Origin of the sequence: Pseudoalteromonas sp. SR41-4 (assembly GCF_014163985.1) — a bacterium.
GTDB lineage: Bacteria > Pseudomonadota > Gammaproteobacteria > Enterobacterales > Alteromonadaceae > Pseudoalteromonas > Pseudoalteromonas rhizosphaerae.
Genome location: NZ_JACJEI010000015.1, coordinates 57,672 through 115,342, shown reverse-complemented (window position 1 = coordinate 115,342; position 57,671 = coordinate 57,672). Strand labels below are relative to the sequence as shown.

59 protein-coding genes, 3 tRNA genes and 1 riboswitch (1 of these 63 only partly in view) are annotated in these 57,671 nt (G+C 40.4%); of the genes, 41 read left to right on the top strand and 21 right to left on the bottom strand.

What is annotated here, in order from left to right; all coding sequences use genetic code 11:
* Window positions 1-2,167, top strand: partial view of a TonB-dependent siderophore receptor gene (locus H5180_RS13555; RefSeq protein WP_182758386.1) — the 3' portion only. The gene continues 14 nt to the left of window position 1, outside the view; only the last 2,167 of its 2,181 coding nucleotides appear in the window; its start codon lies beyond the left edge, outside the window; the stop codon is at window positions 2,165-2,167.
* 87 nt (window positions 2,168-2,254) lie between these two features.
* Entirely contained in the window at window positions 2,255-2,935 is a 681-nt protein-coding gene (locus H5180_RS13550; protein ID WP_149983258.1) for a Fe2+-dependent dioxygenase, read from the top strand.
* Between the two features lie 133 nt (window positions 2,936-3,068).
* On the opposite strand, the gene H5180_RS13545 is transcribed toward H5180_RS13550, so the two are convergent.
* Entirely contained in the window at window positions 3,069-3,806 is a 738-nt protein-coding gene (locus H5180_RS13545) for a DUF417 family protein (RefSeq protein ID WP_310736502.1), read from the bottom strand.
* 204 nt (window positions 3,807-4,010) lie between these two features.
* Window positions 4,011-5,024 (bottom strand): UDP-glucose 4-epimerase GalE, encoded by a 1,014-nt coding sequence (galE, locus tag H5180_RS13540; protein WP_149983256.1) that lies wholly within the window; start codon window positions 5,022-5,024, stop codon window positions 4,011-4,013.
* A gap of 256 nt (window positions 5,025-5,280) precedes the next feature.
* Between galE and H5180_RS13535 the strand changes: the two genes are divergently transcribed.
* Complete coding sequence (locus H5180_RS13535) at window positions 5,281-5,778, top strand: DUF3016 domain-containing protein (protein WP_182758384.1); 498 nt, start codon at window positions 5,281-5,283, stop codon at window positions 5,776-5,778.
* A gap of 45 nt (window positions 5,779-5,823) precedes the next feature.
* Here H5180_RS13535 and H5180_RS13530 read toward each other — a convergent pair whose 3' ends face one another.
* Window positions 5,824-6,114, bottom strand: a complete 291-nt coding sequence (locus H5180_RS13530) for a prephenate dehydrogenase (protein ID WP_145234613.1) — start codon at window positions 6,112-6,114, stop codon at window positions 5,824-5,826.
* A gap of 71 nt (window positions 6,115-6,185) precedes the next feature.
* On the opposite strand from H5180_RS13530, the gene H5180_RS13525 reads away from it, so the two are divergent.
* Window positions 6,186-6,395 carry a hypothetical protein gene (locus tag H5180_RS13525; RefSeq protein ID WP_145234615.1) on the top strand — a complete coding sequence of 70 codons (210 nt, stop codon included), beginning with the start codon at window positions 6,186-6,188 and terminating at the stop codon, window positions 6,393-6,395.
* Window positions 6,396-6,404: 9 nt separating this feature from the next.
* Here H5180_RS13525 and epmB read toward each other — a convergent pair whose 3' ends face one another.
* On the bottom strand, window positions 6,405-7,418 hold the full coding sequence (epmB, locus tag H5180_RS13520) for an EF-P beta-lysylation protein EpmB (protein ID WP_182758383.1): 1,014 nt from the start codon (window positions 7,416-7,418) through the stop codon (window positions 6,405-6,407).
* A 40-nt stretch (window positions 7,419-7,458) separates the two neighbouring features.
* Between epmB and efp the strand changes: the two genes are divergently transcribed.
* Together efp and epmA are read left to right on the top strand one after the other, a co-directional pair.
* Complete coding sequence (efp, locus tag H5180_RS13515) at window positions 7,459-8,025, top strand: elongation factor P (protein WP_145234620.1); 567 nt, start codon at window positions 7,459-7,461, stop codon at window positions 8,023-8,025.
* Window positions 8,026-8,080: 55 nt separating this feature from the next.
* Window positions 8,081-9,055 (top strand): elongation factor P--(R)-beta-lysine ligase, encoded by a 975-nt coding sequence (gene epmA / locus H5180_RS13510; protein ID WP_145234622.1) that lies wholly within the window; start codon window positions 8,081-8,083, stop codon window positions 9,053-9,055.
* Window positions 9,056-9,133: 78 nt separating this feature from the next.
* Here the strand turns inward: epmA and H5180_RS13505 are convergent, their stop codons facing one another.
* Complete coding sequence (locus H5180_RS13505; RefSeq protein WP_182758382.1) at window positions 9,134-11,227, bottom strand: TonB-dependent receptor; 2,094 nt, start codon at window positions 11,225-11,227, stop codon at window positions 9,134-9,136.
* A 120-nt stretch (window positions 11,228-11,347) separates the two neighbouring features.
* Between H5180_RS13505 and H5180_RS13500 the strand changes: the two genes are divergently transcribed.
* From H5180_RS13500 to H5180_RS13465, 8 genes are all read left to right on the top strand, one after another.
* On the top strand, window positions 11,348-11,743 hold the full coding sequence (locus H5180_RS13500) for a thioesterase family protein (protein WP_145234627.1): 396 nt from the start codon (window positions 11,348-11,350) through the stop codon (window positions 11,741-11,743).
* A 124-nt stretch (window positions 11,744-11,867) separates the two neighbouring features.
* Complete coding sequence (locus H5180_RS13495; protein WP_310736442.1) at window positions 11,868-12,269, top strand: META domain-containing protein; 402 nt, start codon at window positions 11,868-11,870, stop codon at window positions 12,267-12,269.
* Window positions 12,270-12,324: 55 nt separating this feature from the next.
* Window positions 12,325-12,436: riboswitch (TPP riboswitch) on the top strand.
* Between the two features lie 168 nt (window positions 12,437-12,604).
* Window positions 12,605-14,557: a phosphomethylpyrimidine synthase ThiC gene (gene thiC, locus H5180_RS13490; RefSeq protein WP_220493106.1), complete on the top strand. Its 1,953-nt coding sequence runs from the start codon at window positions 12,605-12,607 to the stop codon at window positions 14,555-14,557.
* Window positions 14,558-14,642: 85 nt separating this feature from the next.
* Entirely contained in the window at window positions 14,643-15,644 is a 1,002-nt protein-coding gene (locus tag H5180_RS13485; protein WP_182758381.1) for an FAD-dependent oxidoreductase, read from the top strand.
* Window positions 15,645-15,664: 20 nt separating this feature from the next.
* Complete coding sequence (gene thiS / locus H5180_RS13480) at window positions 15,665-15,862, top strand: sulfur carrier protein ThiS (protein ID WP_182732524.1); 198 nt, start codon at window positions 15,665-15,667, stop codon at window positions 15,860-15,862.
* Between the two features lies 1 nt (window position 15,863).
* Complete coding sequence (locus H5180_RS13475) at window positions 15,864-16,661, top strand: thiazole synthase (RefSeq protein ID WP_182758380.1); 798 nt, start codon at window positions 15,864-15,866, stop codon at window positions 16,659-16,661.
* A 33-nt stretch (window positions 16,662-16,694) separates the two neighbouring features.
* Entirely contained in the window at window positions 16,695-18,230 is a 1,536-nt protein-coding gene (gene thiE / locus H5180_RS13470) for a thiamine phosphate synthase (protein WP_182732513.1), read from the top strand.
* Window positions 18,223-18,996: a HesA/MoeB/ThiF family protein gene (locus tag H5180_RS13465; RefSeq protein ID WP_182758379.1), complete on the top strand. Its 774-nt coding sequence runs from the start codon at window positions 18,223-18,225 to the stop codon at window positions 18,994-18,996. The genes thiE and H5180_RS13465 overlap by 8 nt, the downstream gene beginning before the upstream one ends.
* Before the next feature lie 86 nt (window positions 18,997-19,082).
* On the opposite strand, the gene asd is transcribed toward H5180_RS13465, so the two are convergent.
* Complete coding sequence (asd, locus tag H5180_RS13460) at window positions 19,083-19,949, bottom strand: archaetidylserine decarboxylase (protein ID WP_182758378.1); 867 nt, start codon at window positions 19,947-19,949, stop codon at window positions 19,083-19,085.
* Between the two features lie 18 nt (window positions 19,950-19,967).
* Entirely contained in the window at window positions 19,968-21,026 is a 1,059-nt protein-coding gene (gene rsgA / locus H5180_RS13455) for a small ribosomal subunit biogenesis GTPase RsgA (RefSeq protein ID WP_182758377.1), read from the bottom strand.
* Window positions 21,027-21,147: 121 nt separating this feature from the next.
* Here rsgA and orn point away from each other — a divergent pair, with 121 nt between their 5' ends.
* From orn to H5180_RS13435, 4 genes are all read left to right on the top strand, one after another.
* Window positions 21,148-21,693: an oligoribonuclease gene (gene orn / locus H5180_RS13450; RefSeq protein WP_145234646.1), complete on the top strand. Its 546-nt coding sequence runs from the start codon at window positions 21,148-21,150 to the stop codon at window positions 21,691-21,693.
* Between the two features lie 247 nt (window positions 21,694-21,940).
* Window positions 21,941-22,016: transfer RNA gene (locus tag H5180_RS13445), tRNA-Gly, on the top strand.
* Window positions 22,017-22,175: 159 nt separating this feature from the next.
* Window positions 22,176-22,251 (top strand) — tRNA-Gly (locus H5180_RS13440).
* A 46-nt stretch (window positions 22,252-22,297) separates the two neighbouring features.
* Window positions 22,298-22,373 (top strand) — tRNA-Gly (locus H5180_RS13435).
* Between the two features lie 179 nt (window positions 22,374-22,552).
* Here the strand turns inward: H5180_RS13435 and H5180_RS13430 are convergent.
* The 3 genes from H5180_RS13430 to H5180_RS13420 form a co-directional block, all read right to left on the bottom strand.
* Window positions 22,553-22,978 (bottom strand): secondary thiamine-phosphate synthase enzyme YjbQ, encoded by a 426-nt coding sequence (locus H5180_RS13430; RefSeq protein WP_145234649.1) that lies wholly within the window; start codon window positions 22,976-22,978, stop codon window positions 22,553-22,555.
* The gene (locus tag H5180_RS13425) at window positions 22,975-23,442 is read right to left on the bottom strand and encodes a chemotaxis protein CheX (protein WP_145234652.1); all 468 of its coding nucleotides are present in this window, start codon (window positions 23,440-23,442) and stop codon (window positions 22,975-22,977) included. The genes H5180_RS13430 and H5180_RS13425 overlap by 4 nt, the downstream gene beginning before the upstream one ends.
* Window positions 23,443-23,522: 80 nt before the next feature.
* Entirely contained in the window at window positions 23,523-23,957 is a 435-nt protein-coding gene (locus tag H5180_RS13420; protein WP_145234655.1) for a transcriptional repressor, read from the bottom strand.
* A 93-nt stretch (window positions 23,958-24,050) separates the two neighbouring features.
* On the opposite strand from H5180_RS13420, the gene H5180_RS13415 reads away from it, so the two are divergent.
* The 9 genes from H5180_RS13415 to H5180_RS13375 all read left to right on the top strand — a co-directional run bounded on the left by H5180_RS13415 (window position 24,051) and on the right by H5180_RS13375 (window position 30,219).
* A complete protein-coding gene (locus H5180_RS13415) occupies window positions 24,051-24,671 on the top strand; it encodes a MarC family protein (RefSeq protein ID WP_145234657.1) in 621 nt (206 codons plus the stop codon).
* 104 nt (window positions 24,672-24,775) lie between these two features.
* Complete coding sequence (locus H5180_RS13410) at window positions 24,776-25,246, top strand: outer membrane lipoprotein-sorting protein (RefSeq protein WP_145234659.1); 471 nt, start codon at window positions 24,776-24,778, stop codon at window positions 25,244-25,246.
* 175 nt (window positions 25,247-25,421) lie between these two features.
* Entirely contained in the window at window positions 25,422-26,381 is a 960-nt protein-coding gene (dusA, locus tag H5180_RS13405) for a tRNA dihydrouridine(20/20a) synthase DusA (RefSeq protein WP_220493105.1), read from the top strand.
* Between the two features lie 235 nt (window positions 26,382-26,616).
* Window positions 26,617-27,288, top strand: a complete 672-nt coding sequence (locus H5180_RS13400; protein WP_182758376.1) for a PspA/IM30 family protein — start codon at window positions 26,617-26,619, stop codon at window positions 27,286-27,288.
* Window positions 27,289-27,299: 11 nt separating this feature from the next.
* On the top strand, window positions 27,300-27,506 hold the full coding sequence (locus tag H5180_RS13395; protein ID WP_145234665.1) for a PspC domain-containing protein: 207 nt from the start codon (window positions 27,300-27,302) through the stop codon (window positions 27,504-27,506).
* A 9-nt stretch (window positions 27,507-27,515) separates the two neighbouring features.
* On the top strand, window positions 27,516-27,839 hold the full coding sequence (locus H5180_RS13390) for a hypothetical protein (protein WP_145234667.1): 324 nt from the start codon (window positions 27,516-27,518) through the stop codon (window positions 27,837-27,839).
* A gap of 101 nt (window positions 27,840-27,940) precedes the next feature.
* A complete protein-coding gene (locus tag H5180_RS13385; protein ID WP_182732596.1) occupies window positions 27,941-28,459 on the top strand; it encodes a copper chaperone PCu(A)C in 519 nt (172 codons plus the stop codon).
* 8 nt (window positions 28,460-28,467) lie between these two features.
* Entirely contained in the window at window positions 28,468-29,454 is a 987-nt protein-coding gene (locus H5180_RS13380; RefSeq protein WP_145234671.1) for a DUF2333 family protein, read from the top strand.
* A 3-nt stretch (window positions 29,455-29,457) separates the two neighbouring features.
* Window positions 29,458-30,219, top strand: a complete 762-nt coding sequence (locus tag H5180_RS13375; protein ID WP_145234674.1) for a TIGR04219 family outer membrane beta-barrel protein — start codon at window positions 29,458-29,460, stop codon at window positions 30,217-30,219.
* 24 nt (window positions 30,220-30,243) lie between these two features.
* On the opposite strand, the gene H5180_RS13370 is transcribed toward H5180_RS13375, so the two are convergent.
* Together H5180_RS13370 and H5180_RS13365 are read right to left on the bottom strand one after the other, a co-directional pair.
* Entirely contained in the window at window positions 30,244-31,131 is an 888-nt protein-coding gene (locus H5180_RS13370; protein WP_145234676.1) for a TIGR03899 family protein, read from the bottom strand.
* The gene (locus H5180_RS13365) at window positions 31,100-31,630 is read right to left on the bottom strand and encodes an SRPBCC family protein (protein WP_145234678.1); all 531 of its coding nucleotides are present in this window, start codon (window positions 31,628-31,630) and stop codon (window positions 31,100-31,102) included. The genes H5180_RS13370 and H5180_RS13365 overlap by 32 nt, the downstream gene beginning before the upstream one ends.
* Window positions 31,631-31,870: 240 nt before the next feature.
* Between H5180_RS13365 and H5180_RS13360 the strand changes: the two genes are divergently transcribed.
* On the top strand, window positions 31,871-34,066 hold the full coding sequence (locus tag H5180_RS13360) for an EAL domain-containing protein (RefSeq protein WP_182732595.1): 2,196 nt from the start codon (window positions 31,871-31,873) through the stop codon (window positions 34,064-34,066).
* Window positions 34,067-34,160: 94 nt separating this feature from the next.
* Entirely contained in the window at window positions 34,161-36,335 is a 2,175-nt protein-coding gene (locus tag H5180_RS13355) for a YgiQ family radical SAM protein (protein WP_145234682.1), read from the top strand.
* Between the two features lie 55 nt (window positions 36,336-36,390).
* On the opposite strand, the gene H5180_RS13350 is transcribed toward H5180_RS13355, so the two are convergent.
* From H5180_RS13350 to coaBC, 3 genes are all read right to left on the bottom strand, one after another.
* Window positions 36,391-39,165, bottom strand: coding sequence for a prolyl oligopeptidase family serine peptidase (locus H5180_RS13350; protein ID WP_182758375.1), 2,775 nt, complete (start codon window positions 39,163-39,165; stop codon window positions 36,391-36,393).
* A 171-nt stretch (window positions 39,166-39,336) separates the two neighbouring features.
* Window positions 39,337-39,924, bottom strand: coding sequence for a nucleoid occlusion factor SlmA (slmA, locus tag H5180_RS13345; protein WP_145234700.1), 588 nt, complete (start codon window positions 39,922-39,924; stop codon window positions 39,337-39,339).
* A 115-nt stretch (window positions 39,925-40,039) separates the two neighbouring features.
* Window positions 40,040-41,257: a bifunctional phosphopantothenoylcysteine decarboxylase/phosphopantothenate--cysteine ligase CoaBC gene (gene coaBC, locus H5180_RS13340; protein ID WP_179959239.1), complete on the bottom strand. Its 1,218-nt coding sequence runs from the start codon at window positions 41,255-41,257 to the stop codon at window positions 40,040-40,042.
* 153 nt (window positions 41,258-41,410) lie between these two features.
* Here coaBC and radC point away from each other — a divergent pair, with 153 nt between their 5' ends.
* From radC to rpmG, 3 genes are all read left to right on the top strand, one after another.
* A complete protein-coding gene (gene radC / locus H5180_RS13335; protein ID WP_145234702.1) occupies window positions 41,411-42,085 on the top strand; it encodes a DNA repair protein RadC in 675 nt (224 codons plus the stop codon).
* Between the two features lie 277 nt (window positions 42,086-42,362).
* Entirely contained in the window at window positions 42,363-42,599 is a 237-nt protein-coding gene (gene rpmB / locus H5180_RS13330; protein WP_004335549.1) for a 50S ribosomal protein L28, read from the top strand.
* A gap of 11 nt (window positions 42,600-42,610) precedes the next feature.
* Entirely contained in the window at window positions 42,611-42,766 is a 156-nt protein-coding gene (rpmG, locus tag H5180_RS13325) for a 50S ribosomal protein L33 (protein WP_004335545.1), read from the top strand.
* 251 nt (window positions 42,767-43,017) lie between these two features.
* On the opposite strand, the gene H5180_RS13320 is transcribed toward rpmG, so the two are convergent.
* Both H5180_RS13320 and H5180_RS13315 read right to left on the bottom strand, forming a co-directional pair.
* A complete protein-coding gene (locus H5180_RS13320) occupies window positions 43,018-44,136 on the bottom strand; it encodes a diguanylate cyclase (protein WP_182758374.1) in 1,119 nt (372 codons plus the stop codon).
* A gap of 174 nt (window positions 44,137-44,310) precedes the next feature.
* On the bottom strand, window positions 44,311-45,237 hold the full coding sequence (locus tag H5180_RS13315) for a manganese-dependent inorganic pyrophosphatase (RefSeq protein WP_145234704.1): 927 nt from the start codon (window positions 45,235-45,237) through the stop codon (window positions 44,311-44,313).
* A gap of 172 nt (window positions 45,238-45,409) precedes the next feature.
* On the opposite strand from H5180_RS13315, the gene H5180_RS13310 reads away from it, so the two are divergent.
* A complete protein-coding gene (locus tag H5180_RS13310) occupies window positions 45,410-45,928 on the top strand; it encodes a hypothetical protein (protein WP_182758373.1) in 519 nt (172 codons plus the stop codon).
* A gap of 1 nt (window position 45,929) precedes the next feature.
* Window positions 45,930-46,739, top strand: coding sequence for a bifunctional DNA-formamidopyrimidine glycosylase/DNA-(apurinic or apyrimidinic site) lyase (gene mutM, locus H5180_RS13305; RefSeq protein WP_145234708.1), 810 nt, complete (start codon window positions 45,930-45,932; stop codon window positions 46,737-46,739).
* 72 nt (window positions 46,740-46,811) lie between these two features.
* Here the strand turns inward: mutM and H5180_RS13300 are convergent, their stop codons facing one another.
* The 3 genes from H5180_RS13300 to H5180_RS13290 are packed head-to-tail and all read right to left on the bottom strand — an operon-like array spanning window position 46,812 to window position 49,247.
* Window positions 46,812-47,312: a DUF3299 domain-containing protein gene (locus tag H5180_RS13300; RefSeq protein WP_149983159.1), complete on the bottom strand. Its 501-nt coding sequence runs from the start codon at window positions 47,310-47,312 to the stop codon at window positions 46,812-46,814.
* A 10-nt stretch (window positions 47,313-47,322) separates the two neighbouring features.
* Entirely contained in the window at window positions 47,323-48,561 is a 1,239-nt protein-coding gene (locus H5180_RS13295; RefSeq protein ID WP_182758372.1) for an ABC transporter permease, read from the bottom strand.
* Window positions 48,558-49,247 (bottom strand): ABC transporter ATP-binding protein, encoded by a 690-nt coding sequence (locus tag H5180_RS13290; protein ID WP_182758390.1) that lies wholly within the window; start codon window positions 49,245-49,247, stop codon window positions 48,558-48,560. The genes H5180_RS13295 and H5180_RS13290 overlap by 4 nt, the downstream gene beginning before the upstream one ends.
* Window positions 49,248-49,431: 184 nt before the next feature.
* On the opposite strand from H5180_RS13290, the gene H5180_RS13285 reads away from it, so the two are divergent.
* The 7 genes from H5180_RS13285 to H5180_RS13255 all read left to right on the top strand — a co-directional run bounded on the left by H5180_RS13285 (window position 49,432) and on the right by H5180_RS13255 (window position 56,463).
* A complete protein-coding gene (locus H5180_RS13285; protein WP_182734512.1) occupies window positions 49,432-50,538 on the top strand; it encodes a phosphoribosylaminoimidazolesuccinocarboxamide synthase in 1,107 nt (368 codons plus the stop codon).
* A 163-nt stretch (window positions 50,539-50,701) separates the two neighbouring features.
* Entirely contained in the window at window positions 50,702-51,361 is a 660-nt protein-coding gene (locus H5180_RS13280) for a methylamine utilization protein (protein WP_182758371.1), read from the top strand.
* On the top strand, window positions 51,354-53,666 hold the full coding sequence (locus H5180_RS13275; protein WP_145234720.1) for an EAL domain-containing protein: 2,313 nt from the start codon (window positions 51,354-51,356) through the stop codon (window positions 53,664-53,666). Before H5180_RS13280 ends, H5180_RS13275 begins: the two co-directional genes overlap by 8 nt.
* Window positions 53,653-54,486 (top strand): DUF3034 family protein, encoded by an 834-nt coding sequence (locus H5180_RS13270; protein WP_145234722.1) that lies wholly within the window; start codon window positions 53,653-53,655, stop codon window positions 54,484-54,486. Before H5180_RS13275 ends, H5180_RS13270 begins: the two co-directional genes overlap by 14 nt.
* The gene (locus H5180_RS13265) at window positions 54,486-54,905 is read left to right on the top strand and encodes a group 1 truncated hemoglobin (RefSeq protein WP_145234724.1); all 420 of its coding nucleotides are present in this window, start codon (window positions 54,486-54,488) and stop codon (window positions 54,903-54,905) included. Before H5180_RS13270 ends, H5180_RS13265 begins: the two co-directional genes overlap by 1 nt.
* A 92-nt stretch (window positions 54,906-54,997) precedes the next feature.
* Complete coding sequence (locus tag H5180_RS13260) at window positions 54,998-56,065, top strand: CDP-glycerol glycerophosphotransferase family protein (protein WP_182734517.1); 1,068 nt, start codon at window positions 54,998-55,000, stop codon at window positions 56,063-56,065.
* Complete coding sequence (locus H5180_RS13255) at window positions 56,062-56,463, top strand: adenylyltransferase/cytidyltransferase family protein (RefSeq protein WP_182734519.1); 402 nt, start codon at window positions 56,062-56,064, stop codon at window positions 56,461-56,463. The genes H5180_RS13260 and H5180_RS13255 overlap by 4 nt, the downstream gene beginning before the upstream one ends.
* A gap of 36 nt (window positions 56,464-56,499) precedes the next feature.
* On the opposite strand, the gene H5180_RS13250 is transcribed toward H5180_RS13255, so the two are convergent.
* The gene (locus H5180_RS13250; RefSeq protein WP_182758370.1) at window positions 56,500-57,516 is read right to left on the bottom strand and encodes a CDP-glycerol glycerophosphotransferase family protein; all 1,017 of its coding nucleotides are present in this window, start codon (window positions 57,514-57,516) and stop codon (window positions 56,500-56,502) included.
* Window positions 57,517-57,671 lie beyond the last annotated feature (155 nt).

The following is a 57,671-nucleotide window of genomic DNA, read 5'->3' as shown; positions in this document are numbered from 1 at the left end:
TAATAAACGCCGAACTTATATAAAACCGCTGGCTGCTTTTGTTACCGCAACTTTATCAACTTGGGCGTCTGCTCAAGGAGCTGAAAATATACAAGAGCTATCAGTAACCAAAGCAAAAACGCAATCGGAACAAAGCTATAAAGTTGAAAAATCATCATCAATAAAGAACACCCAGCCGTTGGTTGATACTGCAAAATCAATAACGGTTATTAACAAAGCTGTGATGAAAGATAGAAATGTAGATAGTTTGCAAGATGCGTTACGTAATGTTTCGGGTATTTCATTGGCGGCGGGTGAAGGCGGTGCGCCAGCTGGTGACAGTTTATCTATTCGTGGTTTTAGTGCTGCCAATGATATTTTTATCGATGGTATTCGTGATATTGCCGGGTACGACCGTGATACTTATAACGTTGAGCAAATCGAAGTTGCAAAAGGCCCAAGCTCAGCAACAACAGGTCGAGGTTCAACGGGCGGTAGTATTAACTTAACTACAAAAACGGCGACGTTAGATGAATTTAATGATGCTTCGCTGCGTTTAGGCACAGAGAGTGATTACCGCGCGCAAATAGATAGTAACTTTAAAGTGGCTGAAACATCAGCGCTACGTGTCAATTTACTGGTTGATAAAGGGGATGTTGCTGGGCGTGATCATGTTGAAAAAGAAAAACAAGCAGTCGCGGTTTCGTTTGCGACTGGTTTAGGAACCAATAGCCGTTTTAATCTTAATGCTGATTATCAGAATCAAGATAATATGTCTGATTACGGTATTCCGTGGGTTGGTTCTAGCCCTGTTGCTGAACTTGCTGGTAGCGAAAATGCAGCGCCACCGGTGAATTTCACTAATTTTTACGGTAACGTATATCGTGATTTTGAAGATATCGAAGCGTATTCAACAACTGCAAAGTACGAGTATGACTTGTCGCAAACAACCATGCTACGTGCTCAAGGTCGCATTGGCCGTGTAGAGCGAAAAGATACAGTAACAGCGCCGCGTTTTATTGATGTAAAAACAACAACTGATATCAGAATGAGCGACGTTAAAAATCGTGATACGCGCAATGAATTGGCAACACTGCAACTTGATTTAGTTGGTGAGTACTATTTTGCTGGTGTAAAACATAATGTGGTTACTGGTGTTGAATTAACTAACGAGATATTTAGCCGTTGGAATGTAACTGCATTGGTAGCTGATAATTTAAAGAACGAACCAGCGCTGAATGATTTATACAACCCAGATGCTTATTTACCTTACACTGGTGAGTATGGTCGTGATGGCACTAGTACTGAAGCGGTTGCTAAAACCCGTGCAATTTATGCATTCGATACAATTACATTTAATGAATATTGGCAATTAACTGCGGGTTTACGTTCAGAGCAGTACGATAGCGATTATCAGTATGATTACAAGGATCCAGCATTAATGATCTCAACTAGCGATACCATGACTAGTTGGAACGCATCTGCCGTATATAAGCCAAGTCAAAATAGCAGCATTTACTTTGGTGCAGGTAACTCGTATAACCCATCGGCTGAAGGCATTGCAGTATCTACTCGTGGTAATTCAAGTGAGTTAGATCCGGAGAAGAGCCAAAGCTATGAGTTAGGCACTAAATGGAATTTACTTGATGATAAGTTGATGACCAGTGCCGCTATTTTTAGAACGGTTAAAACTAATGCGCGCGTGGATGATCCTAATAGTGATCAGCGTGGTGTTGAAGTGCTTGATGGTGAGCAACGAGTGCAAGGTTTAGAGTTGTCTGCAACAGGTATTATCACTGACGAATTAAGTATTATCGGTTCTTATACCTATCAAGATAGCGAAGTTACTGAATCTACGGTTGATGGTGATGTTGGGCATAACTTGGCTCGAGCACCTAAAAATAGCTACAGTGTTTGGGCTCGATATGACTTTAGCGACGCGATAGCTGCAGGTTTTGGCGCACAATATATTGGTGAGCGTTATAATGGTAATTCAGCGACCAGTCGTAAAGCCGATAGTTATGTTTTGTTCGATATGATGCTTTCTTATCAAGCAACTGAGCAGTTAAGCATTCAGTTTAATGGTGAGAATTTAACGGATGAAGATTATGAAGATAAACTAGGTGGCGGACACTTTATTCCTGGTCAAGGTCGTTATTTTACACTAACGGCTAGTTATTCTTTCTAATTACAAATTAATGTTTGTTAAATAGGTTAAAGCTTATTAAACAGGTTAATGCTTATTAGCCTGTTTTTTTAAGATTTGGGAACTTCCATGCTATTAAAAATACCAGACTTGCTCAGTGCTGATGAAGTCGCTTATTGCCGTAATGTTTTATTAGCCGCGCAATGGACTGATGGCAGTGTTACCGCAGGTTATCAATCAACTAAGACCAAAAATAACTTACAATTACCTGAGCAAAGCGCTGCAGCCAAAGAGCTCGGTGATATAGTTATGGGCGCTCTGGCTCGCAGTGATCTATTTATGTCAGGGGCGTTGCCTGCAAAAATTTTTCCACCTTTATTTAACTGTTACCAAGGTGGCCAATCGTTTGGTATTCATGTTGATAATGCGATTCGACAAGTACCTGGCACACCAGTGAAAATTCGTACGGATTTATCAATGACGTTATTTTTGAGCGAACCAGAAGACTATGATGGTGGCGAACTCGTTATTGAAGATACTTATGGCTCTCACACAGTAAAACTCCCTGCAGGTAGCATGGTGTTGTATCCATCAACCAGTTTACATAAAGTCACTCCCGTAACTCGGGGGCGACGTTTAGCTTCATTTTTTTGGTTACAGAGTATGGTTAATAGCGATGAAAAGCGTGGTTTGTTATTTGAATTGGATATGTCGATTCAAAGCTTGCGCGAAAAAGTCAGCGATAGCCCTGAGATTGTTAGATTAACTGGCGTGTATCATAATTTATTAAGGCAATGGGCACAGACGTAAACAGGTTGTAGTGATGTGTATTTAAACCAAAATATAAAAGTATATATTTATAAGGCGCTACCACGATTGGTTAAGTGATAGCGCTTTTTAGATCTTACAATACACATTATTAAATATGTTATTGAAATGGTAGTTAATTAAGGCTCTTTTTTGCAAAGCTAACAATTACCAGCAAATTTGCGATAAACCATAAGTCTTTAATAACAAAAAGGCCTAATCTTGCAAGTAGTGTTGAGCTGTCAAAAGCTCCTTCAGCTGAGAATAAAAATGTCTGCGTCATTAAAAATACGGCACTGCAGCCAAGAGCCGCAACATAAATGGCTAATGGATGCTTTTTAATGATAGCCAAAGCGAGTGCTAAAGCAAAAAAGATGTCGTACGCACCAATTAGATTAGACGCTGTTTGCACTGAAAATAAGGTATATAACCAAGACATAAAAATAGAGGTTGATACCAGTGATATAATTCCATTTGCTTCAAACTCGTAAAATTTCATACCACCAATCCAAATAAGCACTAATGCAACAGGAAAGAAGTTCAAAATTGCCATGCCTTGAGCTGACAAGCGCTGCGGTTTATAAAGGTAAATAGCGAGAGAAACAAGTGCGGTGTACTTAATTATACCTTGCCCAGAGCCTATAATTGGGAAGCCACCTAAGTCAGTCATCCAGCGGCTTTCACTTAATAAGGTAACAAGCGGTATAACGGCAAGAGTGATCAGGCTAACAAAAGCAGGGGTCTGAAAACGTGATTGTTTTAAACTTAAAATAATAAATAAAGCGGTTACTAAAAAAGCCACTCCTGCGAGTATTGATTGCCCAGTTTCAGGGATTACATTGGCTAATTGATAAAAATTGAAAATAGCATGCACATTATTTACCTCTGCTCCTAATAAGAGGCTAAGACCCAATAGCGATAAGCTAATAATTAGCAGTGAATGAATACTGTAACGAGTATAGGTTGGTTGCATTTTTGATAGGTGATTAAATATAGATACTGTAAAAGAGTGGTAAACGAGACTTTTTATTTCAAAAAATATAAAAAAACCAGCTTATTGAAGCTGGTTTAAGTTTAGCTATTTATACCCATTTGGGTTGTTACTTTGCCAACGCCACGTATCTTGCATCATCACATCGATACCACGCTCTGCTTGCCAATCAAGTTCACTAAGGGCTTTTTCAGGCGCTGCATAACAAGCTGCAATATCACCTGGGCGACGAGGTGACACCTGATACGGAATATCTTTACCACAGGCTTTGCTAAATGCGTTGAGCATTTGTAGCACCGAATAACCATTACCGGTGCCAAGATTGTAAACATGGGCACCGGTATCTTGGTTTATTTTATTAAGTGCCTTTAAATGACCAAGCGCTAAGTCAACAACATGGATGTAATCACGCACACCAGTACCATCAACCGTATCATAGTCATCGCCGAAGATACCCAGCTGCTTTAATTTACCCACTGCCACTTGCGCTATGTAAGGTAATAAGTTGTTTGGAATACCATTGGGATCTTCACCAATTAGGCCTGACTCGTGCGCACCTACGGGATTAAAGTAACGCAAAATTGCAAATGCAAAGCGCTCATCTGATTTAGCGATGTCTTGTAACATCATTTCAACCATCAGTTTTGATGTGCCGTATGGATTAGTAGTGCCACCTACCGGGAAATCTTCTTGAATTGGCAGGCTTGCTGGATCACCATATACTGTTGCCGATGAGCTAAATACAAGTTTAAACACACCTGCATCGCGCATAGCATCAACGAGAGTCAGCGTACCTTGCACGTTATTTTGGTAATACTCAATGGGTTTCACCATTGATTCACCGACGGCCTTTAAACCGGCAAAATGAATAACACTCTCAATTGTATGTTTTGCAAAAACGCTGGCCAAAAATGTTTTATCAAGGATGTCACCTTGATAAAAGTGCACAGTTTTACCAGTGATTTTTTTTACACGCTCAAGTGATTCCACACTCGAGTTGCTTAAATTATCAATGATAACAACATCATTATCTTGTTGTAATAATTCAACAACAGTGTGTGAGCCTATGTATCCCGCGCCACCTGTTACTAAAATTGTCATGAAATCTCCATATATAAGGTGAAGGTGTATAGTTGTATAGTTGTAATTTCATCATAAATAGCACTTCAATACATGCTTTATCTGATCTTTTTGTTGTTCCATGATGTTACGGTATCAATTAATCATAGTTAACTGGTGTCTGGTTACATATTTTACATAAATGATAACAATGAGACTAAATAGTATTAAGCTATAGTTAAGTTGTTAGTGCTATTATTTCAACTATATTAGCCCAAGGGCATTTTGGAGATAGACAATGAATACATTTAAAAAAGTAGCGATGGCTATGTTAGTTGTACTGCCTGTATTTGCTCAAGCAGGAGAAGCTGTCGTTAAATGGCAAGACTTCAATGACTACCGCGATGTACGTCCTTCAAATGAACCTAAGGGCTCCTTCCATAAACATATAGCTAGCAGTTTTGAAAAGCACTTTAATAAACTGGCAGAAAAGTTGCCCGAAGGATATAAGTTTAATGTTGAAGTGACTGAGCTGGATTTAGCCGGTGATGTACGCTTTGGCGGTATGAATGATTTACGTATTGTAAAACCAATTTATTTTCCACGCATTGAGTTTCAATATTCGGTTACTGATAAAGACGGTAACGTGATTAGTCAAAGCGATAAAGTCGAATTAAAAGATATGGGCTTTATGGATAAAATTAAAATGGGCCGTGATGAACAGTTTTACTATGATAAACGTTTGATCACTGATTGGTTTGATAAAGAATTACTGCCAGTTGTTACCCCAAGCTAAATTAAGAGTAAAAAGCGCTACAGTTTAATGATAGCGCTTTTATAGTTACTTAAACGTTGCGAGTAATTGCAGTAACTGTTGTAATTTAATAACAGTGGTTTTTAGCTTTTCTTCACTAAAACCTTCTGAACTTAAGCTTTCTACATCTGCAGCTACATCTAATACATAAGGTTTGAAGCGTTTTGCTTCAAAGGTAAAACCAGCATCGGCAGGAAATAACGCTGTAAATTTACCTAAGCCTTGTTGTTGCAACTCATCTAATTTTTTATCTGCGTCAAGAGACTGGCGATAAACAATTTTTAAGTTGGCATTGAGTTGTTCAATAATTGAATCCATTTTTTTCCTAAAGCTTTAGACCGCAATGCCGATATAATACGGGTAATAAGCTAAAAAGTCAGGTATGAGCTATGAATATATCAGGTGGAAATCTACCGGCCATGAGTGGCGCGGGTCAAAGTGGCGAAGTATACAGCGCAGCATTGGCAAAAAAACAGCAAAAAGCGGATGGTGCAGCAGCACTGGCACTTATTGAAGGTGCCGCTAGTTCGAGCGCTGCACAAACGCCAGCAAAATCAGTTACAGCTTCGCTTGGCAATAACGTTAACGTATACGTTTAAGCCCTGTTTTTATAAAAGCTTGAGGTCAATCGGCGTTTTACTTTTTTGACCGCCGATTTCGCGCATCAGCTTTGGTACTAAAAATCCTGGCAATGCGATAAGCATTTCGGCCATGATTTTGCGTGCCTGTGATTCGTCGATATCAAAATGACTCGCTCCTTCAACTTTATCAAGTAAATATAAATAATAAGGCAGTACGTCGGCATCAAATAACGCTTCGCTTAATGCGACTTGCGCTTCACTGGTATCATTTACATCTTTTAATAGCACCGCTTGATTGAGCAATGTGACACCTACCTTTTTGAGTTTTTGCATTGCCACTTTAAAATCATCATCAATCTCGTTGCCATGGTTAATGTGATTAATAAACACAATTTTAAGTGGAGACTTTGCAAAACGTTCGCACAATTGGTCAGTAATGCGAGATGGGATCACCACCGGTAGGCGGCTATGAATTCGCATTCGTTTAATTTGTGGTAATTGTTCAAGCTCATCCATAAACCAACTAATTGCGTCGTCTTTGGCCATTAACGGATCACCACCACTTAAAATCACCTCGTTAATATTAGCATCCGATTTTATGTAATCGAGCGCTGCAATTAAGCTGCGTTTATTTAGCTGATTTTCTTGGTATGGAAAATGGCGACGAAAGCAATAACGGCAATTAACGGCGCAACCAGTTTTAAACATCACTAAAACTCGGGATTTATATTTGTGTAATAATCCTGGTTGAGCGTTGTTTTGCTCTTTTAATGGATCTTTATCAAAACCTGTTTTAGCGATAAACTCTTGGTGGCGCGGCATGACTTGCAGCAGTAATGGGTCATTAATATCGCCATAACGCATTTTTTTGATAAAAGGCACAGGCACACGTACCGGGAAAAGAGCTCGTGCTTTGAGGTCTTTTTCGTCGGCCATGCTTGATAAACCTAGCATTTCTAGCAAGGTGCTTGGGCAAGTAACAACATTAGCTAATTCTTTTTGCCAGTTTATATGCAAATTTGCTTCATTTCTTTGTATCATTGGTAGGTAGATTACTCGAAATTATTAGATAGAGGAAACGATGGCGAATTATAGCACCAACGAGTTCAAGGGCGGCCTAAAAATTATGATGGACGGCGAGCCTTGCAGTATTTTAGAAAATGAAATGGTAAAACCTGGTAAAGGCCAAGCGTTTAACCGTGTTCGTATTCGTAAACTTATCTCTGGCAAAGTACTTGAAAAAACTTTTAAATCAGGTGAGTCAGTAGAGGGTGCTGATGTAATGGATACCGATCTTGCGTATCTTTACACTGATGGTGAGTTTTGGCATTTCATGAATAACGAAACATTTGAACAAATCGCAGCTGATGAAAAAGCGCTTGGCGATGCTGGTAAATGGTTAGTTGAAAATGATGTATGTACTATTACTTTGTGGAACGGCAATCCAATAGCTGTTGCACCACCTAACTTTGTAGAGCTTGAGATCACTGAAACAGATCCTGGTCTTAAAGGCGACACAGCAGGTACTGGTGGTAAGCCAGCAACGCTAAGTACTGGTGCTGTTGTGCGTGTACCATTATTCGTACAAATCGGTGAAGTAATTAAAGTCGACACCCGTAACGGCGAATATGTAAGCCGTGTTAAGTAACTTTAATATAGCTTAATAAATCCCAGCTTAAGCTGGGATTTTTTTTGGAGAAAATATGTCAGCAGATCTTTGGCAACCAAGCGCACAAGTAAATACCTTGGCACAACGAGCCGCAATTTTACGCACTATTCGGGAATTCTTTTACCAACGCCACGTTATGGAAGTTGATACGCCTAGTTTAAGTGCAGCGAGTGTTACTGATGTTCATTTAGCGAGTTTTAAAACGCAGTTTATTGGCCCCGGTTTCGCGAAAGGCTTACCGCTTTACTTACAAACATCACCAGAATTTGCCATGAAGCGATTATTGGCAGCCGGCAGTGGTGCTATTTACCAAATTTGTAAGGCATTTCGTAACGAAGAGGCGGGCAGCCATCATAATCCTGAGTTTACTATGTTGGAATGGTATCGCCCTGGGTTTGATGAGTTTGCGCTGATGGATGAAATTGATGAATTAATGCAGCTTATCTTAAATGTTCCACCTGCAGAGCGTTTAACCTATCAAGATGCTTTTACCAAAGCATTAGGACTTGATCCGCTCAGTGCCACTATTGAACAGTTACAAACACTTGCCTGTGAACAGGGGTTTGCTGATATCGCTAAGCATGAAACTCACCGTGATACGTTACTACAATTATTATTTTGTATGAAAGTTGAGCCAACAATTGGCCAACAAAAACCTTGTTTTATTTATCATTTTCCTGCATCGCAAGCCGCACTGGCGAGTATTTGTGAGCATGATATTAGAGTCGCTGGGCGGTTTGAGCTTTATTATCAGAACATGGAGCTGGCGAATGGTTTTAATGAGCTCACCAATGCACAGGAGCAAGCTAAACGTTTTACTGAAGATAATGCATACCGCAAAGCGAATAACTTAACACAAGTGCCTATGGACACCCGTTTAATCGCCGCTCTTGAGCATGGTTTACCACAATGCGCAGGAGTAGCATTAGGGGTTGATAGGTTAGTGATGTTAGCAACGCAAAAAAACACCATAAAAGAAGTCATCGCGTTTGATGTAGGTAGGGCTTAAAAGGCTCAAGATTCAAGGTTAAGAAAAGGTAAAAGTAATCTAGCTTTTACCTTTTAACTTATCCCTTGAAACTCGTTTTTATAACTCGTAGATAAATGTGACGCCGGCAACCATTGGTTCGCCAAGCTGAGTGTATGTGTGAGTTGCATACCCTTCGCGTGGGTCGTTACCAAATTCAAAACCACGTGTAGGTACTTCTTCATCAAACACGTTACGTGCCCAAGCGCGAATTGACCATTGCTCAGCCTCGTAACCAGCAGTTAAATTAACTAAATTAATGTTCGGTGCTTGCGAGTTGTGGCTATCTGAGAAGTAATAATTATCTTTACCTTCAATGCCTATTGTAGCAAATAACTCATCAGTAAAGTTATAGCGAGCCGTGAATGCATACTGGTATTTAGGCGCTTGTGATTGCTCGCGACCATCTTGATCTAGACCAGATTGAGCGACAAAGTCATTGATTTTAGTATGTAAATAACCAGCGCTACCGGTGAAAAATAAGTCATCAGTTAATTGGTAACTGCCTTCAATTTCAAGGCCGTAATTCTCTCCAGAGCTGGCGTTATCAATATAACCAGTAAACTTTTGGTCTTCCACTTTCCAGGCTTTTAACTGCATATCTTCGCGATACATATAAAAGGCCGCTAAGCGCAGAATAAATTTCTCATCTAAAGAGCTACCTTTAACGCCAAATTCACCACTCCATAGGTACTCTGGTGCGAAACTAGTGTGGTTTTTAAAGAAATCAGCATCAAGATTTAAACCGTCATCTTTCGCTTTGGCGAGTGCTTCTGAGTTAATCCCTCCTGCTTTGTAACCACGAGTTAGGCTGGTATAAATCATGGTACGGTCAATGACTTGATACTCAAGGGCAAGTTTACCACCGACCATCACATCATCAGTACTTTCAATAAAACCATTATTATCGGTGTAATCACCTTGGTATTGCTCAACGCGTAAGCCTGTTATTAAGGTGGTTTTATTACCAATCGGCGTTGCTAGTTGGCCGTAAATTGCGGTATTACTAGTTTCATAAGTTGAAGCGAATGGAGCTGCAAGCCAAGTGTATTGGCGTTCTAAATCAACATTACGGGCTTGGTAATAAAGTCCCGTAACCCAGTTACCACCTTTGCCATTAAATTGCAGTTCAGCAGCCTGGTCTTGACGATCTCGAAAGTAGCTATCGGTTGAGCTATAACCATCGGGGTGCAGTCCTGCACCACATAACTGCGGCTTATTAATATCGTTACATACCCAGTCTTCATCAAAGCTATAAACTAAATCACTATCAATACCTGATAAGTTTAAACTGACATCAAACCAATCAAAGCCAGTGTAGATGTTGGCAAGACCTACCGCGATACTTTCTTGGTTATCTTGGCCTGGGTGATCGGCTACACTATTACGGCTATTATCAAGCGTAAATGCATCGTAGCCGTTATTGATATCAATATAATGAACACTTAATTCAGTGCGAAGATGATCTGTAAGTTGGCTGTGTAGTTTAAAACGACTAACCAGTTCATCTTGCTGTTGTGTTGACTCGTTTAAATATAGGTTATCAACATAACCATCAGACTCACGTTGATAAATACTAGCGCGCACTGCGGTGCTGTCTGTAATACCAATACCTGCGGCAACACCCGCTTCATAACTGTTGTAGTTACCTGCGCCTAGCTGCACTTTGACGCTTGGATCAAAAGTTGGATCGGCTGATTCCATTTGGATCATACCAGCCATACCATCAGCACCAAAGCGAGTACCTTGCGGACCGCGATAAATCTCAACTTGGTTTACATCAAACAGTAATGAACTACCACCTAAGCCGGAATAATTAATGCCATCGATCACTAAGCCAACAGAAGGGTTAATAGGGTCAACAAATTGTGAGCGTAAACCAACCCCTCGAATTTGGATGTAACGGCCACGAGAAGCACCAGCGGTAAAATTTACGTTGGCAGCACTGGCAAGCATTTCGTCTAGAAAACTAGCACCTCGGTCATTAATTTCGCGTTCGCTAAATAAACTGGCACTGGCACTAAGGGTTTGAATGCTTTCTTTTTGAAAGTCTCCGGTGACGAGTATTTTTTCAAGTTCAGTATCTTCAGCAAAAGCTGGGGCGCTTATCAAAGGTAAAAGCGCGGCAGTAATTAAAGACAGGCGTAATTTCATTCTATTACTTAACTCCATTTTAAGGACTTGCATGATAGCAACTATTCTCATTAAAGTCGTGATACCAGTTATATTTATGTGCTATAAACGCGCACAGTATACATAATAAGGAATACAAATATGACCTTTAAAGTTGACTTTAAAGTACGCGACTACGAATGCGATTTACAAGGCATTGTAAATAATAGTGTGTATTTTAATTACCTAGAGCATGCGCGCCATGAGTTTTTGCATGCGAATGGGGTTGATTTTGCTCAGCTTACTCGCGATAAAATTAATTTAGTCGTAATGCGTAGCGAGATGGATTATAAGCAATCACTAATGCCCGGAGATGAGTTTTATGTCGCTGTAGAGCCTGAGCGTATTAGTCGCTTAAAGTTTGGCTTTCGACAAACAGTGGTAAGAAAGCATGATGAAAAAGTGATGTTAAAGGCACTGGTGATTGGCACCGCGGTGAATGAGCTAGGTCGGCCATTTTTGCCCGATCAAGTTGATCTACTATTTAAGCCTGAGTAATTTTCCGGTGCCACCTTTTTTACTATCTTAGAACATTTTTTTACATTAAAAACATGCATTATTAACGGTATAAACTGTTATTTATTGTTATCATGTTGCAATTGAGTTTTAGGTTAGTAATTACATGAAATTAGCAGCAATCCCGATGCTTATAATCGGTTTATGTATTGGCTGCTCATCGACAGGGACAGTCACCAGTGAGCAATTAAAATACACTAAGTGGCAACTATCACGGGTTGATGGTTTAGCAATCCCTGCATCATATTCAGCATCATTAAGTTTTATTGAAGCTCTGCAAGTCAATGGTTTTGCTGGTTGTAATAAATTTTTTGGTGAAGGTCAACTTGATGATAATCATTTAACGGTGAATAAATTAGGCATGACCCGTAAATCATGCGGAGATGAGTTGGACGAGTTTGAACTGCAGTTTTTAAATGCGTTAAAGCAAGGTGTGCCACTGCAAATTCAAGATCAGCAATTGGTTTTAAATGGCGAGCAAACATTTGCGTTTATTCCCGCAAGTTGATCTCTTGCAGGCTTGCAATATCTAACGTACACTCGTTAGCGAACAATATATAGAATTTTACTTGTCGGAGTGCCTTGAGTTTTTAACTTAAAGGCTGAGATCGCGAAAGCGGGATCCGTGAACCTGATCAGGCTAACACCTGCGTAGGGAACAAGCTGCCTAAAACGGGTGCTTGTGCGCCAGTTTTGGGCATAAGCACTGTGGCTGCCAAGGTTGGTAGTGCTTTTTTGTAACACCAATCTACGATCCATGTAGCATTTGCTACTCTCTATTGCGTTGCTTTTTATCGCACAGCAGTATCTGACAAGACAACCCTTTTAGCAATGAGGTAAGTCATGTCAAACACATCAAATAAACCGTCTCGCCGCGAAACTCGTGCGGCTGCATCAGATTATATTTATAACCTTACTGGGCAACCATTTCCAAGCTCACACAAAGTTTATGTACAAGGTACGCAAGATAATGTGCGTGTTGGTATGCGTGAAATTACTTTGAGTGATACCTTTATCGGTGGCACCGATGAAAACCCAGTGTACGAATCAAATGCACCACTGCGTGTTTATGATACGTCAGGCCCATACACAGATCCTGATTTTACTCTAGATGTTCGTAAAGGGCTGGATAAGTACCGCGAACAGTGGATTGAAAGCCGTGGCGATACTGAAATTTTAGGCTCAGTCAGCTCGCAGTTTTCTCAGCAACGCATGGCCGATGAAGGCCTTGATCATATTCGTTTTGAGCATCTCCCAAAAATTCGCCGCGCTAAAGCCGGTAAAAATGTCACGCAAATGCATTATGCTCGCCAAGGTATTATCACACCGGAAATGGAATATGTCGCAATTCGTGAAAACATGGGCCGTGCGCAACTTCAAAAAGAGTTATTAGCACAGCAGCACCAAGGCGAGTCGTTTGGTGCGAGTATCCCTGAGTTTATTACTCCTGAATTTGTGCGTGATGAAATTGCCCGTGGTCGTGCGATTTTACCTAACAACATTAATCACCCAGAAACCGAGCCGATGATTGTAGGGCGCAATTTTTTAGTGAAAGTGAACGCTAATATTGGCAACTCATCAGTTAGCTCATCTATTGAAGAAGAAGTTGAAAAAATGGTCTGGTCAACCCGCTGGGGCGCTGACACAGTTATGGATTTATCAACGGGTCGTTATATTCATGAAACTCGTGAATGGGTAGTACGTAACTCACCAGTGCCAATTGGTACAGTGCCTATTTATCAAGCGCTTGAAAAAGTAAATGGGGTTGCCGAAGATCTAACGTGGGAAATTTTCCGCGATACTCTAATTGAACAAGCCGAGCAGGGTGTGGATTACTTTACTATTCACGCGGGGGTGTTATTACGCTACGTTCCAATGACGGCAAAACGTGTCACTGGGATTGTGTCGCGCGGCGGTTCAATTATGGCGAAATGGTGTTTAGCGCATCATAAAGAAAACTTCCTTTATACTCATTTTGAAGATATTTGTGAGATTTTGAAACAGTACGATGTGTGTTTCTCATTAGGAGATGGCCTGCGTCCTGGTTCAATTGCAGATGCCAACGATGACGCGCAATTTAGTGAACTGCGTACGTTAGGTGAGCTGACCAAAATCGCGTGGAAACACGATGTACAAGTGTTTATTGAAGGCCCAGGGCATGTGCCAATGCATATGATCAAAGCTAATATGGAAGAGCAGCTTAAGCATTGCGACGAAGCACCTTTTTACACCCTTGGCCCGCTGACAACTGACATCGCCCCAGGCTATGACCATATCACCTCTGGTATTGGGGCGGCGCAAATTGCATGGTATGGCTGTGCAATGCTGTGTTATGTCACACCAAAAGAGCATTTAGGTTTACCAAATAAAGAAGACGTTAAAGAAGGGCTGATCACCTATAAAATTGCCGCTCATGCCGCCGATTTAGCCAAAGGTCATCCCGGAGCGCAAGAGCGTGATAATGCGTTATCAAAAGCGCGTTTTGAGTTCCGCTGGCATGACCAATTTAATATTGGTTTAGACCCTGTTCGTGCTCGTGAATACCATGACGAAACACTGCCACAAGAATCTGGCAAAGTAGCGCATTTTTGCTCTATGTGTGGGCCAAAATTCTGCTCAATGAAAATCACCCAAGAAGTAAGAGAATACGCTAAAGATCTAGAAGCCAGAGGCATAGATCCTAACAACGTAGGTGATGCTATTGAGATCAAAATGGTCGATGTTGAAGCCGAGATGCAAGCTAAATCAGCCGAATTTAAACAAAGCGGCTCAGAGATTTATCATAAAGCGGTTTAAAAACTAGTTAGCGAGTTAGAGAGTTGGCGAGTGAAAAGCTCGCTAACTTTACTCTTGTAGCTAGAAAACTGAATTAAGGATTCTCATGTCTTACAATATTGCGGTGGTGGGGTTTGGTTTAACGGGGCGTTTAACGGCGCTTGAGTTGAGTTTACAGCATCGGGTAACTGTTTATGAAGCGGGTGACGAACAAGCGCTTGATAGTGCAGGAAGAGTGGCAGCGGCGATGCTTGCACCACTGGCTGAATCTGTATTCTGCGAGCAAGACTTGGCCTTGATGGGGCTGGATTCAATAAAGCGTTGGCCGAGAATTTTAGCGCAACTTGATGAAGCGGTGTTTTTCCAACAGCAAGGTACACTTGTGGTTGCACACCAGCAAGATAAAGGTGACTTACAAAGTTTTATACAGCGTTTAAAGCCTTTAGCTGAACATCAAGGACATCAGTTAACAGGGGCACATATTGCTGAATTAGAGCCAGAGCTTACAGGGCGTTTTAACCAAGGTGTGTATTTACCTTGCGAAGGGCAAATTGATAATCAGGCTTTTTATCAAGCCAGTTTTAACACTCTAAAGCAGCGTAATGTGAGCTTTAAGTTTGCACAACAGGTTGATGTAACATCGCTAAATCTACAGCAATCGTTTGATTATATTATTGATTGCCGTGGCCTTGGCGCTAAAAGCGCAGCGTGTAAGCTACGCGGAGTGCGTGGTGAAGTAGTGCGTTTGTACGCCCCTGAGGTTAATTTAACGCGGCCAGTGCGGTTAATGCACCCGCGTTATCCTATTTATATTGCTCCGAAGCCAAATCATCAATACGTAATTGGCGCGACAGAAATTGAATCACAAGATAAGGGGGCTGCCACTGTGCGTTCGACTCTTGAGCTGTTGTCAGCAGCGTACACAGTACACAGTGGTTTTGCTGAGGCGCGAGTGTTGAATATTCAAACCGGCCTGCGTCCTGCATTTAGTGATAATCGCCCGCAGGTTTCCCAGCAGCAAAATGTGGTCAGCATTAATGGCTTATATCGTCATGGTTATTTACTCGCACCGAGTTTAGTGGCCGATGCCATTGCACGGATAAAATAAGGCTTATTATGAAAGTAAGTATGAAAATAACAATTAATGGTCAACATTTTGAGTTAGCAGATAACGCCAATGTAGCCCAAGGTTTGACGCAGTTTGCAGCAAAAGAGCCTTTTGCAGTGGCGCTTAATGGTCAATTTATACCGCGTAGTCAATGTGATACTACCTTACTTAACGAAGGCGATAGCATTGAATTACTGTCACCGATCCAAGGTGGCTAATATGAGTAGCGTAATATCAGATAGTTTCAGTATTTATGGTGAGCAGATCACTAGTCGGTTATTAATTGGCTCAGCACTTTATCCATCACCTGCGGTTATGGCCGATTCGATTGTTGCCTCTGGCTCGCAGATTGTTACTGTGTCATTACGACGTCAACAAAGTGCCGCCGCAGGAGATGACTTTTGGCAATTGATCAAAGATACGGGCTTAAAAATTCTACCCAATACTGCAGGCTGTCACAGTGTCAATGAAGCAATTACACTGGCACAAATGTGCCGCGAAGTGTTTGCTACCGATTGGATAAAACTTGAGTTGATTGGTGATGACTATAACCTGCAACCAGATCCATTTGCATTACTGGAAGCGACACAGATTTTATTAGCCGAAGGCTTTAAAGTATTACCTTATTGTACTGACGACTTAGTGTTATGTCAGCGTTTAGTTGATGCAGGGTGTGAAGTGCTGATGCCGTGGGGAGCGCCTATTGGCACAGGTAAGGGCTTGTTAAATAAATATAACTTAAAAACTATTCGGGAGCGCTTACCCGATACCACATTGATTGTTGATGCTGGCCTTGGCTTACCATCACACGCCTGCCAAGCGCTTGAATTAGGTTATGATGCGGTGTTATTGAATTCGGCTATTGCAGGGGCGGGCTGCCCTGTTACCATGAGTCATGCATTTAAAGCAGCCGTTGATGCGGGTCGTTTTGCTTACCGAGCGAAGGCGATGCCAGAAAAAGACGTCGCTGCGCCATCTACGCCCACTATGGGTATGCCATTTTGGCATCAACAGTAATAAATGAAGTAAAAAATTAGGAAATACGTAACTATGAATCATGTTGTTTGGACAATTGCTGGCTCTGACTCTGGCGGTGGTGCAGGTATTCAGGCGGATATTAAAGCGATGCAAAGTTTTGGCGTCCATGGTTGTACAGCGATCACCGCATTGACTGCGCAAAACAGCCTAGGCGTTGAAGCACTTAACCCGATTTCAACCGATGTTATTGAGTCGCAATTACTCGCCCTTGAAAGCGACATGAAAGCCCGTGTTATTAAAATTGGTATGCTCGCCAATGTGCAGCAAATTCAATTGATCAGTGAGCATCTAAAACATTATAAAGCCACTTGGCCGGTTGCGCCTTTGGTTGTATATGATCCGGTGGCCATTGCTAGCAGTGGTGACTTACTGACAGAAGAAGATACCGTTAGCGCAATTAAAGAATGCTTATTGCCGCTGGTGGATGTGATCACTCCGAATACCCATGAAACGCAGTTGCTCACTGGGATATATTTAATTGGTCCCAGTGCTGTGATCGAGGCTGCGCAAAAGCTGCAAAGCTGGGGCGCAAAAGCGGTGCTGATCAAAGGTGGCCATTGGGATTATCCAAGCGGATATTGCATTGATTACTGCAGTGATGCCAGCTCTTATGGCAGTAATGAATATTGGCTTGGTAACGAAAAAATTCAAACGCCGCACAGCCATGGTACCGGTTGTAGTATGGCGTCAGTGATTGCAGCGTGTTTAGCGAAAGGTTACCCGCTTAAAGATGCCTTTATTTTAGCCAAAGCCTATATAAATCAAGGCTTAAAAGCTGCGGTTCGTTATGGTGAAGGAATTGGCCCTGTGGCACAAACGAGCTTTCCCGATAATCTTGATGATTACCCACAAGTCATTGAAGCGGGTAGTTGGCTGGGTGATGAGCTGGATTTTGAACAACCAAACGAATTTACTATGGCGGCAGGTTTTACTGAGTGTGAAAACAAACAGCTTGGTTTATATGCAGTGGTTGATAGTCTCGATTGGTTAGAAAAGTGTTTAGCGCAAGGCGTTAAAACTGTACAACTTAGAATGAAAAACGCCAGCGAAGAAGAGCTTGAACACGCTATTGCTGCGGCGGTCACACTTGGTAAAAAGTACGATGGCAATGTGTATATCAACGATCATTGGCAGCTGGCGATCAAACATGGCGCTTATGGTGTGCATTTAGGTCAAGAAGATTTACTTGAGGCTAATCTGGTGGCCATTAAAGAGTCGGGCATGCGTTTGGGGATTTCGACCCATGGTTTTTATGAAATGCTGCGCGCTCATAATTACCGCCCGAGTTATATGGCGTTTGGCGCTATTTACCCAACCACGACCAAAGATATGACAGGGCAAATTCAAGGGCTTGAAAAGTTAAAGCGTTTTGTGCCGTTAATGAGTGATTACCCAACGGTAGCTATTGGTGGCATTGATTTATCACGAGCGGGCGAGGTTGCTGCAACCGGTGTTGGCAGTGTAGCTGTTGTTAGGGCTATTAGTGAAGCAAGTGACTATCAACAGGCGATTGCCGATTTACAAGTGGCTATTAATAGCAATGAGTGAGGCAATAAAAGGATCTTTATCTGACAAAGAGCAGTTACGTTACAGTCGTCATTTAATGCTTAAAGAAGTCGGCTTTGAAGGGCAGTTAAAGCTCAAAGCCGCTCACGTTGTGGTAATTGGAGCGGGGGGGTTAGGCAGCCCCGCATTACTGTATTTAGCTGCGGCTGGCATTGGCGAATTAAGCTTGTTAGATGATGATAAGGTTGAGCTTTCAAATTTACAGCGCCAAGTGCTCTATAAAGTAAATCATTTAGGGCAAGATAAGGTCAGCGCTGCGGGCAAAGTATTAAGCAGCTTAAATAATCAAATCAAGATCAACACAGTAAGTGCAAAATTAACCACTGAAAATGCTGAGCAAGTTTTTACTGGCGCAACCTTAGTACTTGATTGCAGCGATAACTTCAGCACTCGCTATGTAGTAAACCAGCAATGCTTGGCACTGGGTATTCCACTGGTGTCGGGGGCGGCAATAGCGAGTGAAGGGCAGCTGATGTGTTTTGATTTTCGCCAGCCACAGAGCCCTTGTTACGGGTGTATATTTGGAGCACAACCGCAACAGCAAGCGCTTAATTGCAGTAACGCGGGCGTGCTTAGTCCGTTGTTAGGTGTTATTGGCTCGATGCAAGCACTGTTGGCAGTTAATATCTTGCTGGGCCATCATCAAGGCAGTCAGTTTATTCGTTTTGATGGGCTAAGTTTAGCGCAGCAGCAGTTTAAATTAACTAAAGCGCCCGAGTGTACTGAGTGTGCAGGGGAAAGAACTTAAATAAAAAACGCGGCATGACTGCATTAGTCGGTCCGCGTTTTTAATTAAAATGAGTTATAACTTAATTATTAATTAGGTATTAATCATCAATCATCAACTTTAGCAAACGGTGTGCCCATGCGAGTCACTGTGCCTGGTTTTTGATCATCAAAGATATCTGCTTTATTAGCACCCCAGGCTAAAATAACCGTGGAGCCTAATTTAAAGCGACCCATCTCTTCACCCTTTTTCAAGGTAATTGCATTTTCACCTGAGGTTTTGTAATTCCAGCTAAATACATCTTTACCTGCTGGTGGTGTAACTGTACCTGCCCAAATAGTTTCGATACTGGCAACAATTGTTGCACCCACTAATACCATGGCAAGCGGGCCAATTTCAGTCTCAAAAATGGCTACTACGCGTTCGTTACGAGCGAATAGATTAGGTACATTTTGCGCGGTAAGTGGGTTTACTGAAAATAAATCACCGGGGACGTAAATCATTTTACTCAAGGTGCCATCAATCGGCATATGAATACGATGATAATCTTTTGGCGCTAAGTAAATCGTTGCAAAGTCGCCGCCTAAAAATGGCGCTGTATCTTGCTCTGAGCCGCCAAGTAAAGCTTGTAAGCTATAGTCATGTCCTTTGGCTTGAATAAGCTGGCCTTCAACAATTGGGCCTAATTGACTGATGGCACCATCTACAGGGTGAGTAATGATGTCATCTTCAGTGGTTAATGGCCGAACGCCTTCTTTTAAAGGACGAGTAAAAAACTCATTAAACGTTTTATAGTGAGCTGGGTCGCTATATTGCGCTTCATTCATATCAATTTTATATTGTTTAATAAACAATTTAATTAAAGTAGTTGTTAGTGCACCTGCTTTAGCTGCAGCTAACTTGCCTACCATACGGGATACAAAATGTTTTGGCATTGCGTACTGCATTGCGATTTTGAATTTGTCTAAACTCACAAGTTTTTTCCTAAAAAATTATACGCGTGGAGCACGAGCACCCGCTCGGCCATCGGCCATTGTTTCTAAAATTCTATGGTAGCTATCAAAACGTAGCTGTGAAATATCACCATCATCGATTGCTTGGCGAATTATACAGCCCGGATCATTTAAATGTTTACAGTCTCTAAAGCGGCAACCGCCAATAAACTCGCGAAACTCTTTAAAGCACCAAGTAACGCGCTCTACATCTAAATGCCACAAGCCAAATTCACGAATACCAGGGGAATCAATTAAGTTACCGCCTGAAGGTAAGTGATGAAGTCGTGACACGGTTGTTGTGTGTTGGCCAAGGCCACTATTTTCAGAGACTTCTTTGGTCAGTATTTCGGCATCAGGTAAAACAGTGTTAACTAAAGTTGATTTACCCACACCACTTTGACCAACAAAAATACTATTTTTATCAATTAAGGTTTCTTTGAGTGCATCAATACCGTAACCGGTTTTATTACTGACTAGTAATACTTGATAATCAAGTGACCTATAAATATCCAGAATTTTATTGATGTTAGCAAGCCCAGGCTCATCAATTAAATCTATTTTATTGAGCACTAAAATAGGCTCAATGCCCATATCTTCGCAAGCAATTAAATAGCGGTCGATAATACTGGGGGTAAACTCTGGTAGTACCGCAGAGACCATCAAAATCTGGTCAATGTTGGCGGCTATGACTTTTACACCGTCGTAAAAATCAGGGCGAGTAAGTTGCGAGCGCCGTTCATGCATTGCTTCTATAACGCCAGCTAAATCACCTTCGCTGACTTTTGCGCGGCGAAATTGCACTTCGTCTCCGCAAACAATACCTTTAACGGTACGGCGAATATTGCAGCGCAAAACATCTCCGTTATCAGTTTCAATATCGGCATGTTGACCAAACCGACTGATCACCACGGCATTTTCAGGCGCACCTAAATTGTCAGTTTGCCATTGCTCAACCTTGTTAGTGGTTGGCGCAGAATCTGCATTAGACAAGCGTTTTTGGTGATTGGCCTTAATCCTACGGGATTGACCTTTACTTAATTTCTTCTGTTTTGCCACTTTTGGCCCATAACTTAGTTAAATGTCGTGCTTTTTGAAAAAAAAGCTTTAGGTCGACTGATGATACTAATATGATATATCTAAATGCGTTAGATCTAAAGGAAAGCACCGCAAGGTAATTATGTCTTTTCATAAATCAAATCTGATTTGGCTCGACCTCGAAATGACAGGTCTTGAACCAAGTACAGACAAAATACTCGAAATCGCCACGGTTGTCACCGACAGTGCGTTAAACATCTTGGCTGAAGGGCCAACTATTGCTATTCATCAAAGTGATGAATTGCTTGATGGTATGGATGAATGGTGTACTAAGCAACATGGTCAGTCAGGGTTAACTGCACGCTGTAAAGCGAGCACATTCACAGAGCAAGATGCTGTTGAACAAACTTTGGCATTTTTAAAGCAGTGGGTTCCTGCAGGCGCTTCGCCTATGTGTGGTAATTCAATAGGCCAAGATAGACGCTTTATGAATAAATATATGCGTGAACTGGAAGATTACTTCCACTATCGTAATTTAGACGTAAGCACTATCAAAGAACTAGCACGACGCTGGAAACCAGAAGTTTTAGCACAAGTGCACAAAAAAGGTTCACACCTTGCTCTTGATGATATCAAAGATTCCATCATGGAATTAAAAGTCTACCAAGAAAAATTCTTTAATTTGTAAAAAACACTTGCAAACACATCGGATTATTGTAGAATCCTGCCCCGCTTAAGACGATAACCCCCGCGGGGTTAGTATGCTTGAGCAATTTGAATGCGGCACTAGTTCAGTTGCCGGAACGTTCACCGCGACCTGTCGCGGACCAACGGAAAAATTACTGACTATTTTGAATGCGGCACTAGCTCAGTTGCCAGAACGTTTACCGCGACTTGTCGCGCACCAACGGACAAATTACTGACAATTTTGAAATGCGGCACTAGCTCAGTTGGTAGAGCGCGACCTTGCCAAGGTCGAGGTCACGAGTTCGAGCCTCGTGTGCCGCTCCAATTTCTCACCAAAGAAATTGCAGCAAGTTTCAAATAAAAGCTATAAACTTTTTTAGAACCTATAACCTAAAAATTATAATGCGGCACTAGCTCAGTTGCCAGAACGTTTTACCGCGACTTGTCGCGCACCAACGGACAAATTACTGACTATTTTAAAATGCGGCACTAGCTCAGTTGGTAGAGCGCGACCTTGCCAAGGTCGAGGTCACGAGTTCGAGCCTCGTGTGCCGCTCCAATTTCTAACCAAAGAAATTGGGGTAAGTTTAAAGTGAAAATATTATGCGGTACTAGCTCAGTTGGTAGAGCGCGACCTTGCCAAGGTCGAGGTCACGAGTTCGAGCCTCGTGTACCGCTCCAATCTCTTTAAGCAATCTAAAATAAAATATGCCAAGGTCGAACTAAGTCATAAGCAGTTCGAGCCTCGTGTACCGCTCCAATCTCTTAAAAATGAATACCCACCCAAGTTTGATTGACAAGCAGTTATTGCTTAAAGCACATATCCAATTTATTTAGTATTTCAATTTAAATAGTTTTATTTAAACTTGCCCTTGCAGCGTTGCAATAATACGTCTTGCGCCGCCATGGTCACGATGTTCGCCTAAATAGATCCCTTGCCATGTACCAAGCTGTAAACGTCCTTGGCTAATTGGAATCGTTAGCTCGCAGCCTAAGGTACTCGTTTTTATATGCGCAGGCATATCATCATCACCTTCGTAATCATGACGATAATAAGGTTGGCGCTCGGGAACAAATTTATTGAAGTGACTTTCCATATCCATACGTACTGTCGGATCAGCATTTTCATTAATCGTTAAGCTGGCTGAGGTATGCTGTATAAAAAGGTGTAATAAGCCAATTTGGTAATCGGAAATCTCAGGGAGTTGGCTGAGTATTTCGCTATCAATAATATGAAAGCCTCGAGAGCGAGGCTTTAAAAGTAGTTGTTTTTGCAACCAGCTCATATTTTATCGAAACTAACTTCAATATTGGCATTACCGGCATCAGAGGTAAATGGGATCAATATTTTTGCCCCTTCACTTTTATGAGTTATGGTATGACCTTTACCAGACACAACGATTGGTGTAGCCATATTAAAGTCATAGCCTTTTTCACCAAGTAAATTTTTTGCCCCACCAGTGACCATATTGGTAATTTCACCAACCATATCGGTTACTTCTTCATTGATCGAATCAGGGCGTTCACCTAGCATTCTTTCCATAATAGTCAGGGCAAGGCTCTCATCAAAAGTGATCGAAAATGAACCTTTAGTTTGCGGTCCTACCATGCCAATTAATCCCGAAACGTCGCCACAGGCAACTTCATCTTTTTTTATTTTCGGCTTACCCGGTTTTAGTTCGGTTTGCGCCATTGTGCTGAGCACATTTAATAAAGATGATAAAAAAGGATTGATGAACTCTACATTCATTATTGTTTATCCCTCGAATTTAGCAGTTTAACTGCGGTTATACGTTAAAGTGTAGTGAGTTATTTTAGCTCTGCACTTAATTATTCTTTACAATTTCCACATCTACCATGGGCTTCAATAGTTTGCCCCGATACGACGAAACCACTCTCAGCAGCAAGACTATTAAGTTCATGCGAAATCACGCTAGAGTGTAGCTCTTTGACAAAACCACAACTATCGCATATCAACAGTTGTACAGGGTGGATATGATCAAAATGATGACACAACATAAATGCGTTAGTACTTTCAATTTTGTGAATAAAACCTAATTCAGCTAAAAAGTCTAAGGCACGGTAAATTGTGGCTGGTTTTGCTCCTGATTCAGTGAGTTTTAGTTGCTCTAATAAATCATAAGCGCCCACTCCGCCTTGCGCACTTGCTAATAGGCGAAATACTTTTTCACGAATTGGAGTGAATCGCGCACCGCGATTGTCACACACTTGTTTGGCTTTACTAACGAGTGATTCTATTTTCATCTTCTCTTATCCTTACGCTACCGTGATATACTAACATACTGTATTGTAGTTGCAGCGTTTTTATTAGACAGTTTTATTCTAGGAAGGCCAACAATGAATGAATTATTAGCGGTATTTATTTTCTTTTTTGCGGTTATTGATCCAATCGGTACTGTGCCTGTTTTTATAGCCTTAACACGCGGTGATAGTGACAAATTCAAACGTAAAGTCGCGTTGAAAGCTGTTCTGGTGTCTGCTGGGGTACTATTGTTTTTTGTTGTCGCTGGGGAGCTGCTTTTAAATGCTATCAATATCCCCTTGTCAGCGTTTCAAATCGCAGGTGGTATCGTGTTATTGCTGTTCGCTTTGTCTATGATCTTTGGTGAAAGTAAACCAGAAATGGAAATTAAAAGTGTACGTGATAGCACTGAAACGGCCATTTTCCCTTTAGCTATTCCATCAATCGCCAGTCCAGGTGCGATGCTTGGCGCTGTTTTGATGACTCGTAACACTGAATACACGTGGGTTGAGCAGTTAATTACTTCATCAATGATGTTAGCTGTTCTTGTTGTGGTACTTGTGCTGTTACTGTTGGCAACCCATGTTCACAAATTAATTGGTGACAGCGGTGCGAGTATCATCAGCCGGATCATGGGTTTGATCCTTTCATCAGTTGCCGTGACAAATATACTCGACGGGATAGCCCACTATTTTGGCTTACAAGTATTTACATAAAGGCTGTGTATTGCTGTTAAATAGCTATTGTCATATAAAATTTTGAATTGTTGCTTAGAATTATCTAGATTAAATATAACGTAATAAAATTTAAGGAATGAAAAATGTTATTAAAAAAGATTATTTTATGCGGTTTTCTTGTTTTGGGATTAACGGCCTGCGTTGAACCGCCTCAAAGCGAAATGAAGGTTATTCAAGTTACTGACTATGATTTTAGCCATAATGACAATCATGCTGTTACCGTATATTTCGGTCATACGGGAGGAGATCATTACACCGTTACTTTATTACGAGACGAAATTAAAGAGGGAGTGTTTATTGAATCTTCCGCTAAAAATGCGCCTAATTTAGTGTTTGATGCCAGTTGGGCTGGTGAATATTATGTGCAGTCAGCTAAGCATGATACTCATTCATCTTTAAAAATACTTGAGCTAAATAGCGAAGCTAAAGTTGCTAAATTTGAAGTCGCAGCTCGTTTGGTTAACCCCAAGCAAAAAAATGATTATATAAGCTTAGAAAAAACCACCATTACAGTGCAAGGCCAGCAATTTGATAATCTAACAAAATCGTTTTAAGTATATTATCTAAAGCGCAGCATACATTTTTGTTGCTGCGTTAAACAACTCAATCTCTGCTACCGACAAACAACAACTTGCTTACGATTGAAGCTCGGCTTTGATTTGTGTAAAATATAGTGCCTTCCAATGAGGGAATAACCCTTATACTTATATATCATCTGAGGATTTTACTTTGAATAGACGTTTTTCTGTGGCACCCATGCTTGATTGGACAGACCGCCATTGCCGTACTTTTCATCGTAAAATGACCAAGCATGCGGTGCTTTACACCGAAATGGTAACAACCGGTGCAATTTTATTTGGGCGTGGTGATTATCTACACTTTAATACACATGAAAACCCCGTTGCTTTGCAATTAGGTGGCTCTGATCCTGAAGCTTTGGCAAAGTGTGCAAAACTGGCTGCTGAACGTGGTTATGATGAAGTAAACCTGAATGTTGGTTGCCCTTCGGATCGAGTGCAAAATGGCCGCTTTGGTGCGTGTTTAATGGGCGAGCCGCAGCTTGTTGCTGATTGTATTGCAGCAATGAAGGCGGAGGTTACTATTCCTGTTACGGTGAAAACACGCATTGGTATTGATGAGCAGGATTCATATGATTTTTTATGTGCGCTGATCGAAGCGAGTCATAAGGTTGGCTGTGATGACTTTATTATTCACGCTCGTAAAGCATGGCTAAAGGGATTAAGTCCGAAAGAAAACCGTGAAGTTCCACCGCTTGATTATCCGCGTGTTTATCAACTGAAAAAAGATTACCCACAACTTGATTTAAGCTTAAATGGTGGGGTTAATACCATCGCTGATAGTCTTGTTCATTTAGCGCATCTTGATGGCGTTATGATCGGTCGTGAAGCGTATAGTAATCCATTTATATTAAGTGAAGTGGACGAGAAAATTTACGGTGATACTGCGTGTACATTATCCCGTCATGACGTGGTGCGTTCAATGTATGGTTATATTGAAGATGAAATGCGCCAAGGCGCTAACTTTTGGCATATAGCTCGCCATATGTTGGGTATTTTCCAAGGCCAACCAGGGGCGCGAGGATTTAGACGTCATTTATCTGAAAACGGCCATGGTAAGCAAGCCGATTTATCAGTGATGGATAAAGCATTAAGTTTTGTGCCTGAATAGCTGAAATTTTAATCTTGAAAGCCACTTTTTAGTGGCTTTTTTTGATCCTAAAATTTAGTCAAAATATCACTTTTTTAGTTAATTTAACGTATTTTAATTCAGCTAAACGTCACTTTTAAATTGATGTTATCTTTCTATCCTATTGTTATTTATTGTTTTAGTTGTTTTTCTAACGACATGGCATAAGTCTTGGAATCTCCTTGGTGTAATCACCCATAATCAACAGGAGAAAATCATGGGCCTAATGAATCGTGTTAATGATCTAATTCAATCAAACTTGGTCGCTGTGCTTGATAAGGCAGAGGAGCCAGCAAAACTACTTAATTTACTTATTATCGAGATGCAACAAGCTCTGAATGAGTGCCGTACTACTGCTGCAGCGATTTTGTGTGAAGAAAAAGCATTGAAACGCCAGCAAAGCGATAAGTTAACATCCATAGCACAATGGCAAGAAAAAGCCGAAATAGCCGTCAGTAAAGGCCGAGATGATTTAGCTACAGCCGCATTAAAAGAAAAGCAGCGTGTAGCCGCTGATATGGCAGCTGTTGAACCTGAGCTCGTTAAATTAACCGATTCAATGGCCAAGTTAGCTGACGATGCACAGCGTTTACAAGACAAACTTAGTGCTGCCAAAGCAAAGCGGCAGAGCTTAACTCAGGTGCATAGTGTTTTAAATGCACGAGTACGTGTTAATCAACAGTTACATAGCGATAAAGTGGCACATGCACTGTCGCGTTTTGATGTGATTGAGCGCCGAGTTGAGTCAATTGAATCACAAGTGGAAGCATACGAAATGGCTGCAGCTAATCAATCAGACACGGCAATGCAAATTGATGCGCTTGTTAAAGACGAAGCCTTGGATAAAGAGCTTGCAGCACTTAAAGCTAAAGTAAAACAGTCGGCTTAGGAGTTATAAAAATGAATACATTTAATAACAATACTCAATGGAGTAAAGATCCATTAAATAAAAAAATATCGGGAGTATGTAGTGGCTTAGCGCGTCGGTTTGACTTTCCGATTTGGGCAACTCGATTAGCAACTATTGTACTGTTTATTCAGTTCCCACTATTTATAGGTGCGGGTTATTTAATTGCACATTGTTGTTTAGACAACAAGGTTTATTAGGAGAGCGCCATGAAAATTATTGCACTGTGTCTGCTAGCAGCATTGTTTATCGCTTCTAGTCCATTTGAGATAATGCAGTTTGACTCATGGCAGCTCCCTTTGTGGATTGCTGACTTGAGTTGGGTTGGCATTGAATTATTTGGTGCATTAGTCGCTGTGGTGGTCGTTATTGCCATTATTGCGCTGGTTAGTGTTGGTTTGATTGGCGCAGGTCTAATAATAGGAGTCGGCGTGATGCTGGCTTTGTTGTTTGGTTCTGTGATGATCGCATGGCCGCTACTGCTGATTGTTTTTCTGTGTTGGTTAGTCGCGGATAATAAAAAGGTCGCATAGCTTGCCACACAGAGGTTACCTTAAATGCTAATTTAGCTGACTATTTTTTCGCAAATATGCTAAATTTAGCACTTAAAGTGATTATTATAACAAGGATCGAAATGACTCTTAAGCCATTACTAACTATCTTCACAGCGGCTTTTTTAGCTGTAGGCCTATACTCTCCAGTGCTATTTGCCCATGCAGAGCATCAACATGATACAGCAAGTGATATTGTAGTTAGCAATGCCCAAGTAAGGATTTTTTTACCTGGCAGTCAATCTAGTGTTGGTTATTTAAAGCTTGTTAATCATGGTGATGCAGCAGTGACATTAACTAAGGCTAGCCTTGAGAGCTTAGGACGAGTTGAAGTACATGAACATCAGCATGTTAATGGTATGATGAAAATGCAAAAAGTAGATGCGTTAGAGATCAAAGCACATCAACAGCTAGATTTTAAACCAGGCAGTTATCATTTAATGGTTTTTGAACCAAAAGAGCCGTTAAAAATAGGGCAAGAGCTCAAACTCACGCTATATTTTAGCAATGGAGATCGTGTATTTACTCAAGCTACCGTGGTTTCATTAGAAAGCCAAGTTGAGCAAGTATCACAATCTGAACAGCACCATACACATCACTAGGAGATTAAATGTCACAACATAAAGGGAAAATTATAGCAGGGCTAATATTAGTTTTTATTTTATTTTATGCCGTATCTGTGTATTGGAGTGTTGAGCCAAGCCGCGTAAATGTGATCACGCAAGCTAAACAGGATGCGCAGCAGCGTGGCGAAAAACTAGTAACAGGTTACACAACAACTACGGCTTTGATTAATGTTGCCAGCACATTATTGAATAAACCTGGTGGCTATTTATCAAATGATGTAATACCTCCGAGTATTCTTATGGATAATATGCCTGCTTGGGAATATGGCGCATTAGAAATGACGCGCGATTTGGCGCTATCAATGCGTAAAGACTTTAGCCGTTCTCAGTCGCAATCGACCGAACATGAAGCTCTAAAAAAAGCCCAGCCCCAATTTAATATTAGTTCAGAAGCATGGGCGTGGCCAAGTGCCGAGAGTGAATACCAAAAAGGCATTGATTTATTAATTGTGTATCGTACTCAAATCGCTGACCAAAACAGCCGTGACAGTCAGTTTTATGCGCGGGCAGATAACCTACGAGGCTGGTTAAAAGAAGCCGAAAAACGCCTTGGTAGTTTAAGTCAGCGGTTAAGTGCCAGTGTTGGTCAAGATCGGTTAAATACTGATTTAGCCGGTGACAAAGAAGCACATCAAGCGACTTATGCACCATTACAAAATCAGATAAAAACCTCTTGGTGGGAAATAGATGACGTGTTTTATGAGTCACGCGGTGCAACTTGGGCTTTATTACATTTTTTGCAAGCGGTAGAATATGACTTTGCTGATGTATTAGAGAAAAAGAATGCACGTGTGAGCTTACAACAAATTATACGTGAGCTTGAAGCAACCCAAGAGACTGTTTGGAGTCCGGTGATTTTAAATGGTAATGGTTTTGGTTTTGTTGCTAATCATTCATTAGTAATGGCAAATTATATTTCACGAGCCAATGCGGCTCTTATTGAACTTAGCGAACTTTTAGCGCAAGGATAACACATGAAAAAGTACTGTTTAGCCGCTGCCCTTTCGATGGCATTTTTGGCTCCAGCGGCTCACGCTGACACCCTTTTAGGTTTATATGTTGGTGTTGATGGCTGGCAATCTGATAATTCAGGTAGCTTTTCAGATAGCGGTAATATGCAAGACTTTAATTTTGAAGATGAAACCTTCATCAGCTACTACGCAGCGCTTGAGCATCCAATTCCATTAGTGCCAAATATAAAGTTAAAGTATACCGAGCTTGAGTTAAATGGCTCAACCTTGCTTAATGAGACGTTTGAGTTTGGTGGTACTTCATTTACAACCAATACCACAGCAACTACGATCAGCGACTTATCACACGTTGATTATATTTTATACTATGAGATATTTGATAATGACTTATTATCTATCGATTTAGGTGTAAATGCTAAGCAGTTTGATGGCGATATTGTTGTTACTGGTACAGCAAATGGTAAAGCAACAACAGAAACTGTGGATTTTTCAGGTTTTGTGCCATTAGTTTATGGTCGTGCTGAGGTAGGCTTACCGTTAACGGGTTTAAGTGTTTTCTTTGAAGGTAGCTTACTTGCTATCGATGATAGTAAAGTACAAGACTACCAAGCGGGTATTGCATGGGCTTTACTTGATAACTTAGCGGTAGATTTAGATATCAAAGCGGGTTACCGTCAAATGACGCTAGAGCTTGATGATATTGATAATCTATATACTAATATTGATGCATCAGGTCCATTTGCAGGCATACAAATTCACTTCTAATTTGTTTGCTTTGGCGTGGTACCGTTATTTAATTGCGTGCCACGCTACTTCAAACTCTTCCTCAAGTGCACTGCTTAACAATTGCTTATAAGCCTTATTAACTGGCGTGTTAATCAATTTTCTAAGTTCATCACCCGTTTGCGTAAATTTATAGTAACTGAGCACTAAATCGTTATTTTTTGGTTTGAGTACGACCCGTTGGGTTAAAAATGTCAGATTCATTTCTTGGCCAGCCTTAAGCGCTGCAGATTCAATTTCTTTACGGTAGATTAGGCCAATATCCATCAAAGTTAATACATCAGGAAAACTGATCCCAGCTTTACCTAAGTTAAACGATACTTTATTGCCTTTGCGTAGCAAATCAAATAGCGAAGGTTTTTTATAAAAGCCTAATAAAATTAAATGGCTATTATCTTTTTCATTATAGCCACAAATTGCGGTACATTTTTGTAGTGCATCCGCTTCGCGCTGGGTCATCTGCTTAAGTGTTTGTAAGCTTTTAATTGAAAATGTTCCCGGTGATACAGTTTCTCCCGCTAAAATTTTTGCCCACAGTTTTTGCATTGATTCGTTTGAAGTATCTTCACATAGTGCAATAAAGCGTTCGACCCAATCACTGTCAGGTTGCCCTTTACTAGTTACGTCGGGGCAAAAATCCATAGCCATAGCCATAATCGCTTCAATATTTTGTTGTTGTTTGATAAGTAGTAATTGTTGGCGATGTTGGGCTCTATTGAGCGTTGAGTTATCACTATTGACTTGATAGGGCAGTTTACTTTGCCCTTGTGGACCATAACTATCATCACTGGCACTGGTAAGGCGAGTCGAACTGGTTTTACTCATCGAGTAACCTAGTTTAATTTCAATTATATGAGCAAGGTTAATTTTTGCTTGGGCTGTTTGAATCGTCATCGATCTTCTCGCTGTGTGTTGCTGTTTGCAGCTGCGCAGTAGTTTTTAAATTATTAAGTCCAAGTTTCACCGTATTTGCCAAAATATATTGGCTAAATAGCGCCAAATAGCCACCTAGAATCGAAGTAGTAACTTCGCCATCTAGTGAGCATGTTACTTGATTTCCATTAGCTAGAGGTGAAAAAGAGATCACACCTTTAATAATATGTTCTTCATTAAAGAGAATATTAAAATTGATTTTAGTGCTGCTTATATTGGTAATCGTCATTTCACCTACTCCCCAGCTACTTTGCCAAAACTGATGAGCACCCACGCCAGAACTAGGCTCTCCAATAGTGAAAACAATACTTGGATCTACTTTTTGCCAAGGTGACCAGCTAGTCCACTTGGTAAAATCACTAAGCAACGGGGTGATATCTGTTTGCGGAGCATGAATTTTAATGCTCTTTTGGACTTGGTATTGTTGTGGTAATAGCAGTCCAATTACCAGTAAAATCAAAGTAATCAGAAAAATAAATTTAGTAATTCTGGGTAAAATATTAATGGCTGTTCCTTAAATTATAAATTCTACTATCGCACAGCAAGGTGCTGAATATCGACTATAATCTGTAAACCAATATTCATTAATCATCGACATTAATACTGTATCATAAGTTAAATAGTGATAACTTATTAGTCAATAATGAATTGTCTTAATATTAAATGATGGCGCGCAATATTTGAATTTAAAGGATTTGGAATGACGTCAGAACACAATGATTTTTTGTTTTTCAACCATGAAGACGAGCCTCATGAAGAAGTTGCGCCCAAAGATTACTGGGATGTTCTGATAGTTGATGATGATCCTGAAATTCACACTGTAACAGAACTAGCGCTCTCAGGCGTTGAGTTTTGGGGAAGAACACTGCGTTTTCATCATGCTTATTCTGGCGCTGAAGCAGTTGAAGTGTTAGCTAATACTAATAATGTGTCGGTATTACTGTTAGATGTAGTCATGGAATCCGATGATGCAGGCTTAAAAGTAGTTAAAGAGGTACGCGATACGCTGAAAAACCATAACGTACGAATTATCTTACGAACGGGTCAGCCCGGATATGCGCCTGAAGAGCGAGTGATCCGAGAATATGATATCAATGATTATAAAACTAAAACCGAACTTACCCGCAGTAAGCTAGTTACCTCGTTAGTTACAGCTATTCGCTCATACGAACAAGTTTGCCAACTTGAATATCAAAGCAAAGCGTTAAATAATATTCTGTTAGCCTCAAAGGCTATTTTAGGTTTTACCGACATTAAAGCATTTACTATGGCGGTGATTAAGCAGCTCTCGGTAATTTTAGATTGTGCGCCAAGGGGGGTTGTGTGTGGCAGTCTGGATGATAGCTATCAGGTTCAAGTGTTGGGTGGTTGTGCTGAATTTAGTGCTTTTATTGGCCAAGGTGTAGAACAACTTGATGATGGGCGGATTATTTTGCAAGTGCAAAATTGTTTTGAGTTTGGCGAACATCAGCACACTGAGCACGACACTACGTTTTTATTGAAAAGTAAAAATCGTCAGGCTGCTATTTACTTAGAGTACGTTAGCCAACCAAGCTTAACACAATTGCAATTTGCTGAAATTTTCTTAACAAACGTCAGTGTAGGCTTAGATAACGTCAGACTTTTTAATAAACTCAGAGATGCAGCCTACAAAGATGTGTTAACAGGTCTTGCCAATAGAACTGATTTTATTGAACAAATTGAAAAGTATCATCGGTTAAATAGTAACGAGTATATATTTATTCTAATTGATGTCGCACATTTCTCAGACATCAACAATGGCCTGGGTCAAGAGGTGGGTAATCACTTGCTTACTTCAATCGTTGAACGGCTCAAGCAAGAATACCCAAACGCTAAATTACTGTCACGGATTGGTGCAGATGTATTTGGTTTTTTAATTGAGCGCGATGGATTTGATTTAAACGAATTAAGTGAAAATTTAAGTTTGCCGTTTGCAGCAGCAGAGCATTTGTTACCGGTTAATTTTAAAATTGGTTTGTGCGAGCAACAGGACTTTCAAACCACAGGTATTGAAACACTTAAGCTTGCGTATATCGCACTCAATCACGCTAAAAAAGGTAATCAGGGGAATGCTGTTTGTTACACTCCCGATATGGAAGAGCAAATGGCTTGGCGATTAGGGATTATTCGCCAGCTTCGCCAAGACTTTGAAAATAATAAATTGGAAGTCTGGTATCAACCGCAATTGGCGTTTAGTGATTTGTCATTAAAAGGCTGCGAAGCATTACTACGTTGGCCGTCGGGACAAGGTAACTATATTTCCCCCGCGGTTTTTGTGCCACTTGCTGAAGATGCAGGGCTAATTGTTGAGATTGGTCAATGGGTATTGGATCAGGCTTGTCAGCAGCAAAAACGTCTTGAGGCTCAAGGTGTTGAAATTTGTATTGCGGTCAATGTGTCGGTACCGCAATTTAAGGTTAAAGGCTACGCACAACAAGTCAAAGATACTTTGCGAAAATATCAGGTCAACCCAAAAAATATTGAATTAGAAGTTACCGAAAGTGTGGTGATGGATGATCTCTCGATGGTGATTGAAACACTGCAAGATCTAAAAGAGTTTGGTATTGAAGTGGCGATAGATGATTTTGGCACTGGTTTTTCATCACTGAGTTATTTGCAAAAGTTACCGTTGGATAGGTTGAAAATAGATCGTGCATTTGTCAAAGACTTACCCGAAAAAGACAGCGGCGCAATTGCCAAGCTGGTTATAGCTCTTGGCGCGCAGCTCGGATTAAAAACGATTGCAGAAGGTGTTGAAACACAAGCACAAGCTGATTTTCTTAAGCAATTGGGTTGTGATGAAGTGCAAGGTTTTATGTACGCTAAACCGATGCCTGAAGTTGAGCTTATTCAATATATTGAAAGTAAAAAATAATATTATGTTTGATGCCAGTGTAAATAGCTAATATCGCTTGGTGATTAATTCGGGTATACTTTGCGACCTTTTTTAAAGCAATTGGTTACTTTATATGAGCGCACTTAAAGCCAAGCGAGCGTTATTCTCATACCCTAAATATTGGGCTGAGTGTTACGGCACAGCACCATTTTTACCAACTACACGCGAAGAGATGGATGCCCTTGGCTGGGATAGCTGCGATATCATCATTATCAGTGGTGATGCTTATGTAGATCACCCTAGCTTTGGTATGGCGGTAATTGGTCGTGTACTTGAAGCACAAGGTTTTAGGGTCGGTATTATCGCTCAGCCAGAATGGGATTCGAAAGATGCCTTTATGGCACTTGGTAAGCCTAACTTATTTTTTGGTGTGACTGCCGGTAACATGGACTCGATGATCAACCGCTATACGGCTGAAAAGCGTATGCGCCATGATGATGCCTACACGCCCGGTAATGTGGGTGGCAAGCGTCCTGATCGTGCGGTGATGATTTACTCACAACGATGCCGCGAAGCCTACAAAGGTGTGCCAATTGTAATAGGTGGTATCGAAGCCAGCTTACGTCGAATTGCCCATTATGATTACTGGCAAGAAAAAGTTCGCCGTAGTATTTTATTTGATGCCAAAGCCGATATTCTTATTTACGGTAATGCTGAGCGACCATTAATAGAAGTTGCTCATCGTATTGCCGCCGGCGAAACGATGGATACCATTCAAGATATCCGTGGTACGGCGGTTATTCGTAAAGAGCCATTACCGGGCTGGCGTGGTAGTGATTCCACCGCGATTGATAAAATTGGTAAAATTGACCCAATTCCAAACCCATATGGTGCGGATGATGTGGGTTGTAGCAAAAGCGAATTTAAAAAAGCGGGTATTGATTTACAAGCTGAAGCGGCAAAACCAATTACCATTCAGCCAGCGCGTCCTAAACCTTGGGAAAAAACCTACGTTAAGCTACCTGCGTTTGAGCAAGTGAGTGTTAATAAACCACTGTACGCTCATGCATCACGTATTTTACATCAAGAAACGAACCCAGGTTGTGCTCGAGCGTTATTCCAACGCCATGGCGATCGCTCTATTTGGGTTAACCCACCTGCGTATCCGCTTGAAACACATGAAATGGATGCGGTGTTTGGGTTGCCTTATCAGCGTGTTCCGCATCCAAGTTATGGTACTGCAAAAATCCCCGCTTACGACATGATCAAAACCTCAGTTAATATTATGCGAGGTTGTTTTGGTGGCTGTAGTTTCTGTTCAATTACTGAGCATGAAGGACGGATAATTCAAAGTCGTTCACAAGAATCGATTATTGAAGAAATCGAACAAATTCGTGACAAAGTACCAGGGTTTACTGGGGTTATTTCGGACCTTGGTGGGCCAACTGCAAACATGTATAAACTGCGTTGTAAGAGCAAAAAAGCTGAGAGTACCTGCCGACGTTTATCGTGTGTGTATCCTGATATTTGTAAGCATATGGATACCGACCATACACCGACTATCGAGTTGTATAAAAAGGCCCGTGAAGTTAAGGGGATTAAAAAAATCCTAATAGCCTCTGGTGTTCGCTACGATTTAGCTGTGCAAGACCCTCGTTACGTCAAAGAACTCGTAACCCATCATGTTGGCGGTTATTTAAAGATAGCGCCTGAGCATACCGAAGACGGGCCATTATCTAAGATGATGAAACCAGGCATGGGCGCATATGATCAGTTTAAAGAGCTTTTTGATAAATATTCAAAAGAAGCAGGGAAAAAGCAGTACCTGATCCCTTATTTTATTTCTGCGCATCCTGGCACTAAAGACGAAGACATGGTGAACATGGCGTTGTGGTTAAAGTCGAACGATTTTAAACTAGATCAAGTGCAAAATTTTTATCCGTCACCAATGGCTAATGCCACCACGATTTATCACACTGGGATGAACTCGCTGCGTAATATTAAAAATAATACTGAGCAAGTGCCGGTGCCAAAAGGCGCGCGTCAACGTCGTTTACATAAAGCTATATTGCGTTATCACGATCCAGCAGGTTGGCCGATGATCCGTGAAGCACTGCGTAGTATGGGCAAAGCCAAGTTGATTGGTAAAGGTCCAAACTGCTTAGTGCCAGAAGAAACCCGTGACGAAAAATCGCTTAAAGCAGGTAAAGGCGGGCGTCCAGCGCTTAGCCGCCACACCGGATTTAGCCAGTTTAAAAAAGCCAATACCAAACCTAAGGTTGGCGGTAATCGTCAGCGGGCTAGGTAGTTTTAGGTAAATAAAAAACGCCCAGCATTTGCTGGGCGTTTTAGTTTATGGCTGCTTATTCTTCAATGAAAGCTTCGCCTTCGGTCATCCACTTAGCGGCAGGCTTGCCTTTTAAGTAGTGATCAAAGTACTGCATCATCCGAATTGAAAAATCCACTTGGTTAGGGAATTTCTTTAAGTGGTGTGGTTCACCTTCATACTGCAAAAACGTCGCATCTTTGCCTGCACGGCGCAGCGCTAAATAATACTGTACGCCTTCGTGCCATGGTACAGCATCATCTTTATCACCAAACATAATTAAGATTGGTGTATTTACTTTATCAGCGAAGAATACCGGTGAGTTTTCGATGTAAAGCTCTGGCGCTTCAAACAAGGTTTTACCAATACGGCTTTGCCCAGTTTCATATTGGAACTGACGCGCTAATCCTGATTTTAAGCGAATACCGCTGTAAGCGCTGGTCATGTTTGATACGGGCGCACCCGATACTACCGCTTTGAACATATCAGTTTGGGTGATCATAAAGGCACTTTGATAGCCCGCCCATGAATGCCCTTGTAAGCCAATTTTATCAGGGTCAGCGATACCTAAATCAATCAGCTTTTGGGTGGCGTTGATCATGGTTTGCGTTGATGATTTACCTGGGTGACCAATTTCAAAGCGTATATCAGGTAAGAAAATCGCGTAACCGTTCGAAGTAAACATTGGGAAGTTAGGGCGATGGTTTAATTCCATTTTAGGGAAATCAAACATGCGTTGACTCATATAACGGTAAAAGTACACCACCACTGGCACTTTATCGCCCTTTTTATAGCCTGCAGGCTTTATCAATACGCCTTGCAAGTCTTCGCCATCGAAGCCTTTATAGCTAATTAGCTCCGGTTTTTTCCCCCACGCAAAGTCGTTAACTTGTGGGTTTAAGTTAGTAACGCGTTGTGGCTTTTTAAAGCTAAAATCAGCTTGATAAAAATCAGGGAACTGCTGATAAGTTTGCTCAGTGAATAGGTATTTATCGGCATTTTTAGCTTTTTTTACCACGTCAAAACGTTTTTTACCGCTTAATACTTTGCTGATCGAGTTATCAGCAAGATTGAATTTTGCTATTTCAGTTTGCTTTTGCTGTAAGTTTGTAGCACTTAGCAACAATGTATCTTCTTTTTTAAAGCCAACTTGGTCTTTATCAAGTTTGATGACTCGATATTGCGTGTTGTTTTCTTTGCCTTGTGTAAGGCGTGTGGCTTTGAGGGTTTTAACGTCAAATGCCCAGATATCGTATTTGCTATATACCAGCACTTGGCTACTATCAGTTAACCAACCGGCAAAACCATAACCCGGTTGAGTTGAAGGGTAATCGTGCTGATCATCAGCGAACGTTGCTTTAATCGCTGTTGTTAAGGTACTGACTTTATTGTTACCTAAGTCTTTGAGTTGCACTTGGCTATTTTCAAAGTAAGCTGCAAATTGTCCACTGGGTGATAGGCTAGGCCTAAACGGGTAATCACTGATAATTGCTTTACGCTCACCATTTTGCACATTGACTGCATAGTAGTCAGCAAAAAAACCGCCATACATAATACGTTTAAGATAGGGTAAATTTGAAGAACCAAGTAACGCAGTGCGATTATTGGTATTGAGTGCCACATCTGGCATGTCAGTGTTACTTAGTTGCGCAACTTGTTTGCCATTAAGATGGTAAACGGCTTGATAATGACGATTTTTATTGCTCTCGTTCCATTGCAGCTCTTCGCGGGGTTTAATTTCGGCATCGTTGTTATGCCAAACGTGAAGGCCTTTTTGGTCGCGTATCGTATCGTAATCAAATAACGAGGCTTTATCTGTGTATTTCTTTTCTTTAATTTTTTCCGCTAACTTAGGGTGATTTTCAAAGTACAGGCGTTCACCGTCTTCAGACCAGCTCAATTTTGCTGTTTTACCAATAGTCCAATCTTTTTCAGGGGAAGCAATATTTGTAAGCTGTTCGTTTTGCCACAGTTTTAGCTGATGATCGCGACGGCGCATATCGTCATTTACATAATTACCCAGTGTAAATGCGGCAATATTCTTAGTTGGATGCCATACTATTTTGTTTGCCACCACGCCTGGTTCATCAATTAATACACTCGTATCAAATGTTTGGTTTAATGTAATTAATGCTACTTGGTTATCGTTACCGTCAGGATAGCTTTGGCTGACCAGAAGCTCGCTGCCAAATGTATTGATTGCGTAACTAAATACGCTATTTACTGTATGAGTTGTTTTATCTTTTAAATTTACAACGATGAGCTCAAATGCTTTGTCTTTCTTATCTGGTTTGATTTCACTGGTTTTAGCGGTGTTTTTTGTGTCATCAATATCTTTATTATCAGCGTCTTTATCTGCTTTTTCATCAAAGCGATAAGCTAACCAGTTACCATCATCAGAGAGCTGGTAATCTTTTACGTTCTCAAAAACGTGTTGTTCCCCCGTTATTGTATTAACGAGTACTAGATTGTTTTTTAAGGTGTCTTTCTTTTTTGTGGTTTCTTTTTCAAGCAAAGTAGGGACTTGGGTGAATGCTACCCAGTTAGCTGCTTTGTTGATCTGAGGTTTAGTGCCGCGCTCAATTTCTGCAAGTAATTTATTATTGTTTAAGGTATAGACTTGGCCTGTTGCATCGCCACGGTATGGGGTTGCACTAAAGCTCAGTACTTCACCATTTTCAGATAATTGCGTTGTTTTAGCTGCTTTGAAATCGAATACATCTTTAAATTGTAGCGGCTCTTTTGCTGATGCCGTGGCACTGCCAAGGCTTGCAACCAGTGCTACGCTGAGTAGGGAAAGTTGTGCTTTCATTGTTACTTCTCGTTTTGTTTCATCTGTATCATCATAACGAGTTTGTTCAACAATTCGAGTAGAAACGATAAGCGGTCGAAAATAAAGGTTGAAAGTAACATTTATAAAAAAACCTTGTAGGAAAACCGACAAGGTTGATGATTTTAGGAGCTAGGAGCTAGGAGCTAGGAGTTAAAGCCATATTTTTTGTAATTCTAACCACTGTTTTTCAAATTGCGCGCTAGGTTTTGCTTTAAAGTCACTGCGGACAAATTGGTTCATCTTGCCTTCAATGTAGGCAAGTAAAAAGTTGGCAATGGTTAACTCATCACTTTGAAAGGTTTTACCTTCGCGAAGTTTGCGCTCGCGTAGTACTTGTTTTAGTTGTGTTTCAAGCTTTTCAAACAAGCTTTGTACACGCTCACGCAAGCGTTCTTGCTCACCTTGCAAGGCGTCGCCGGTCAAAATACGAGTGATCCCCGGATTTTTCTCAGCAAATGCCAGTAGTAGCAATAAAATATTATAGATACGGCTTTGAGTTTCTTTTTCGTTTTCAAGAATGAGATTTATGCGCGACAACAAAGTGTCTTCAATAAACTCTATTAAGCCTTCAAACATCCGTGCTTTACTCGGGAAATGACGATAAAGCGCAGCTTCAGAAACGCCTACCTCAGCAGCTAATTTTGCTGTGGTGATACGTTGACCTGGGCTGGTTTCTAACATTTGTGCGAGTGCTTGTAGTATTTGCTCTTTGCGATTACTTCTTTTTGTCGCAGGCATGAACATTCCTTTCTTTATAATTATTTACTTAGCTTTTGGCGGCTACTTATCACTCACTTTTTGAGCAAGCGATAAGGGCTATGTTAATGTTTTATTCAGTTTCTTTCCAGCCTTTTTACAATCGTTTAGCAAGCTCACTCATTACACTCAGTGCTAATGCGCTTTTGGTATCGACGGGCAGTTCTTTTTGTTCATTATGCCAGAACAGTGTTAAAGCATTATGATCTGAATTAAAACCAAGGCCGGTTTGTGATACATCGTTAGCGCAGATCATATCGAGGTTTTTATTGCTGAGTTTGCCTTTCGCATAGCTTGCGACATCTTGAGTTTCTGCGGCAAAGCCAACTGTATATGGGCGACCCTCTGTAAGGCTAGCAACTGCGGCAATTACATCAGGATTTTTAACTAAAGTGAGTGTCAGTTCATCGCCTTGTTTTTTCATTTTTTGCTCGGCAATCGCTGCGGCGCGATAATCGGCAACCGCGGCGCAACCAATAAAAGCATCCGACTTTGGAGCAAAAATAAGCGATTGTTCAAGTAGTTGCTCAGCGGTCTCAATGTTAATTAGGTTAACACCTGGTGGTGGCGCAATTGTTACCGGACCTGAAATCAGGTTAACCGTTGCTCCTAAACTAACTGCCGCATGTGCAAGCCCAAAGCCCATTTTCCCAGAGCTGTGATTTGATATAAAACGCACCGGATCAAGTGGCTCACGAGTTGGCCCTGCGGTGATTGTAATTGTTTTACCAGCTAGTAGTTGCGGTTGCGAAGGTTGCGTGCAAAGTGCCACTAACTGATGTGGTTCAAGCATTCGCCCTGCACCTACATCACCACATGCTTGTTCACCCTTACCTGGGCCCCAAATTGCAATGCCACGCTGTTTTAAAGTTGCTAGGTTAGCTTGAGTTGCTGGGTGGGCATACATTTGTTGATTCATTGCAGGCGCCACTGCTACTTTTGCGGGGGTTGCCAGCAATAGAGTGGTGAGTAAATCATCTGCAATGCCGACTGCCATTTTTGCGATGATATTAGATGTGGCAGGAGCGACTAATATTAAATCAGCCCATTTAGCAAATTCAATATGGCCCATAGCGGCTTCAGCAGATGGATCGAGCAAAGAGTCTGAGACCATTTCACCACTTACGGCCTGCATGGTAAGCGGAGTAATAAAGTGCTTAGCTGACTCAGTCATCACCACTTTTACATCACAACCATGATCTTTTAAACGTCTAACAAGTTCGGCGCATTTGTAGGCGGCAATACCACCGCTGATACCAAGTACAATTTTTTTATTTACTAATTCTGTCGCTAAATTGGTCATTAACTTTGTCATACTCTGATAAAACTGTTTGTCGATATGCGCTAACGATAGCAAATCTTTGCCTTGGGGACGAAGTTTTAATATGGAATTTATTCGCAGTTTTACAGGCGAAATTTTATTTTTGCATTACAGTTAAATTATAAATCATTTTTCAGGGACGAAATAATGCAGCTCACCTCTTTACCAAGTAGCCAGCGACCACGCGAAAAGTTATTGGCGAAAGGGGCTAAGTCGTTAAGTGATGCCGAGTTATTAGCGATATTTTTGCGAACGGGTTTACCGGGCATGAATGTAGTTGAGTTAGCACAACATTTAATGACACAAAATCAAACACTGCATAACTTATTTAATGCATCAATCGATGATTTTTGTGCACAAAAAGGACTGGGCACAGCAAAATTTGTGCAACTTCAAGCAGTACTGGAATTGAGTCGTCGTTATATGATGGAGCAATGTCAGCGCGAAGCGGTATTTAATTCACCGCAATCAGTATATGACTATTTAACGATTGAGCTGCGAGGCTTGCAGCAAGAAGTGTTTATGGTGTTGTATTTAGATAGTCAGAATCGCTTAATTAAAGAAGAAACACTTTTTTATGGCACTATTAATGCGGCATCTGTTTACCCAAGAGAAGTCGTCAAAGCGGCTTTAAAAAATAACGCTGCGGCACTTATTTTGGCTCATAATCATCCATCAGGTATTGCTGAACCAAGCCAAGCTGATAAATTAATTACCGCTAAATTGCAGCAAGCTTTGCAATTAGTCGATATAAATATTTTAGATCACATCGTTGTTGGGGGAGATAATTGTGTTTCGTTTGCAGAACGAGGCTTGATTTAAGCGTATTCAAATCACTAAGCGTGTTAAAAATGAGCTGTTTAGTGCTTATTTGCAAATTAGTTTAATTTAAATGCAGTTTTTACTTTCCCTAAGGGCATTCGATCTTTATAATTAGCCGCTATCAAATTTACACATGAGCTGGTTGGATTAGATCAATCACTTGATCTTTGCCTGTATAAGCTGTATAAAGAGCGCCCTTCGATTTATCCCTGGGGCACAAAATACATAGCCTAGGGGACAAATTAAGCTCGAGCGAAGTTATTGGAGATATATAGACATGTCTAAAGTATGTCAAGTTACAGGTAAGCGTCCTGCGGTTGGTAATCACCGTTCACACGCGAGAAACGCGACTAGACGTCGTTTCCTACCTAACCTACAAACACACCGTTTTTGGGTTGAAAGTGAAAAACGTTTTGTAACATTACGCACTACTACTAAAGGTATGCGTATTATCGATAAAAAAGGCATCGACACGGTTCTTACTGAAATCCGTGCTCGCGGCGTAAAAGTTTAAGGACCTGAGTCATGCGTGATAAGATCCGTTTAGTTTCTACAGCTGGTACTGGTTTTTTCTACACTACCGACAAGAACAAGCGTAACATGCCGGAAAAAATGGAAATCAAAAAGTTTGATCCAAAAATCCGTAAACATGTTCTTTTCAAAGAAGCTAAAATCAAGTAATTTTAGTTTTCTATGAATATCAAAAACCCAGCTTAGGCTGGGTTTTTTGTTTTTCAAATGCGTAGTTTTTCCGTTCTCGAATCACAGATTATACCAATCGTTTTAAGTTACTGACCATTTATAGCGACAGAAAAATACAGTGATAACAAGGCAGAAATTTTGACATGTAGTTGTTCTACATGAAAAATTACTAACGCAGTTAGCGCTTTATTTAGCGCGCTAGAATAGTTAAATATTTAAGTCGATTGGTATTATTCGTTTATATCATCGTCGACTAATTTTAAAAATGTGTCATAACAGGTAACATGTGCGTTGTTATCGTTGATGCAAACTAAATTTCGGCCGTGATGTTTAGCAAAGTAGAGTGCCTTATCAGCTCGCTCTAATACTTTTAAAACGCTATCATTACTCTTTTGTATAGCGGTTACCCCAAGGCTGATAGTGATAGGCATATTGGCAACTGTATTTGAGCTAATTAAACTCCTTAATTCATTCGCTTGCTTTGCTGCATCCAACAAAGCAGTGTTGAGTAATATTATTACAAACTCTTCACCACCCCAACGGGCGATTAACGCTTGCTCACCTATTTTTTGCTGCAACAGATGGGCAAACTCTTTTAATACTTTATCGCCAACTAAATGCCCGTGGGTATCATTAATTTTTTTGAAATAGTCTATATCACACATAAGTAAACAATGAGATGCTTGAAAGTGCTCGCTTTTAGTTATTAATGCCGATAACTCTGCATCAAATTTTTGTCTGTTATATAACTCAGTCAACTTGTCTGTTTCTGCTAACTTTTTAATTTCGTCATTAAGGTTAGATAAGTTTTGATACGCTAACGAACGTGTTTTTTCGTAAAATCTAAAAATTAGAATATGAGCGATACTGACTTCGATAGTGTTAAATAATGATCCTAACCCTATGGTTATTGTTTGTTGTTGCTGTGTATAAATTAAGTATGCACAAATAGAGAATGCAATTGCGCTGATGATGCTTCCCCGTTTTCTGCCTATTAAAAAAAATGCAAAAGGGGGGATAAGCGTAGCCCATAATATCGAAAATGGATTTCCGCCTACCGAAATTATAAATAATATAGCTAAGCTGCTAGCCATTAATGTAACAGCCCATGCGGTTACATTTACGTTGCCAGATTTGTGAAACCAGAAATAAATAGTTAATGAGATAACAAGTCCTAAACAGTCAATTAAGGCAAGGTCTAATTGCTCGAAATAGAAAACATTGAGTACTGTTAAAATGAAAAAGTAAGCTGTTGAAAATAATAAAAAATGGGCGATTAAACGTGCTCGCCAAAAATCTTTGTGATCCTTTGCAAATTGCGGAGACTTACTGTACCAGAACCCTAACATAAATGAATATTACCTAATTATTTATGATGTTAAGTATTACTTATTTGCAGAGTCCTGTGTAGCACAAATATTAACTGATAAGTTTTAGGTATAAAAAAACCTTGCAGGAAAAACCCACAAGGTTAATATTTTTAGCACTTAGCACTTAGCACTTAGCACCTAGCACCTAGCACGTTAGAGCTTTGCAAATGCATCTTGCAGTGGTGGTACTACTTGCTTTTTACGGCTCAGTACGCCGTCTAGCCATACTTTTCCGTCTTTGGGCGTTACACCATAAGCACTTTCAACTAGTGTTGCATCGTCAGATACGATCAGCATTTGTGAGCCTTCTTTCATGATGTCGGTAAGTAATAAGAATACCGAGTGGCGTCCACCTTCTTCTTTAAGCTTAGCAATATCAGCTTCAAGGTCTGCTTTAATATCATCAAATACCGCTAGATCGATAACTTCTAATTGACCAATACCAACTAGTTTACCGTTCATGTTGAAGTCTTTAAAATCACGCATTACTAAATCACGCGCTGGAGTATTCTCAACCGCTGACTTAACACGGAACATATCCATGCCTAATTCTTTAAAGTCTTCGATGCCGGCAATTTCAGCAAGCGCTTCAACACATTTAATATCAGCTGTGGTGCAGGTTGGTGATTTGAAAATAACCGTATCACTTAAAATTGCACACATCATGATGCCTGCAATGTCTTTTGGAATTTCAACATTGTAGAAGTCATACATCATTTTAATGATCGTGTTTGAGCAGCCAACAGGGCGGATCCAGCATTCAAGAGGTGTAGAGCTGGTTAAATCGCCTAGTTTATGGTGATCAACAACGCCAACAACGCGAGCTTGATCGATATCATCAGGTGCTTGCGTTTTTTCAGTATGGTCAACGATGTAAACATCTTCACCGGCATAACTTAATTTTAGCTCTGGTGCTTCAAAGCCGAATTTATCAAGAATAAACTGCGTTTCAGGTGATATTTCACCAAGACGAGTTGGAATTGCTGGTTCTTCGATTTGGTTTTTCAAATATGCGAGTGCGATTGCACCACAAATAGAATCTGAATCTGGGATTTTATGACCCACTACATACATTGACATGACGGAACTCCTTAAATTTTGCCGTATTTTAGCAAAGTAATTTAACTTTGACACATTCGCGTTGGTGATTTTTTGTAATATTCAGTCTTAACAGTAGTTAAAAAATTCAACTGCCATTTTTATATGTTTTTGGTTACACTTTAACTAATTGAATCTTTTAGGAAGAACTCAAATGCAGTTAGGTCGCAGGGGCTGGAATAATGTGGTTATTTTTTCCATGCTGTTGATGATTTTCTTTTTTAATGGATTACATACAAAACTCAACAGTGGTTCAGAACAATCTAGTGTGCAAAGTGTATTGCCAGCGCAAAACTTTATTTTAGCTCTAGAGTTTCCCGATCAAAAAATAGAGCGCATAGGCACTTCTTGGCGCGCCACTGCATTAATCAATAATGCACCTGCTAGTTTTTGGCAAGCAACAACAGCAAACCTTGTGGCATTAGTAAATGAATGGCAGAGCATGCAATTGTCGGTCGCTGAGAATCAGCAAGCATTCCACAATACCTCAGCTTTGACTGTAGCAACCGTATGGTTGGCAGGCGAGCAACTTCCTTGGTTGTATCAATTATATAGCGCACCACAAGGTTATTATTTATTAGATAAAAGCAACCAGCGCGTGTTATCACTTGATAAAGCAACTGCGCAGCGTTTATTCCCTAGTTTTAATTTTTCACAAAGTGAGCCTAAATAGTATGCCTGAATTACCAGAGGTTGAAGTTAGCCGAATGGGGATCACCCCACATATTTTGCAGCAAACAGTTACAAAGGTGAATATTCATAATCCGAATATGCGTTGGCCTGTGCCGGATGATGTGTACAAAATCGCTAACTTAGCTGTTTTAGCTGTTGAGCGTAGGGCAAAGTATTTGCTACTTGAGTGTGAACTGGGCAGCATTATTTTGCATTTAGGTATGTCGGGTAATTTACGAGTTGTTGAACAAAATGAGCCATTAAAAAAGCATGATCATATCGAGTTTATATTTGCCAACGGTAAAGCATTGAGACTAAATGATCCACGCCGATTTGGTTGTTGTTTATGGCAAGCGCCCGGAGAATGTCATAGCTTACTGAGCAAACTGGGCCCTGAGCCACTCACTGATGAATTTACTGCTAAGCGCGTATATGAGCAGTCACGAAATAAGAAAGTGCCAATCAAACAATTTATTATGGATAACGCTGTGGTGGTTGGTGTGGGTAATATTTACGCTAACGAGTCTCTTTTTAAGGCCGGTATTCATCCAAAACGTGAAGCAGGAAAAGTATCACAAGCGCGCTATCAGCAATTAATCCCTATTATTAAAGATACTTTGGCTGCGGCTATCACTCAAGGTGGCACGACATTAAAAGACTTTGCCCAAAGTGATGGTAAACCAGGTTACTTTGCACAACAGTTATTAGTTTATGGCCGCAAAGGTGAGCCATGTATGGTATGTAAGAAAGCATTAACAGAAATTCGTTTAGGGCAACGTAGTACAGTGTACTGTAGTCAATGCCAAAAATAAGTTAAGGCATGTTGCACTTGAGAGCTGCTATTTGCAGCACTGGGAACAACACGCCTGAGGTATGTACCTGAGTTACAGCTCAAACGGTGCAACGCCGACGGCTGTCATTTTATAGCCCACTTGTGCAATGTCGCCACTCCAGGTTTCAGTGCTGATGACGCCGGTAACGACTATGGCATCGTACAAACTTTCAATTGGCACGCCGCCTTTAATTGTCACATGAACAATTTGATTCGGTGGTGGTGGTGGCACGTGGATGCAAGCACCAAAGTAAGGCACTAATAAAAACTCAGTAATCATTTCGCTGTCACCTTCAAGAGGTACTACAAACCCAGGTAAGCTGACTGATTGGCCATTAAGTTCCTTAACAATTGGTGCATCTAGATCAGGTTGCACCCAATTTTGCTCTGTACCTTCATGGCTAGCTTGATCTTGAGTATCTATTTGTACATGTCCCTTAGGAATTAAATCTTCCCAAAAAATTTCTTTTGGTTCATTGGCATAACTACTAAAATTATAACCAAAGCTAAAAATAACTAAGCAAAGCAAAGTGAGCTTTTGAAAGTACTGCATGATATTCCTCTTAAATTTTAATGCTCATGCCATCAGACAATGAGTAAAAATAGGCGCGGGTGGCTGGTATCCAACCAACGATAAAGCCGGCCGCCATAATAGCGCCGATCAATACCAGTTCATAGCTCGATAGCATCGCAATGGTGATTGTGATGCCGGCATTACTTTGCAAGTAACCTGTGGTAAGAGACATTAATAAATAAAATAACCCACAACCTACTAGGCAACCTAAAAAGGTTATCAGTAGTGATTCTATGCTGATCAATGTGAATAAATGCCAAGGACGCGCACCGACAGAGCGTAAAATGGCCAATTCGCGGCGGCGTTGGTTAAGGCTGGCCAATAGGGTCGTTAGCATGCCTAGCAGACTCACGAGTACCACTACGATAGAAAACAGCAACAAGATTTTTTCAACAATTGTCAGCATTTCCCATAGCTCACGCAAAGTTACACCAGGCATGATGGCAAGCAACGCTTCAGGTTTGTACTGATTAATATTACGCCTTACTTGTAACGTATAAAGCGGAGAATCAAAACCCACTAAAAACGCGGTGATTTGCTTAGGTTCGCCTGTTAGATCATCATGCTGTTCATGTTCATGGCTGGTGTGGTTACCGCTGTGGATCAGTTCAATAGCCGCTAATGGAATATGTAGGGTTTTATCAACTGGCGTGCCTGTCGCATCTAAAATGCCAACCACAGTGAAAGGATTATCATCATGATGATGAAAGCTGGTATTACCCATACCGTGTGAAATAACGATACTATCACCCAGCGAATAGCCTAGCTTGGCTGCTACCTGCGCGCCCAGTACGACCTCATTTAAATGGGCGAAGGCGCGGCCTTGGCTAAACCTAAGCTGCTGCTTTTTAGCAAATTTATAATGTTGAAAATAATCAGCGGAGGTGCCCAGTACCGCTTGGCCTTTATGGCTATCTCCTAGTGATAGCGGAATGGTCCAGTTGACGCCGCGTTGCTGTTTTATATATTGGTAGCTTTGCCAGCTAACGCCATTATTAGCATGACCGATGCGAAAAACCGAAGACAATAACAGCTGTATATCTCCGGTACGAGCGCCAACAATTAGATCAGTACCAGAAATGGTATTACTAAAACTACTTTTGGCATCAACCCGTACTCGCTCAATACTCAGCAATAACATGACACTAACAGCAATAGTAAACAGAGTTAAGAATGCACTAGCGCGGCGATTATATAAGCTACTAATAGCAAGTTTTAAGAGGATCATTTACCTTGCTCCTGTAGCGACACTAAATCAATGTTGCGATTAAAAAGTGGTTGTAAGCTGGTATCATGGCTAACAAAAAGTAAGGTGCTATTCGCTTCGTTTGCTTGTGTAAAAAGTAAGTTGATAAAAGACTGGCGATTGTTTGCATCAAGAGCAGACGTTGGTTCATCGGCAATTATCAATTCGGGGCTGCCAATAAAAGCGCGCGCCGCCGCGACTCGCTGTTGCTGACCAATACTCAAGCTAGCCACATTTTGTTGGTGTAATTGCTCGTCTAAGCCCAGTGCATTTAATAGCCTTGAGGCCTCTTGATTAAGGGTTGGACTATTAATTAATGCTTTTTTTTGCCGTGGTTTTGAAAATTGGCAACCTAATGTGACATTATCAATCGGTGATAGGTAAGGAAGTAGATTAAAATTTTGAAAGATATACCCAATATGCTCAGCGCGAAACTTATCGCATTTACTTTTACTTAATTGACCCAGTTCACAACCTAAAATACTCAATTGGCCTGATGTAGGACGGTTAATACCTGCAAGTAACGACAATAAAGTGGATTTACCACAGCCGCTAGGGCCATGTAAAAACACATGTTCGCCTTTAGCAATGCTAAGTGTTGCAATTGCTAAAGTGGGTTTGACTTGTTGTTTTTGCCATTTAAAACTTAGCTGCTGTATATTAATCATCACGTAAATTACTACTGGATTTTGATGTTATCTTATAACGTGTATAATAAAATACCAACTAAACTGCGTTAAATCACATAGTGCTTTAATTGTGATTTCCCCCGGTCTCGATTATTATTAGCGGCTTATAACCCCATACCCATACGATCGCCCTTACAGGGCGTGCCATATACTCGGAGATAGCATGACTAGCTATAAAGTTTTAGACGTAAACGATGACTTACCAATACGCACAAAGGGCCCAGTTCACAGTGGCAAAGTACGTTCAGTTTATTGGTTAACAGACGAAGACAGCGCGCGTTTGATCAGTGACAAAGGTTACCAAGTGCCAAAGGGTACAGAACTGGCTATTATGGTTATTTCTGATCGTATCTCTGCATTTGATTGTATATGGCAGGGCGAAAATGGTTTAAATGGCGTGCCAGGTAAAGGGGTCGCATTAAACACAGTTGCTGCTCATTGGTTTAAGTTATTTGATCAGGCAGGCCTTGCAGGGAATCACATTGTTGATATTCCGCATCCGTATGTGTGGATTGTACGTAAAGCCAGTACAGTAAAAGTAGAAGCAATTGCTCGTCAGTACATTACGGGCAGCATGTGGCGTGATTACAGTAAAGGTGTACGTAATTTCTGTGGATTAGAATTACCTGAAGGCTTAACGGCTAATCAAAAGTTAGACGATGTGTTAATTACGCCATCAACAAAAGGTATTATTACTGGCGTTGCAGATATTCCTGCGGTGGATGATGTCAATATTACCCGTGAAAACATAACTAATAACTTGAGTGTGTTTAATTTTAAGTCCGAAGATGATGTTGCTCAATACGAGAAATTACTTGTTGAGGGTTTTGCTTTAATTAGTGCTGAGCTAGGTAAACTAGATCAAATCTTTGTCGATACAAAATTTGAGTTTGGCTATGTAGAAGATATTGATGGTACAGATAAACTAATCTATATCGATGAAGTTGGGACGCCTGATTCATCAAGAATTTGGGATGGTGCTGCGTATCGTGATGGTAAAATTGTTGAGAACTCTAAAGAAGGGTTCCGCCAATTGTTAATTAATAATGTGCCTGATAGTGATGTGTTATTGAATAAAGATCGTATGCTTGAACGTGAGCAACTAGCAAAAGATTACATTTTACCTGAGTCGGTTATGTTAGCTGTTTCTGATACTTATGTAGGTATCGCTAGCAAAATTGTGGGTCGTGATATTTTAATTCCAACAGATCCGCGTAGTGAAGTAATTGCCATTTTAGACGGGCAATATGGTTTAATTTCTAATGCTTAATTACTAGTAATCAACTTGCACCATTTTAAAAGCTTAGAGTTTTGCTATTATTTATAGTTACTGGGCTTTTATTCTTGCATTTAGAGTCAGTCTCTAATTAACTTAACCTAAGATTAATTAGAGATACTCATATGTTAGTGTTCGCACAACAGGGGATGACCAAATGAGACTGCAAGTAATGGCAACAAAAAGCATCATGACAGTTTTCGCTATGGTGCTTGCATGCGATGTTTATGCGCAAGATGTTACGCTCAACATCGTTGATCAATATGGGCAGCCTCTCACCAATGCAGTGATAGAAATTGCTAGCGAAAGCAATAAAACATTATCGCAACAGTTATCTGTACTGATAATGGATCAAGTAGATAAGCAGTTTTCACCAACGCTTTTGATTGCTCACCAAGGGCAGCAAGTGAACTTTCCTAATAGCGATAATATTCGCCACCATGTATATTCTTTCTCGGAAGCTAAACCATTTCAGTTAAAGTTATATTCTGGACAACCAGAAGCTCCGATTACATTTGAAAATCAAGGGGTTGTGGTGCTTGGCTGTAATATCCATGATTCTATGCTAGGGTATATTTATGTTGCGAAAAGCGCTGATGTTTATCAAAGTGATGAGCATGGGAATGTGCAACTAAGTGGCCTAAATTTGCCAGTACAGCTAACTATTTGGCATGCTTTACAAAAGAACGCACTCGAAGCAAAACAGCCTTTAACGTTAGCTGTAAATTCACCTCATAGTTTACAAGTGACACTGCAAACAACTGAGCCTAAGCCACGTAATACTTTTGGTAGTAAGTTTAAGGGTGGGAATGACTAATAGTTTAAAAAATCGCATAACTGTTTTATGTGTAGGCTTAGTGTTATTAACTACTGTTGTGAGCTTATTTAGTTTTTGGTGGTCGACGAGTCAATTTAATGAAAAAAAGGTCACCCAAGATATTAATGTGGCTGAAAATGTCTATAAGCAGTACCTAGCGTCAAAAGAAAGTTTATTGCTCACAGCTGCAAAAGTACTGACTGCTGATTTTGGCTTTAAACAAGCGGTTGCTACCAAAGATGCAAATACCATTAGTAGCGCATTGTATAATCATAGTCAGCGAATCAATGCTGATTTAATGCTGCTTCTAGATCTGTCAGGAAAGTTAATTTCTACTAATAAACAGCAAGATTTTAATAATAACTTACAAGAATTAATGAATGAGTTGCTCAATAATACCGAGCAATCTAGTTTTGTAGTGCTACACGAACAATTGTATCAAGTCATTTTACTACCAGTTAAAGCCCCGCGTACTATCGCCTACAGTTTAGTAGGTTTTAAAATTGATGATGAGGTTGCGGTTGAACTAAAAAACTTAACAGGTATGGATGTAAGCTTTATAGCTAAAAGCGATAATTTGGTTAAAAGCTCTTTGTTAGAGCGTCCAAGCCCATTTATTCCAAACGAGTATTTTCATAATTCCACCACAAAACGTATTTTTGGTGAACAATTGGTATATCGCAATCGCGATGTACATTTGCCTTCACTTGACGATCATCCCGTTAATGTATTGCTTAGTGCTGATCTAACGCAGAGTTACAGTGAATTTGAGAGATTGTTTTACACGTTAGTCATTCTTGCGTCTTTAACGATTTTTATCGGCGTTATTACCAGTAGTTTATTGGCCAAAAACTTAACCATGCCGTTATCACAGTTGGCGAGTTTAGCGCGGCAGTTTGCGCGAGGAAACTACAGTGTTGATGCGATGAGTAAAAACCAAAGCAATGAAATAGCTACATTAATTGATGCTTTTAAGAACATGGGTAATGATATCCAAGAGCGTGAACAACAAATTAGCTTTGCCGCAAAGCATGATTCTTTAACTGGTTTTTATAATCGTTCTGCAATGCTGGAAGTGTTGAGCGAAAATCTTGAACAAAACCAAGAATACACCTTAGTGGCAATCGATATTCGTGGTCTTAGGCATATTAACGATAAGCTAGGAGCTCGTATTGGCGATGACTGCTTAAAAGCTGTGGCTTTACGTATTGCTGAGTTTTCAGATGAGTTTGGTGGTTTACATGCACGTATTGGTGGTGATGAATTTTTAACCGCTTTTCCTAGTAGTGCAGGGCGTAATCTTAAAAGTGGCATAGTCGGGTTAATGGCGCAGTTACAAGCTGGTTATACTATTCAAAAGCTTAAAATCAATTTACGTTTTAGTGCTGGTGTGGTGGAGTATCCTTCGCAAGGGTTACAAGCGGATGATTTAATGCGTCGGGTCTTGATTGCTGTGGATAGTGCCGCAAGTGCTCATGAAAATATTCATTATTACCTGCCTGGAGAGGATGAAGCGCATCTTGATAGGCTCATTATGATCGATGAGCTCAAGCAAGCGATTAATGATGACGATGGTCAATTGTTTATGACCTATCAGCCTAAATTACATATCGCTACACAACAAATCAATAAAGTGGAATCGCTTATTCGTTGGCAACGCAAGGATGGTAGTTGGGTATCGCCGGAGCTATTTATTGACCTAGCTGAACAATCGGGATTAATTGTTGACCTTACCGGTTGGGTGGTAAAAACAGTAATAGCACAGGTCGGACTTTGGCAACAGCAAGGCATTTATATGCAAGCTGCAATTAATGTTTCAGCCCAAGATATCGCTTATCCCGGCTTTCACTCCAATTTAATTCGTACATTAAAACAGTTTTCAGTTGCACCTGCGCTTATCACGATTGAATTAACAGAGCGCGATATGATTGAAAATGAAGAAAAAGGTATTCAAGCGTTGGAAAACTTGAAAGCAATCGGTGTCAAAATTTCTCTTGATGATTATGGGGTTGGGCAAACATCGCTAGGGCGCCTGAAAATGTTACCTATTGACGAGCTGAAGTTAGATAAGTGTTTCATTCTTAAACTAGATGAATCTGAAAAAGATCAGTTTATTGTTGAATCTACGATTACCTTAGGTCATCAGCTTGGCTTCTCTGTTGTAGCCGAAGGGGTTGAAACATTAGAGTCGCTAGAGCTGCTACAAAAAATGCAGTGTGATCATGTGCAAGGGTATTATCTAAGTCGTCCACTCAAAGCAGACGTGTTTGAGCAGTGGTTGGAGCAGTATAATGAAAAAGCTTAAATTATTATGTTTAACTGTTATCGCATTATCTGCATTTAATACTTTTGCCTCAAAAGGCAAGCTGCTAGCAACGCCAGGAGTATCGCAAGTAGAAGGTAGTGGTGGTGGTGGTATCGTGCCTTGGGCGCAGCTTGCGGGTTATGCCAGCGAGGATGAGTTTTCTATTAATGGCTTTTGTAGTCGGGCCGATGTTACCGATTACAGCTTAGATGTATGCGGTGCACAAGTTAACTTATTTAATCGCGTTGAGCTTAGCTATGCACAGCAAAACTTTGCTGTGCCGGCGCTAAATACCGAGATAGAACAAGAAATCAGCGGTGTTAAGATTAGGCTCTATGGTGATATTGTTTATAGTGACTGGCCTCAAGTTACCTTGGGAGTACAACATAAATCACTTGATGATGGCGCAGTCGCTATGTTAGTAGGGGCTAAGGATACCTCCGGTACGGATATTTACCTTGCTGCAAGCAAGCTACATTTAGGGGCCATTGCAGGTTATAACTGGTTTTGGAATGTTACCACGCGTTATAGTGAAGCAAATCAGCTTGGCTTACTCGGATACGGTGGGGCGAATAGCAATGAAAAACTATTATTTGAAGGTAGTACTGCCATTTTTCTTAGTCGAGAAGTTGCTGTTGGAATAGAGTATCGTCAAAAATCAAATAATCTCGGATTGGGTGAGCAAGATTGGCAAGATGTGTTTGTTGCTTGGATACCAAATAAATACGTAAGTGTCACTGCAGCATATCTTGATTTAGGTAGTATTGCTGGGGCAAAAGACCAAACCGGTTGGTACTTATCGGTAACAGGATATTGGTAATGGGAAAAATACTAACAACGATAGTGTTAATAGCCAGCTTAGCAGGTTGTTCATCGGCTTCAAATCTAACGTTGTATCAGCAACTTGGTGGTCAAGCAGGGCTACAAAGACTGGTTGATAGTTTCATTAATCAAATCGGTAATGACGAACAAATTATTCATTACTTTGAGCATGCAAATATTAGCCATTTCCGTGAAGGCTTTATTAATCATTTGTGTGTACTAACTGATGGGCCCTGTGAATATACGCGTGATAGTATGGTTGATATTCATACTGGCATGCACATCACGGAGGGTGACTTTAATCATGTGGTTGATTTGTTAATTAATGCCATGAATGAACAAAATATTAGTCATACAGTGCAAAATAAAATACTCGCGAAAATGGCACCACTGAGAACCGAGATTATTAAGATTTAAGCAAAAATAGTCGTTGTTATGATAGTTTAGGCTGAAATAAAATTATGGTTTCTGTACAATGGCATTTGTTTTTGGTTAAATTAATGTAAATTATGTTCGTGTATTTTGATGTTTTGCATATTTATTATATCCCTCAATACTTACCAGTTATAAAAAAGCTGACCAAAAAAGGGCATAAATGTGTATTGATTTTTTATAAATCGCAGGATGCGAAACTAATTTCTGTTTGCAATAAGTTTATTGCAGACAATCGGCTATCAGCAGTTTGGCTAAATGATACCAGTCAGGCTTTTGCTTTTTACCAAAAAAGTGAAGTTGATTGGATTATATTTGGTAATGCATTTCCACAAAGCGAAAAGTTAAATAAAAAAACAGCACTGATGCAACACGGAATTGGCCCCAAACAGTGCTACTACGATGTATCAAATGCAGGAATGACTGTAAGGTTTGTTGAAGGGGTACATCGGAAAAAGCGATTACAAAGCCTTTATCCTAACGGTACTTTTATTGACTCAGGTTATGCGAAGTTAGATCCTCTATTTGACTACAGTGTTGAAAAAATATCACTGGAAAAGCTCGGTCTTGATCCTAATAAAAGAACATTGCTATATGCGCCTACATTTTATCCAAGTTCAATTGAGTGTATGAGCGACCATTTTGCGTATGACTTTGCAGATTATAATATAATTATAAAACCACACTTTTTTACGCTTACAAAACCACGTTATAAAAAACAACGCTTTAAATTAGCTAATTGGAAAAAACACACAAATGTTTATATTGCGGATGAAAATCAATTTGATTTAACACCATTTATTGCGGTTGCCGATATTATGCTTTCAGACGCATCGTCAGCTATTTTTGAATTTGCTGCACTAGATAAACCCGTTATATGGTGTGACTTCTATAAATTACGCTGGAGTTACCGTGGTATTTTTTCATTTCGTTTGAAAGGGCGTTTGGATGATGATATTCATTATTTTAATGAAATTTGTTACCCTGCTAAGCATTATCAAGATCTCGCCAATATGATTAGTCAATCTAGTTACGAGAGTGACGTTTTTAAAGAAAATAGGGCGAGACTTATTAAGTTGCTCGCTGGTAAAATGGATGGCTTATCTGCTGAGCGCATTGCTAACTATTTAGAGGAAAATAAATGAGGCGAGTAATAACTTTTGGGACGTTTGATATTTTCCATGTTGGCCATATCAATATATTAGAGCGAGCGAAAGCACTGGGTGATTACTTAATTGTAGGTGTATCTTCAGATGCTCTTAATAGGTCAAAAAAAGGCCGTAATCCAGTTTACAGTGAAGCAGATAGAGTGAGAATAATCAGTTCATTGCGTTGCGTTGATGAGGTGTTTATTGAGAAATCATTAGAGCTTAAAGGTGAGTACATTACTGAACATAATGCTGACTTATTAGTAATGGGGGATGATTGGGCTGGACGTTTTGATGAATTTAAAAGCTTGTGTGATGTTAAATACCTTACTCGAACCCCATCAATTTCAACCACTGAAATTATTGAAGTGGTACGTAATCCATTATCGCAATAAATGTTGTAAGGTGGGGCCTGCCCACCTTCGATTTAATTACTTTAATTTTATATAGTTTAGCGCTTTACGGATTTTGTATCTGCGCAGTAGATTAAGCGGCTTTTGCATAACTCCGGTCTCAATAATCTGTGCAGTTGCTGCTAGTATGCGTTGAGCGCTGTTTCCATCAGTAAAAGGATGTACTTGAGTTATATACTGGTTAATTTTCAGTTGCTGCTCATCGCTGAAAGATAATGCTTGCTCTAGCGCGTTAGTTAATTGCTCTGCAGCTGTGATATTAATTAAAGCATCTTGAGGTTGGCTATTGTTAAAGGTGATAACGGGTTTGCCTAATAATAATGATTCATCGACTGCACTTGATGTATCTGAAATAACCACATCAGCGTGTTGAATTAATGGGATTAAGTTATCGTTTTGGCAAATTTCAAAATGTTCCATTTCAGCCAGAGTCTGATAAAGCTTTTGCCACTGAGGTTTAGTTTTTGGATGAAACTTCAGTTTTATATCGTAATCACCACTACTTGCAAGTGATTTTATTTGCTCAAATAAAATCTCGAGAGAAGATAAATTTGGCGAAAATGTTGGCGCATATAAGATAACGGGCTTCTCATTTTGCCGTTTTTCGTAATTAAAATAAGGATCAAGTTTCGGCCAGCCAGTTTCTATCACTCTAAAATAACGGTATTTTTCTGCTAAGCGTGTAAATGGTTCCGTTGTAAGAGGACCGTGAGTACAGTACAAATCAAAAAAACCTCGAATAGCAAAATGACCTTTCTTTTTATATTCTAAGCCATGAAAAACTTGCACTTTCACTCCGGGGAAAAAATCTGGGACTACATTTCCAGGTACGAACACTGCGCAGGGATTAAAGTTTTTGACATCTTCAATATTTTTAAGTTGTTGCTCTCCTTCTAACAAGCCGTTGGCAATTCCACTTCTTTTTGTAATAAACCAGCAGGCTTTATCTCCATTTGCTCTAATTGCATCTTGAATTGGGCGTAAAATAGCAAAGCTGTAAGGTTGTTCTACATAAAGCAAGTAATGTTTAGGCATAATGGGTCGCTTTTAGACTTTTAATTGGTAATTCAATATGTGGCAGAAAAATTAGATAACGCCATCTTATTTATTAAGTTTTACCGCCTATAATACAATTTTACTACAGTAAAATAAATCTATGTGATCTGCATCTTTTAAGTAGCTAATAAAGT

Bases quoted from the DNA above. Each gene is read 5' to 3' on its own strand.
- H5180_RS13395 (WP_145234665.1), top strand. From the start codon at position 27,300: ATGAATACATTTAATAACAATACTCAATGGAGTAAAGATCCATTAAAT.
- rpmG (WP_004335545.1), top strand. From the start codon at position 42,611: ATGCGTGATAAGATCCGTTTAGTTTCTACAGCTGGTACTGGTTTTTTC.
- H5180_RS13275 (WP_145234720.1), top strand. From the start codon at position 51,354: ATGACTAATAGTTTAAAAAATCGCATAACTGTTTTATGTGTAGGCTTA.
- H5180_RS13250 (WP_182758370.1), bottom strand. From the start codon at position 57,516: ATGCCTAAACATTACTTGCTTTATGTAGAACAACCTTACAGCTTTGCT.
- H5180_RS13430 (WP_145234649.1), bottom strand. From the start codon at position 22,978: ATGAGCTGGTTGCAAAAACAACTACTTTTAAAGCCTCGCTCTCGAGGC.
- radC (WP_145234702.1), top strand. From the start codon at position 41,411: ATGCAGCTCACCTCTTTACCAAGTAGCCAGCGACCACGCGAAAAGTTA.
- thiE (WP_182732513.1), top strand. From the start codon at position 16,695: ATGAATCATGTTGTTTGGACAATTGCTGGCTCTGACTCTGGCGGTGGT.
- H5180_RS13315 (WP_145234704.1), bottom strand. From the start codon at position 45,237: ATGTCAATGTATGTAGTGGGTCATAAAATCCCAGATTCAGATTCTATT.
- H5180_RS13285 (WP_182734512.1), top strand. From the start codon at position 49,432: ATGACTAGCTATAAAGTTTTAGACGTAAACGATGACTTACCAATACGC.
- H5180_RS13375 (WP_145234674.1), top strand. From the start codon at position 29,458: ATGAAAAAGTACTGTTTAGCCGCTGCCCTTTCGATGGCATTTTTGGCT.
- H5180_RS13390 (WP_145234667.1), top strand. From the start codon at position 27,516: ATGAAAATTATTGCACTGTGTCTGCTAGCAGCATTGTTTATCGCTTCT.
- orn (WP_145234646.1), top strand. From the start codon at position 21,148: ATGTCTTTTCATAAATCAAATCTGATTTGGCTCGACCTCGAAATGACA.
- rpmB (WP_004335549.1), top strand. From the start codon at position 42,363: ATGTCTAAAGTATGTCAAGTTACAGGTAAGCGTCCTGCGGTTGGTAAT.
- H5180_RS13380 (WP_145234671.1), top strand. From the start codon at position 28,468: ATGTCACAACATAAAGGGAAAATTATAGCAGGGCTAATATTAGTTTTT.
- H5180_RS13290 (WP_182758390.1), bottom strand. From the start codon at position 49,247: ATGATTAATATACAGCAGCTAAGTTTTAAATGGCAAAAACAACAAGTC.
- H5180_RS13270 (WP_145234722.1), top strand. From the start codon at position 53,653: ATGAAAAAGCTTAAATTATTATGTTTAACTGTTATCGCATTATCTGCA.
- efp (WP_145234620.1), top strand. From the start codon at position 7,459: ATGGCGAATTATAGCACCAACGAGTTCAAGGGCGGCCTAAAAATTATG.
- H5180_RS13475 (WP_182758380.1), top strand. From the start codon at position 15,864: ATGAGTAGCGTAATATCAGATAGTTTCAGTATTTATGGTGAGCAGATC.
- H5180_RS13300 (WP_149983159.1), bottom strand. From the start codon at position 47,312: ATGCAGTACTTTCAAAAGCTCACTTTGCTTTGCTTAGTTATTTTTAGC.
- epmA (WP_145234622.1), top strand. From the start codon at position 8,081: ATGTCAGCAGATCTTTGGCAACCAAGCGCACAAGTAAATACCTTGGCA.
- H5180_RS13350 (WP_182758375.1), bottom strand. From the start codon at position 39,165: ATGAAAGCACAACTTTCCCTACTCAGCGTAGCACTGGTTGCAAGCCTT.
- H5180_RS13420 (WP_145234655.1), bottom strand. From the start codon at position 23,957: ATGAAAATAGAATCACTCGTTAGTAAAGCCAAACAAGTGTGTGACAAT.
- H5180_RS13415 (WP_145234657.1), top strand. From the start codon at position 24,051: ATGAATGAATTATTAGCGGTATTTATTTTCTTTTTTGCGGTTATTGAT.
- H5180_RS13355 (WP_145234682.1), top strand. From the start codon at position 34,161: ATGAGCGCACTTAAAGCCAAGCGAGCGTTATTCTCATACCCTAAATAT.
- slmA (WP_145234700.1), bottom strand. From the start codon at position 39,924: ATGCCTGCGACAAAAAGAAGTAATCGCAAAGAGCAAATACTACAAGCA.
- H5180_RS13280 (WP_182758371.1), top strand. From the start codon at position 50,702: ATGAGACTGCAAGTAATGGCAACAAAAAGCATCATGACAGTTTTCGCT.
- H5180_RS13265 (WP_145234724.1), top strand. From the start codon at position 54,486: ATGGGAAAAATACTAACAACGATAGTGTTAATAGCCAGCTTAGCAGGT.
- H5180_RS13550 (WP_149983258.1), top strand. From the start codon at position 2,255: ATGCTATTAAAAATACCAGACTTGCTCAGTGCTGATGAAGTCGCTTAT.
- galE (WP_149983256.1), bottom strand. From the start codon at position 5,024: ATGACAATTTTAGTAACAGGTGGCGCGGGATACATAGGCTCACACACT.
- coaBC (WP_179959239.1), bottom strand. From the start codon at position 41,257: ATGACAAAGTTAATGACCAATTTAGCGACAGAATTAGTAAATAAAAAA.
- H5180_RS13530 (WP_145234613.1), bottom strand. From the start codon at position 6,114: ATGGATTCAATTATTGAACAACTCAATGCCAACTTAAAAATTGTTTAT.
- H5180_RS13360 (WP_182732595.1), top strand. From the start codon at position 31,871: ATGACGTCAGAACACAATGATTTTTTGTTTTTCAACCATGAAGACGAG.
- H5180_RS13500 (WP_145234627.1), top strand. From the start codon at position 11,348: ATGACCTTTAAAGTTGACTTTAAAGTACGCGACTACGAATGCGATTTA.
- H5180_RS13535 (WP_182758384.1), top strand. From the start codon at position 5,281: ATGAATACATTTAAAAAAGTAGCGATGGCTATGTTAGTTGTACTGCCT.
- epmB (WP_182758383.1), bottom strand. From the start codon at position 7,418: ATGATACAAAGAAATGAAGCAAATTTGCATATAAACTGGCAAAAAGAA.
- H5180_RS13310 (WP_182758373.1), top strand. From the start codon at position 45,410: ATGCAGTTAGGTCGCAGGGGCTGGAATAATGTGGTTATTTTTTCCATG.
- H5180_RS13505 (WP_182758382.1), bottom strand. From the start codon at position 11,227: ATGAAATTACGCCTGTCTTTAATTACTGCCGCGCTTTTACCTTTGATA.
- thiC (WP_220493106.1), top strand. From the start codon at position 12,605: ATGTCAAACACATCAAATAAACCGTCTCGCCGCGAAACTCGTGCGGCT.
- H5180_RS13370 (WP_145234676.1), bottom strand. From the start codon at position 31,131: ATGACGATTCAAACAGCCCAAGCAAAAATTAACCTTGCTCATATAATT.
- H5180_RS13495 (WP_310736442.1), top strand. From the start codon at position 11,868: ATGAAATTAGCAGCAATCCCGATGCTTATAATCGGTTTATGTATTGGC.
- H5180_RS13385 (WP_182732596.1), top strand. From the start codon at position 27,941: ATGACTCTTAAGCCATTACTAACTATCTTCACAGCGGCTTTTTTAGCT.
- H5180_RS13400 (WP_182758376.1), top strand. From the start codon at position 26,617: ATGGGCCTAATGAATCGTGTTAATGATCTAATTCAATCAAACTTGGTC.
- H5180_RS13410 (WP_145234659.1), top strand. From the start codon at position 24,776: ATGTTATTAAAAAAGATTATTTTATGCGGTTTTCTTGTTTTGGGATTA.
- H5180_RS13260 (WP_182734517.1), top strand. From the start codon at position 54,998: ATGTTCGTGTATTTTGATGTTTTGCATATTTATTATATCCCTCAATAC.
- H5180_RS13295 (WP_182758372.1), bottom strand. From the start codon at position 48,561: ATGATCCTCTTAAAACTTGCTATTAGTAGCTTATATAATCGCCGCGCT.
- mutM (WP_145234708.1), top strand. From the start codon at position 45,930: ATGCCTGAATTACCAGAGGTTGAAGTTAGCCGAATGGGGATCACCCCA.
- H5180_RS13525 (WP_145234615.1), top strand. From the start codon at position 6,186: ATGAATATATCAGGTGGAAATCTACCGGCCATGAGTGGCGCGGGTCAA.
- H5180_RS13255 (WP_182734519.1), top strand. From the start codon at position 56,062: ATGAGGCGAGTAATAACTTTTGGGACGTTTGATATTTTCCATGTTGGC.
- thiS (WP_182732524.1), top strand. From the start codon at position 15,665: ATGAAAATAACAATTAATGGTCAACATTTTGAGTTAGCAGATAACGCC.
- H5180_RS13320 (WP_182758374.1), bottom strand. From the start codon at position 44,136: ATGTTAGGGTTCTGGTACAGTAAGTCTCCGCAATTTGCAAAGGATCAC.
- H5180_RS13485 (WP_182758381.1), top strand. From the start codon at position 14,643: ATGTCTTACAATATTGCGGTGGTGGGGTTTGGTTTAACGGGGCGTTTA.
- H5180_RS13465 (WP_182758379.1), top strand. From the start codon at position 18,223: ATGAGTGAGGCAATAAAAGGATCTTTATCTGACAAAGAGCAGTTACGT.
- H5180_RS13425 (WP_145234652.1), bottom strand. From the start codon at position 23,442: ATGAATGTAGAGTTCATCAATCCTTTTTTATCATCTTTATTAAATGTG.